General features: G+C 67.8%; 54 protein-coding genes (1 of these 54 running past the window's edge). 23 read left to right on the top strand and 31 right to left on the bottom strand.

Going from position 1 to position 57,671, the window contains the following annotated elements:
* Positions 1-95 carry the end of a hypothetical protein gene (locus tag K7711_RS19965; RefSeq protein ID WP_222970965.1) on the top strand. It extends 571 nt beyond the left edge of the window, so 95 of the gene's 666 nt are visible here — the last part of the coding sequence; its start codon lies off the left edge, out of view; the stop codon is at positions 93-95.
* Positions 96-104: 9 nt separating this feature from the next.
* Here K7711_RS19965 and K7711_RS19960 read toward each other — a convergent pair whose 3' ends face one another.
* Together K7711_RS19960 and lysX are read right to left on the bottom strand one after the other, a co-directional pair.
* Positions 105-764 carry a histidine phosphatase family protein gene (locus tag K7711_RS19960; protein ID WP_222970964.1) on the bottom strand — a complete coding sequence of 220 codons (660 nt, stop codon included), beginning with the start codon at positions 762-764 and terminating at the stop codon, positions 105-107.
* A gap of 66 nt (positions 765-830) precedes the next feature.
* Complete coding sequence (lysX, locus tag K7711_RS19955; RefSeq protein WP_235747501.1) at positions 831-4,349, bottom strand: bifunctional lysylphosphatidylglycerol synthetase/lysine--tRNA ligase LysX; 3,519 nt, start codon at positions 4,347-4,349, stop codon at positions 831-833.
* Between lysX and K7711_RS19950 the strand changes: the two genes are divergently transcribed.
* Positions 4,348-4,572, top strand: coding sequence for an RNA-binding S4 domain-containing protein (locus tag K7711_RS19950; protein ID WP_222970963.1), 225 nt, complete (start codon positions 4,348-4,350; stop codon positions 4,570-4,572). The two genes, lysX and K7711_RS19950, sit on opposite strands and share 2 nt — an antisense overlap.
* A 15-nt stretch (positions 4,573-4,587) precedes the next feature.
* On the opposite strand, the gene rraA is transcribed toward K7711_RS19950, so the two are convergent.
* The 6 genes from rraA to K7711_RS19920 form a co-directional block, all read right to left on the bottom strand.
* A complete protein-coding gene (gene rraA / locus K7711_RS19945; RefSeq protein WP_222970962.1) occupies positions 4,588-5,073 on the bottom strand; it encodes a ribonuclease E activity regulator RraA in 486 nt (161 codons plus the stop codon).
* A gap of 92 nt (positions 5,074-5,165) precedes the next feature.
* Positions 5,166-6,107, bottom strand: a complete 942-nt coding sequence (locus K7711_RS19940; protein ID WP_222970961.1) for a CopD family protein — start codon at positions 6,105-6,107, stop codon at positions 5,166-5,168.
* Positions 6,104-6,643 carry a copper resistance CopC family protein gene (locus K7711_RS19935; RefSeq protein ID WP_222970960.1) on the bottom strand — a complete coding sequence of 180 codons (540 nt, stop codon included), beginning with the start codon at positions 6,641-6,643 and terminating at the stop codon, positions 6,104-6,106. Before K7711_RS19935 ends, K7711_RS19940 begins: the two co-directional genes overlap by 4 nt.
* On the bottom strand, positions 6,640-7,293 hold the full coding sequence (locus K7711_RS19930) for a YcnI family copper-binding membrane protein (protein WP_222970959.1): 654 nt from the start codon (positions 7,291-7,293) through the stop codon (positions 6,640-6,642). Before K7711_RS19930 ends, K7711_RS19935 begins: the two co-directional genes overlap by 4 nt.
* Before the next feature lie 55 nt (positions 7,294-7,348).
* A complete protein-coding gene (locus K7711_RS19925) occupies positions 7,349-7,942 on the bottom strand; it encodes a hypothetical protein (RefSeq protein WP_222970958.1) in 594 nt (197 codons plus the stop codon).
* A 28-nt stretch (positions 7,943-7,970) separates the two neighbouring features.
* Positions 7,971-8,612: a DUF6474 family protein gene (locus K7711_RS19920; RefSeq protein WP_222970957.1), complete on the bottom strand. Its 642-nt coding sequence runs from the start codon at positions 8,610-8,612 to the stop codon at positions 7,971-7,973.
* A 973-nt stretch (positions 8,613-9,585) separates the two neighbouring features.
* On the opposite strand from K7711_RS19920, the gene K7711_RS19915 reads away from it, so the two are divergent.
* The 3 genes from K7711_RS19915 (at position 9,586) to K7711_RS19905 (ending at position 13,744) form a co-directional block, all read left to right on the top strand.
* Positions 9,586-11,262, top strand: coding sequence for a TM0106 family RecB-like putative nuclease (locus K7711_RS19915; RefSeq protein WP_308014871.1), 1,677 nt, complete (start codon positions 9,586-9,588; stop codon positions 11,260-11,262).
* Positions 11,259-13,268 (top strand): molecular chaperone HtpG, encoded by a 2,010-nt coding sequence (gene htpG, locus K7711_RS19910; protein WP_222970955.1) that lies wholly within the window; start codon positions 11,259-11,261, stop codon positions 13,266-13,268. Before K7711_RS19915 ends, htpG begins: the two co-directional genes overlap by 4 nt.
* 275 nt (positions 13,269-13,543) lie before the next feature.
* Positions 13,544-13,744 carry a cold-shock protein gene (locus tag K7711_RS19905; protein ID WP_222970954.1) on the top strand — a complete coding sequence of 67 codons (201 nt, stop codon included), beginning with the start codon at positions 13,544-13,546 and terminating at the stop codon, positions 13,742-13,744.
* 104 nt (positions 13,745-13,848) lie between these two features.
* On the opposite strand, the gene K7711_RS19900 is transcribed toward K7711_RS19905, so the two are convergent.
* On the bottom strand, positions 13,849-14,616 hold the full coding sequence (locus tag K7711_RS19900) for an SDR family NAD(P)-dependent oxidoreductase (RefSeq protein WP_040817069.1): 768 nt from the start codon (positions 14,614-14,616) through the stop codon (positions 13,849-13,851).
* 167 nt (positions 14,617-14,783) lie between these two features.
* Here K7711_RS19900 and K7711_RS19895 point away from each other — a divergent pair, with 167 nt between their 5' ends.
* Entirely contained in the window at positions 14,784-15,440 is a 657-nt protein-coding gene (locus tag K7711_RS19895; protein WP_222970953.1) for a TetR/AcrR family transcriptional regulator, read from the top strand.
* Positions 15,441-15,482: 42 nt separating this feature from the next.
* Here K7711_RS19895 and K7711_RS19890 read toward each other — a convergent pair whose 3' ends face one another.
* The 4 genes from K7711_RS19890 to K7711_RS19875 form a co-directional block, all read right to left on the bottom strand.
* Positions 15,483-16,253: a TMEM165/GDT1 family protein gene (locus K7711_RS19890; protein WP_222970952.1), complete on the bottom strand. Its 771-nt coding sequence runs from the start codon at positions 16,251-16,253 to the stop codon at positions 15,483-15,485.
* 316 nt (positions 16,254-16,569) lie between these two features.
* Positions 16,570-17,097: a hypothetical protein gene (locus K7711_RS19885; protein ID WP_040817107.1), complete on the bottom strand. Its 528-nt coding sequence runs from the start codon at positions 17,095-17,097 to the stop codon at positions 16,570-16,572.
* A gap of 213 nt (positions 17,098-17,310) precedes the next feature.
* Entirely contained in the window at positions 17,311-17,934 is a 624-nt protein-coding gene (locus tag K7711_RS19880) for a superoxide dismutase (protein ID WP_040817110.1), read from the bottom strand.
* Between the two features lie 153 nt (positions 17,935-18,087).
* Positions 18,088-18,699, bottom strand: a complete 612-nt coding sequence (locus K7711_RS19875; RefSeq protein WP_222970951.1) for a hypothetical protein — start codon at positions 18,697-18,699, stop codon at positions 18,088-18,090.
* 378 nt (positions 18,700-19,077) lie between these two features.
* Between K7711_RS19875 and K7711_RS19870 the strand changes: the two genes are divergently transcribed.
* The 4 genes from K7711_RS19870 to K7711_RS19855 all read left to right on the top strand — a co-directional run bounded on the left by K7711_RS19870 (position 19,078) and on the right by K7711_RS19855 (position 22,366).
* Positions 19,078-19,434 carry a rhodanese-like domain-containing protein gene (locus tag K7711_RS19870; RefSeq protein WP_085997610.1) on the top strand — a complete coding sequence of 119 codons (357 nt, stop codon included), beginning with the start codon at positions 19,078-19,080 and terminating at the stop codon, positions 19,432-19,434.
* Positions 19,435-19,450: 16 nt separating this feature from the next.
* The gene (locus K7711_RS19865; protein WP_222970950.1) at positions 19,451-20,569 is read left to right on the top strand and encodes a DUF4328 domain-containing protein; all 1,119 of its coding nucleotides are present in this window, start codon (positions 19,451-19,453) and stop codon (positions 20,567-20,569) included.
* The gene (locus K7711_RS19860) at positions 20,566-21,363 is read left to right on the top strand and encodes a glycerophosphodiester phosphodiesterase (RefSeq protein WP_222970949.1); all 798 of its coding nucleotides are present in this window, start codon (positions 20,566-20,568) and stop codon (positions 21,361-21,363) included. The genes K7711_RS19865 and K7711_RS19860 overlap by 4 nt, the downstream gene beginning before the upstream one ends.
* Positions 21,364-21,448: 85 nt before the next feature.
* Positions 21,449-22,366, top strand: a complete 918-nt coding sequence (locus tag K7711_RS19855; protein ID WP_222970948.1) for a DUF5926 family protein — start codon at positions 21,449-21,451, stop codon at positions 22,364-22,366.
* A gap of 71 nt (positions 22,367-22,437) precedes the next feature.
* Here the strand turns inward: K7711_RS19855 and K7711_RS19850 are convergent, their stop codons facing one another.
* From K7711_RS19850 to K7711_RS19840, 3 genes are all read right to left on the bottom strand, one after another.
* The gene (locus K7711_RS19850) at positions 22,438-23,607 is read right to left on the bottom strand and encodes an LCP family protein (RefSeq protein WP_372460172.1); all 1,170 of its coding nucleotides are present in this window, start codon (positions 23,605-23,607) and stop codon (positions 22,438-22,440) included.
* 164 nt (positions 23,608-23,771) lie between these two features.
* On the bottom strand, positions 23,772-24,566 hold the full coding sequence (locus K7711_RS19845; RefSeq protein ID WP_222970946.1) for a CPBP family intramembrane glutamic endopeptidase: 795 nt from the start codon (positions 24,564-24,566) through the stop codon (positions 23,772-23,774).
* Between the two features lie 64 nt (positions 24,567-24,630).
* On the bottom strand, positions 24,631-25,395 hold the full coding sequence (locus K7711_RS19840) for a DUF2470 domain-containing protein (protein ID WP_222970945.1): 765 nt from the start codon (positions 25,393-25,395) through the stop codon (positions 24,631-24,633).
* A 105-nt stretch (positions 25,396-25,500) separates the two neighbouring features.
* Here K7711_RS19840 and K7711_RS19835 point away from each other — a divergent pair, with 105 nt between their 5' ends.
* The 3 genes from K7711_RS19835 to K7711_RS19825 are packed head-to-tail and all read left to right on the top strand — an operon-like array spanning position 25,501 to position 27,543.
* Positions 25,501-25,941, top strand: coding sequence for a hypothetical protein (locus K7711_RS19835; protein ID WP_222970944.1), 441 nt, complete (start codon positions 25,501-25,503; stop codon positions 25,939-25,941).
* Between the two features lie 10 nt (positions 25,942-25,951).
* On the top strand, positions 25,952-26,872 hold the full coding sequence (gene pheA / locus K7711_RS19830) for a prephenate dehydratase (RefSeq protein WP_222970943.1): 921 nt from the start codon (positions 25,952-25,954) through the stop codon (positions 26,870-26,872).
* Entirely contained in the window at positions 26,869-27,543 is a 675-nt protein-coding gene (locus K7711_RS19825) for a histidine phosphatase family protein (RefSeq protein WP_222970942.1), read from the top strand. Before pheA ends, K7711_RS19825 begins: the two co-directional genes overlap by 4 nt.
* A gap of 6 nt (positions 27,544-27,549) precedes the next feature.
* On the opposite strand, the gene K7711_RS19820 is transcribed toward K7711_RS19825, so the two are convergent.
* The 5 genes from K7711_RS19820 to K7711_RS19800 all read right to left on the bottom strand — a co-directional run bounded on the left by K7711_RS19820 (position 27,550) and on the right by K7711_RS19800 (position 31,588).
* Positions 27,550-28,347 (bottom strand): ESX secretion-associated protein EspG, encoded by a 798-nt coding sequence (locus K7711_RS19820; RefSeq protein ID WP_235747499.1) that lies wholly within the window; start codon positions 28,345-28,347, stop codon positions 27,550-27,552.
* 32 nt (positions 28,348-28,379) lie between these two features.
* A complete protein-coding gene (locus tag K7711_RS19815; protein WP_222970940.1) occupies positions 28,380-29,552 on the bottom strand; it encodes a PPE domain-containing protein in 1,173 nt (390 codons plus the stop codon).
* A 43-nt stretch (positions 29,553-29,595) separates the two neighbouring features.
* Positions 29,596-29,919 carry a PE family protein gene (locus K7711_RS19810; RefSeq protein WP_222970939.1) on the bottom strand — a complete coding sequence of 108 codons (324 nt, stop codon included), beginning with the start codon at positions 29,917-29,919 and terminating at the stop codon, positions 29,596-29,598.
* A gap of 165 nt (positions 29,920-30,084) precedes the next feature.
* Positions 30,085-30,438, bottom strand: a complete 354-nt coding sequence (locus K7711_RS19805; RefSeq protein ID WP_222970938.1) for a metallopeptidase family protein — start codon at positions 30,436-30,438, stop codon at positions 30,085-30,087.
* Positions 30,439-30,457: 19 nt separating this feature from the next.
* The gene (locus K7711_RS19800) at positions 30,458-31,588 is read right to left on the bottom strand and encodes a septum formation family protein (protein ID WP_222970937.1); all 1,131 of its coding nucleotides are present in this window, start codon (positions 31,586-31,588) and stop codon (positions 30,458-30,460) included.
* 105 nt (positions 31,589-31,693) lie between these two features.
* Between K7711_RS19800 and serS the strand changes: the two genes are divergently transcribed.
* From serS to K7711_RS19785, 3 genes are all read left to right on the top strand, one after another.
* Positions 31,694-32,953, top strand: coding sequence for a serine--tRNA ligase (gene serS, locus K7711_RS19795; RefSeq protein WP_222970936.1), 1,260 nt, complete (start codon positions 31,694-31,696; stop codon positions 32,951-32,953).
* A gap of 183 nt (positions 32,954-33,136) precedes the next feature.
* Positions 33,137-35,005, top strand: a complete 1,869-nt coding sequence (locus K7711_RS19790; RefSeq protein WP_308014838.1) for a putative bifunctional diguanylate cyclase/phosphodiesterase — start codon at positions 33,137-33,139, stop codon at positions 35,003-35,005.
* 100 nt (positions 35,006-35,105) lie between these two features.
* Entirely contained in the window at positions 35,106-36,143 is a 1,038-nt protein-coding gene (locus tag K7711_RS19785) for a Gfo/Idh/MocA family protein (protein ID WP_222970934.1), read from the top strand.
* A 39-nt stretch (positions 36,144-36,182) separates the two neighbouring features.
* Here the strand turns inward: K7711_RS19785 and K7711_RS19780 are convergent, their stop codons facing one another.
* Together K7711_RS19780 and K7711_RS19775 are read right to left on the bottom strand one after the other, a co-directional pair.
* Positions 36,183-37,718 (bottom strand): Rieske 2Fe-2S domain-containing protein, encoded by a 1,536-nt coding sequence (locus tag K7711_RS19780; protein WP_222970933.1) that lies wholly within the window; start codon positions 37,716-37,718, stop codon positions 36,183-36,185.
* A gap of 43 nt (positions 37,719-37,761) precedes the next feature.
* Positions 37,762-38,658, bottom strand: coding sequence for a hypothetical protein (locus tag K7711_RS19775; protein ID WP_222970932.1), 897 nt, complete (start codon positions 38,656-38,658; stop codon positions 37,762-37,764).
* A gap of 112 nt (positions 38,659-38,770) precedes the next feature.
* On the opposite strand from K7711_RS19775, the gene K7711_RS19770 reads away from it, so the two are divergent.
* Positions 38,771-39,568 (top strand): lysophospholipid acyltransferase family protein, encoded by a 798-nt coding sequence (locus K7711_RS19770; protein ID WP_222970931.1) that lies wholly within the window; start codon positions 38,771-38,773, stop codon positions 39,566-39,568.
* Positions 39,569-39,604: 36 nt separating this feature from the next.
* Positions 39,605-40,378 carry a lysophospholipid acyltransferase family protein gene (locus K7711_RS19765; RefSeq protein WP_222970930.1) on the top strand — a complete coding sequence of 258 codons (774 nt, stop codon included), beginning with the start codon at positions 39,605-39,607 and terminating at the stop codon, positions 40,376-40,378.
* A 70-nt stretch (positions 40,379-40,448) separates the two neighbouring features.
* Here the strand turns inward: K7711_RS19765 and K7711_RS19760 are convergent, their stop codons facing one another.
* The gene (locus K7711_RS19760; protein ID WP_222970929.1) at positions 40,449-41,849 is read right to left on the bottom strand and encodes an MFS transporter; all 1,401 of its coding nucleotides are present in this window, start codon (positions 41,847-41,849) and stop codon (positions 40,449-40,451) included.
* A 187-nt stretch (positions 41,850-42,036) separates the two neighbouring features.
* On the opposite strand from K7711_RS19760, the gene K7711_RS19755 reads away from it, so the two are divergent.
* Together K7711_RS19755 and K7711_RS19750 are read left to right on the top strand one after the other, a co-directional pair.
* Entirely contained in the window at positions 42,037-42,627 is a 591-nt protein-coding gene (locus K7711_RS19755; RefSeq protein ID WP_222970928.1) for a TetR/AcrR family transcriptional regulator, read from the top strand.
* Positions 42,628-42,943: 316 nt separating this feature from the next.
* The gene (locus K7711_RS19750; RefSeq protein WP_222970927.1) at positions 42,944-43,954 is read left to right on the top strand and encodes an agmatine deiminase family protein; all 1,011 of its coding nucleotides are present in this window, start codon (positions 42,944-42,946) and stop codon (positions 43,952-43,954) included.
* 135 nt (positions 43,955-44,089) lie between these two features.
* Here the strand turns inward: K7711_RS19750 and K7711_RS19745 are convergent, their stop codons facing one another.
* From K7711_RS19745 to K7711_RS19720, 6 genes are read right to left on the bottom strand one after another with little or no spacing between them, the layout of a single operon-like run.
* Positions 44,090-44,812: a hypothetical protein gene (locus tag K7711_RS19745; RefSeq protein WP_308014837.1), complete on the bottom strand. Its 723-nt coding sequence runs from the start codon at positions 44,810-44,812 to the stop codon at positions 44,090-44,092.
* Positions 44,809-46,479, bottom strand: coding sequence for an ABC transporter family substrate-binding protein (locus K7711_RS19740; RefSeq protein WP_222970926.1), 1,671 nt, complete (start codon positions 46,477-46,479; stop codon positions 44,809-44,811). Before K7711_RS19740 ends, K7711_RS19745 begins: the two co-directional genes overlap by 4 nt.
* A 26-nt stretch (positions 46,480-46,505) precedes the next feature.
* Positions 46,506-48,176, bottom strand: coding sequence for an ABC transporter family substrate-binding protein (locus K7711_RS19735; RefSeq protein ID WP_222970925.1), 1,671 nt, complete (start codon positions 48,174-48,176; stop codon positions 46,506-46,508).
* A 10-nt stretch (positions 48,177-48,186) separates the two neighbouring features.
* Positions 48,187-50,073 carry a dipeptide ABC transporter ATP-binding protein gene (locus K7711_RS19730; RefSeq protein WP_222970924.1) on the bottom strand — a complete coding sequence of 629 codons (1,887 nt, stop codon included), beginning with the start codon at positions 50,071-50,073 and terminating at the stop codon, positions 48,187-48,189.
* Positions 50,070-51,032 (bottom strand): ABC transporter permease, encoded by a 963-nt coding sequence (locus tag K7711_RS19725; RefSeq protein ID WP_222970923.1) that lies wholly within the window; start codon positions 51,030-51,032, stop codon positions 50,070-50,072. Before K7711_RS19725 ends, K7711_RS19730 begins: the two co-directional genes overlap by 4 nt.
* Positions 51,029-52,009, bottom strand: a complete 981-nt coding sequence (locus K7711_RS19720; RefSeq protein WP_222970922.1) for an ABC transporter permease — start codon at positions 52,007-52,009, stop codon at positions 51,029-51,031. The genes K7711_RS19725 and K7711_RS19720 overlap by 4 nt, the downstream gene beginning before the upstream one ends.
* 211 nt (positions 52,010-52,220) lie before the next feature.
* Here K7711_RS19720 and K7711_RS19715 point away from each other — a divergent pair, with 211 nt between their 5' ends.
* Together K7711_RS19715 and K7711_RS19710 are read left to right on the top strand one after the other, a co-directional pair.
* Positions 52,221-52,898: a hypothetical protein gene (locus tag K7711_RS19715; protein ID WP_222970921.1), complete on the top strand. Its 678-nt coding sequence runs from the start codon at positions 52,221-52,223 to the stop codon at positions 52,896-52,898.
* 67 nt (positions 52,899-52,965) lie between these two features.
* Complete coding sequence (locus K7711_RS19710) at positions 52,966-53,769, top strand: HAD family hydrolase (RefSeq protein WP_222971280.1); 804 nt, start codon at positions 52,966-52,968, stop codon at positions 53,767-53,769.
* A 28-nt stretch (positions 53,770-53,797) separates the two neighbouring features.
* Here K7711_RS19710 and K7711_RS48960 read toward each other — a convergent pair whose 3' ends face one another.
* Positions 53,798-56,035, bottom strand: a complete 2,238-nt coding sequence (locus K7711_RS48960; protein ID WP_308014836.1) for a peptidoglycan recognition protein family protein — start codon at positions 56,033-56,035, stop codon at positions 53,798-53,800.
* Positions 56,036-56,299: 264 nt separating this feature from the next.
* Between K7711_RS48960 and K7711_RS19700 the strand changes: the two genes are divergently transcribed.
* Positions 56,300-57,671: SpoIID/LytB domain-containing protein (locus tag K7711_RS19700; protein ID WP_222970920.1), on the top strand; the 1,372-nt coding region annotated here is incomplete at its 3' end.

Raw genomic sequence — 57,671 nt, 5'->3', positions numbered from 1 at the left:
ACGAACCCGAGCGTCGGGTGCGGCTGTGGCTGGATCTGGGGGAGTCGCTGGAATGGGCGGTGGAACAATTCCCCACCCGCATGCACGAGGTGTAGCAGGCGAATTCAGCGGCCGGGCAGATTCCGGGGCAGCAGATCCCAGACGTGACCATTCTCGTTGATCGTGGCCACCGTGCGATTCCCGGTGCGTGAGTAGAGAATTCGAGTGATCGAACAATAGTCGATCGGAAAGGTCAGCGGGCGTTCCAGACCCAGGATCCGCTGCACCAGCACATTGACCACCCCGCCGTGCGCGAAGGCCACCACGGTATCGGAATGGTCGGCCGCCGCGACGATCTCCTCGATCGCCCCGGAAACCCGCGCGAAGAATGCGTCACCGTCGATCTGCTCGGGCAGATGTCCCGCCTTGATCCGGCGATACACCGCCGCGAATTCCGCCTGCGCGGAATCGGATCCCTCCGCGGCCTTGCGGGCGTCCTCGATCGGCACGTAGACCGGCAGCTCCCGGTCGTATTCGGCGAGCCCGTCGAAAACGTCCACCGGCAGGCCGAATTTCGCGGCACTGGGCCCGGCGGTCGCGAAGGCCCGGCGTTGCGGACTCGACACGATGCGGGCGATGCGATGACCGCCCCCCTCGAGCCGGGCCAGCGCGCCGGGGACGCGCGCGGCCTGTTCGAGGCCGATCTCGGTCAGATCCGGATCGGCCGGACCGTCGGCGGTGATCAGACGCTCGGGTTGGGCATGACGTACCAGTACCAGCTGCACGTCATTACTGTGCCGTATGGGTGCGCACCGCCGTCATCCCGGCATGCCCGGACGATGCGCAACCCCTCAGGTACGTGGTTTGACCAGCGGGAACGGCAACGTCTCGCGGATACTGCGGCCGGTGATCAACATGACCACCCGGTCCACGCCGACGCCAAGACCACCGGTCGGGGGCATGGCGTGTTCGAGGGCCTGCAGGAAATCCTCGTCCAGTTCCATCGCCTCCGGATCACCGCCGGCGGCCAGCAGGGACTGTTCGGTGAGCCGCTCGCGCTGTTCGATCGGATTGGTCAGCTCGCTGTACGCGGTGCCCAGCTCGACGCCCCAGGCCACCAGATCCCAGCGTTCGGCCACGCCCGCGATGCTGCGATGGGCGCGGGTCAGCGGGGAGACCGAGGTGGGGAAGTCGATGTAGAAGGTCGGCTCCTCGGTGCGGTCCTCGACCAGGTGCTCGTACATCTCCAGCACGATCTGGCCCTCGTCCCAGCCACACTGGTACGGCACCTCGGCCCGGTCGCACAGCGCACGCAGCCGCTCGATATCGGTCTCGGCGGAGATCGTCTCGCCCAGGGCCTGCGAGATCGCGTCGTGCACGGTCTTGACCGGCCAGTCTCCGGAGATGTCGACCTCGGCCACCGAACCGTCCGGCTGCGGGCGCATGGCGACCATCTTCCCGTTCGCGGCGACGGCGGCGTCCTGGATGAGCTGGCGGCAGGCGTGCATCATCCGCATGTAATCGCTGTGCGCCTCATAGGCTTCCAGAATCGTGAACTCCGGATTGTGGCTGTAGTCCACGCCCTCGTTGCGGAACACCCGACCCAGTTCGAACACCTTCTCCATGCCGCCCACGCACAGCCGCTTCAGGTACAGCTCGGGTGCGATGCGCAGATACAGGTCCAGGTCGTAGGCGTTGATGTGGGTCTGGAACGGGGTGGCGTTCGCGCCGCCGTGCACCTGTTGCAGCACCGGGGTCTCCACCTCGAGGAATCCCCAGCCGTTGAGCGTGTCCCGCAGCGAGCGGACCACAGCGCTGCGCTTGGCCAGGATCTCGCGGGTGTCGACGTTGATCGCCATGTCGACGTAGCGCTGCCGCACCCGGGCTTCGGGATCGGACAGACCGCGCCACTTGTCCGGCAGCGGGTGCAGGCATTTGCCGATCATCCGCCAGTCCTGCGCCAGCAGCGACAACTCGCCGCGACGGCTGGCGCCGATCTGTCCGCTGACCTCGATCAGATCGCCCAGATCGAAGAATTCGTCGAATTCGTGCGCCCGGTCCGAGCCGACTCGTCCGCGGTCGATGACCAGCTGGATATCGCCGGACCAGTCCCGCAGCACCGCGAAGATCACCCCGCCGTAATCGCGGATCCGCAGCAGTCGTCCGCACACGCGCACGGTCGTGCCCTTCGGGCAGCGGCGCGCGTCCAGGACCGAATGGGTGGGCGGATAGGCGACCGGATAGGAGTCGATCCCGGCGGCTTCGAGCCGGGAGACCTTGTCCATTCGCACCCGGACCTGCTCCGGGCGACGCGGACCGCGCTGCTCGAGTTCCTCCGCGGGCAACTCCGGCGGGCTGCCGTCCGCGTGCAGTCCGGTCATGGTCGACGGGACGGCCGAGCGAATTCCGGTGTGCAGCATGGGGTCCGGTTGTGTGCCGAAGCGCGGCAGAAAACCCTCGGCCAGGGCGCTGGCCACGGCCACCCGGACCAGTTGGCGACGTTCCTCGAACAGCGAGAACCGCGGCACCCACTGCGGCTGATACTTCACATTGGACCGGTACAGCGCCTCGAGCTGCCACCAGCGCGAGAAGAACATCAGCACGCCGCGCCACAGCCGCAGCACCGGACCCGCGCCGATCCGCCCGCCCTCCTCGAAGACCGCGCGGAACACCGCGAAGTTCAGCGAGACCCGGGTGATGCCGTACTGCTCCGAACTCAGCGCGAGCTGGGAGATCATCAGCTCCATGACGCCGTTGGGGCCCTTGGGGTCTCGCCGCATCAACTCCAGCGAGACGCCGGTGCGGCCCCACGGGACCAGCGAGAGCATGCCCAGGACGCGTTCGTCGGATTCGGACTCGCCGGCGGCGGAACTGCTGGAAGAGACGGCCTCGACCAGCAGGCAGTCGCCGTCCAGCGGATCGCCCAGCCGGCCCAGCGCCATGGAGAATCCGCGTTCGGTCTCGGTGTCGCGCCAGGCGTCGGCGTTGGCGATGACCCGGGTGAACTCCTCGGGGGTGAGTTCGTTGTGCCGCCGGATGCGTACGGTGATGCCCTGTTTGCGCAGGCGGTTCGCGGCCTGACGCACCTGTTTCATCTCCGGGCCCGCCAGGGAGAACGTGCGGGTCTCCAGAATCGCCTCGTCACCCAGGCGCAGCGCCGACAGCCCGGCTCGGCGATACGCGGTCGCGCCCAACTCGCTCGCGCCCATCACCGCCGGCGCCCAGCCGTACTGATCGGCCAGGCGCAACCACGCGTCGATGGCCTGCGGCCAGGCCTCCTTCGGACCGATCGGATCACCCGAGGCCAGGCAGACGCCCAGTTCCACGCGATAGGTGACCGCGGCCTTGCCGCTGGGCGCGAAGACGACGGCCTTGTCGCGCCGGGTGGCGAAGTACCCCAGCGAATCCTCGACGTCCGAACGTTCGAGCAGCCCGCGCAACGCCGATTCGTCCAGCCCGGTCAGCGCATTGGAGGCCCGCTGCGAGCTGAACAGCACCATCGCCGCCGCCATCACCGCGAGGAAACCGAAGAAGCCCAGCAGCAGATCCACGAAATGTCTGGGGTGGCCGTCGAAACTGTCGGTGCTGACCAGGATCGCCGCGGTCACCTTGGACACCGCCCAGGCCGGACGTTCCACACCGCGCGGCAACGTCCCGGGCAGCAGCTCCACCAGTCCCCAGCCGAGCAGGAAGCCGGTGGTCAGCCCGCCCGCCAGGACAGCGAGCGCCTTCCACACCGCCGCACGGCGGACCTGGGTGTAGAACTCGGGCCAGGCCGCGATCAGCAGACCGATCACCACGACGTGGACGATCAACGCGATCAGCGAACTGATATTGCGTTCGTCACCGAATTCGACGGCGTTGGCGGCCGCGAACGAGGCCATGTACGCCACCAGCAGCCACCACGCGATGCGTTTTCGGCTGGCCGTCGCACCCGCGAGCAGGCCGACGATCAACGCCCACACCAGCGAGGTCTCCGGGGCGTCGAAGTAGTAGTCGTCGATGTAGTGCCGCGGCACCTGCGTGATGAACCGCAGACCGGGCGAGATGCTCCACAGCGCGCACAGCACCGCGAAGGTGCCCAGGACGAGTCCCGCCAGATGCGGAACCTCGCTGAGTCGTCCGTGTGCGCGGTGCGGAACCTCCGGCGAGCGCGGGGGGCGCTCGCCGTTGTGCGGTCGGTCGGTCTTGGAGCGCCGGCGCTCGGAAGGCGCTACGCCGGATTTCGATGTCACCGAACCAGTGTGAATGTTGACCTCGCTCGAATGCGGAACGTCGGCGTGCATGTTCGCGCCACGCGCGGGCGCGTCGAGGTCGCCGCGGGGGGTGGATGCGCCGCCGCGGGCGCGAAAGGTGAAGATGTTACCCATGTCGGATCCAGTCGATGTGCCGATCGATGACGAGGTCATTCGACTCGGGCAATTCTTGAAGCTGGCCAACCTGATCGACAGCGGCTCGGAGGCCAAGACCGTGATCGCCGCCGGTCTGGTGCGCGTGAACGACGAGGTCGAACTGCGGCGTGGCCGTCAGCTGCAGGCCGGTGACGTGGTCACCATCGCCGGACACCGGGCCCGGGTCAGCAACGGGGCTTGACGCCGCGGCGCGGGCTCATTCGGCGCGGACGACGATTCCGTCGTGATCGCTGTACAGCATCTCGCCCGGGACGAAGGTGACGCCGCCGAATTCGACGGACACGTCACGTTCGCCGGAACCGGTCTGGGTGCTCTTGCGCGGGTTGGTGCCCAGAGCTTTCAGGCCGATGTCCAGGGTGCGCAGGATCGCCGAATCGCGGACCGCGCCGTTGACCACGACACCGGACCAGCCGTTGCTCACGCCGCGTCCGGCGATGATGTCCCCGACCAGTGCGGTGTGCACGCTCGCACCGCCGTCGACGACCAGCACCCGGCCCTCGCCCGGCTCGCCCAGGGTCTGTTTGACCAGGAGGTTGTCCTGGAAACAGCGGATCGTGACGATGCGGCCCGCGAATACCTCGCGCCCGCCGAACTGCGTGAATTGGGTGTCACAACTACGAATCTCGGGACCGATCTCATCGGCGAGGTCTGCGGTGGCGACGGTGTTGGCTGATTCGGTCACGGCTGCAAGCTTGCCATGGTGCCCGTCAGCATTCCCTGAGACCTTTCTGCGAGCTTCGTTCGGAGAACGGGAACACTGCCGGACCGAGGCGCTCAGGCCGTGACGGACAGGGTGGCGGCCAGGCCGAACACCACCGCGATCACGACGACTTCGGCGATCGCGCGACGCAGCGAGCTGTCCGCGGACAGGCGATGGTCCGCGGCCGCGGGCACCCAGCTGCGCCGCCACCACCAGCCCAGGACCAGCAGTCCGATCAGCAGGACCGCCTTGGCCAGCAGTATCCGGCCGTAGCCGGTGTCCACCAGGGGTGTCAGTCCGCCGAGTTTGACCAGTCCGTCGATGATGCCGCTGACCGTGACCGCGGCCACCGCGGGCAGCGCCCAGGCCGAATAGCGCGGCAGCACCCGGGCCCATTCGCCACGCGAACGCAGCACCAGGGTCAGGGCCAGCAGCAGTCCGAACCAGGCCGCCGCGGCCAGCACGTGCACCGCCGCGAAGACCGCCCCGAGGGGCTGCTGGGACATGTGTCCGGTGATCGGCCGCAGTTCCAGGGCCACGGCCGCGAACATCAGCACCAGATCGATCGCGGCCCGGTCCGGCTGCCGATGGGCCAGCGCGCAGTATCCGGTCACCACGGCGGTCCCGACCAGGATCGCGATGCCGACCTGTCCGCTGCTGACATGGGCCAGATACGTGCCGAACGCGTTCATCCCCAACCGGCTCACCGGCACCCCGACGACCTGGGCCGCGGCGCAGGCCAGCACCGCGAACTCCAGAACCGTCCAGATCCCGCCGACCACGGCCAGCTGCCGCCACGGCGGATCGATCCGGCGATGCAGCCGGGGCAGCGCGGCCAGGCCGACCACGGTGGCCCCGGCGCAGTCCGCGAGGGCGCGGACCGGCGCCTCGGACTGCAGCGGGTCCGTCGCGGCCAGCGCCCAGGCCAGGACCGTGCCCAGGACAGCGGCCGGGACGACCAGCAACAACGCCGACCGCAGGGCGGGGGAACCGCCGCCGGTCGTCTTCGAACTCACCGCTTACTCGTCTTCTTCCCGCCGAGCAGTGCGAAGGCCAGTCCGCCACCGAACAGCACGACGGCCCCGACGATGAACACCCAGACCGGAACCCCGCCGGACCCGCCACCGCCGCCGGAACTGCTCCCGGCGTCGGCCTTCGGCCCGGGTGTCCCGTGACCGGCCGTGGTGAGGGTGAAGCTGCGGGTTCCGCTGACCGGATGGCCGTCCGCGGAGGTCACCCGGTAGGCCATCGTGTACTTGCCCGCCGGACCGAGTTCGCGGACCGCGATGCTGACGCGCGGACCGTCCACGACGGGCTGTCCCTCGGACCACAGATTGCCGTCCGGACCGACCACGGTCACCGACGGGAAACTGGGCTGCAGATTCTCGTTGAACGTGAACGTCACCCGGGCCGGACCGGTGGACAGCTGCGCGCCGTCCGCCGGATCGACCGAGACGAGGATCGAATGTGCCGCGGCCGGACCGGCCCCCAGGACGGCCAGTCCGGCGGTCAGCAGCGCGATCGCGACCGCGCCGAGCGTCCGGCGAATCATGCGCGCCGACCCCGGATCAGCGCGCCCAGACCCAGGGCCGCACCGAGTGCGCCCAGGACCAGTCCGACACCGCCGAGCCAGCGGGCGGTGGAGTCGGATTCGGTCGGGGTCGCCGAGTCGGTCCCGGAGCTCATGGGGTGCTCGTGGTCGGATCCGGCCGCGGCCAGGGTCAGCGTCGGGACCGGGTTGTCCGGTTCCTTGCCGTCCGGGCCGGTCGGCTGATTCCAGCTGACGACCTTGCCGTCGCTGTAGGTCTGCACGGCCGGGAATTCGGCGTGGTCCTGCTTGGGCAGCGGGGCGACCAGCACCGTGAACTGCTGGAACTGATCGGGTGCGATACCCGGGGTGCCGGGATCGGCGGTCCAGGTGACGGTCGTGTACTGATTCTTGTCGTTCTTGTCCAGTTTCGCGGTCCAGCCCGGCAGCGGCTGGATGCGGGCCTCGTCCACCGCGGGCAGGGTGACCGCGAGGCTGGTCGTGGACGCGGTGTCCGATTCGTCGGGGACGCGGAAGGTCAGGACGGCGTCGCCGCCCTGGGTCGCGCCCGGTGAGGTGACGTGGACGTGGGCGGCGGCGGTGCCGGTGGCCAGCAGGGCCAGTGCGGCCGCGGCGCCCGTCGTGAGGAGGGCGCGCGAAATTCCGATGGGCATGAGTGTGCTTTCTGCGTGCAGCGATGAAGGTGCTGATCAGGGGAATGGGAGGTGATCAGACCGGCATCGGCGGCGCGCGCGATCCGAGGGATCCGGCGTGCGGCAAGCGGTGGATGTGCGCGGGCGCATCGAGCCAGCGGGTCGCGCGAGGCGCGGGCGGCAATGGCCGGGTCGGTCCGATGATGGTCCGGATCGCCCGGGAGACAACCGTGTACAGCCGTTCGGCGGCGATGATGAGTATCGCGCAGACCAGCGTCGCGAGCGCGTGCGCCGCGGCCATCGGACCGTTGTGCAGGCCGACGGCGGCCAGGAATGTGCCTGCCGCACCGCAGGATTCGCGGCCCGCGGCCATCGAGTCCGGTCCGGGGAGGGACAGCGCAAGATGCGCGGCCGACTGTCCGGCGGCCAGGGCGGCCAGAAGCGCTGTGCGGGAGGGGGTTCCGGCCGGGACCGGGAGCAGGGTCGCGATCGCGCCGATTCCGGCGGCGGTGCACAGCAGCAGGGTCAGCGACGCGGACCCCGGCCAGCCGCCGCCGGCCAGTCCGTGCGCGGCCACCGCGAGGGTGGCGACCGTCGCGCCGACCAGCACGCCCCGGAAGGGCCCGGCGGCCGTTCGGCCTCCGGACCCCGGTGCTGGCGTGCGGTACATCGCCGGTCGGAAAGGATCGGTGTGCGGGTCAGCGCACGCCCAGGCGTGCCAGGACGTCGGATTCGACGCCGGACAGCTCGTTGGAGATGGAGGTGTGCACCGCGCGACGACGCGGCGCGGGCATCTGCTCGGCGGTGCGGACCGCGGCGGTCAGGCTGTTCAGCCGGTCCCGCGAGGCGGTGATGAACTGCTGGGTCTCGGCGTCCTTGGCGGCGGCGTCGGCGATCTCGGACAGCGCCGATTCCGCGCCGCTGATCCGCGCCTGCAGCCGTGCGCCGTGTCCGGAGTAGTCGCCGAGCTGGTCCAGCCCGATGCCCAGCCGGTGTGCGCGGCGGGTGTCGATCTGCGCGCGAAGGAAGGTCGCGGCGCGGTAGGCCAGCGGTGCGAGCACCGGGATCAGGACCCGGGCCACGCCCAGATACTTTTTGATCTGCCCGGCGCTGAACAACTCTCGCTCGGCCTTCTCGGCCGACTTGACCGCGGCCTTCTCCTCGGCCTTGAGTGTCGTGATCTGCTGTTTGGCCACCGCGCGCTGGGTGCGCGCCTCGACCCGATTGCGTCTGCGCTCGTTGCGCGCGCCGAGCTTGGCCTCCAGCCCAGCCTTGTGCTTGAGGGCCTTCGCCTCGGCTTTGCGGTCGGCGCGCCGCTTGCGCTTGGTGAACAACCCCATTGCAGCCTCCGTATCTTTGGCCTTCGCTTCGCTCCGGCGGGGTTTGCGGCCCCTGAGGCTCGCCGTTCCGGGGCCGCCGCTTGCTCCTTCGTCGCGTGCGCGGCGACCCCGAAACGGCGAGCCGGCCGCAAACCCGTTGTGGTTGCGCTGTGCCCTGTCGCCGTTGGTTCGCGGTGGCCTACCGGCCAGTTTTGCGTGGTACGTACTCGGTGAAATGTATACCCGACTCGGGTTCTCCTAGCACCACAGCATGTGAGTTCGCGGGCACACCGCTGTGAGTTCGGGGCGGTCGGCTCCGGCGTGACTCCGAAGTGAGGAGTCCAAGATCAACCTGGGGCTCGTCAACCCCCGATAACGCAGGCTCCAAGCCTGCGGCCCGGGGCGATTCCGTGTGACGAAGCGGCGGAGCGCAGCGACCCAGCCAGAGAACGCAGGAGCCCAGGGACAACCCAGGCCCGTCCACTTCGGGTAACGCCAGCTCTCGAGGCCGCGTCCTGGGCCGATGTCAACCTGACGGAGCTGGGAGCGCAGCCGCCGTGCCGAAGAAGACGGAGTGCTGGGACAACCCAGGCCCGTCCACCCGAGGTAACGCCGGCTCCGAAGGTCGCGGCCCGGGGCGATTCCGGCCTGACCGAGCCGGGAGCGCAGCCACTGAACCAAGAAGGCAGGACCCAGAGACAACCCAGGCCCGTCCACCCCACGTAACGCCAACACCAAAGGCCGCGGCCCGGGTCGATTCTGGACTGAGTGGAGCGCCAGGAGCGAAGCGGGGGAGCGGAGGGAGGGAAGAATCGGCCCTCAGGGGGCCGCGGCCCGCCGGAGCGAAGCGGAGGCAGAAAATCCAGTGTCGGTGGTGGGGACCATACTGCTAGGTGTGGAATCGGGCAGTGGTGACCGAGAAGGTCTCGAGGACAACGGCAATCCGGCGCGCGGGCAGGGGGCTTCGGTGCGGGGTGGCGGGTCCGATTCCGGTGTGTCCGAACGGGAGCGGAGCGGGCGGGGGGCGTTTCTGGATGCGCGGTCGTTGATCGGTTGCCGGCATCGGTTGCATCTGACTGCCACGTATCCGCGGGTGCTGTCTGGAGTTGCCGAGGATGCGGGGGTGCAGCAGCGGCGGGATGCGGCCGTCGCGCACCGGGAGCATGTGCGCGACACGCTGGTCGCGGCTCAGCCCGAGCAGTGGGTGGTGATCGATCCGGCGCAGCCCGCCGCGGTGCGCGCGGAGGCGACCATGCGGGCGTGTTCGGAAGGGGCGCTGCATATCTGGGGTGCGGTGCTGCCGCAGGAGCCCGATACCGGGCGGCGCGGGGGTTCGGAGATCCTGCTGCGGGATCGGATGCGCGGCGGTTATATCCCGGTGATCGTGGTCAATCACAAGGTGACCGATGCCCGCCAGCCCGATCCGGCCGACCATCACCCGCTGACTTCCGATCTGTACCAATGGAATCCGCAGCCGGACCGGCATGTGCGCACTCGCACGCAGCCGCGCGACCAGCAGCGCCTGGCGCATCTGTATCGCATGTTGCAGCGGCACGGTCTGGCCAGTCCGGCCCTGGTCGGCGGCGCGATCGGCTTGGCGTTCGATCGCATTCTGATCCACGATCTGACCGGCCTGCTGGACGATTACGACCGCCGTTACGCCGATCGGATCGCGGTGATCCGCGGCGAGCTGCCGACGGTGCCGTCCAAGGTGCCCGAATGCCGGCAGTGCCCGTGGTGGTCCCGGTCGGGCACGACCGACGAGCCCAGCTGTGAGCGCTGGCTGACCGAACATCACGATGTCAGCCTGGTCGCGCCCGGCTCCCGCGCGGAGCTGCTGCGTCGTCACGACGTGGAGACGGTCGAGGATCTGGCCGGGTGGTCGGGGGAGGAGCCGGACGACTGGCAGTACGAGCCGTTCGCCGAGGCGGTGGTCACCGCCCGCGCCTGGATCTCCGGCGCGCCGCTGGTCCGGCGGGTCGAGCGGTTGCAGGTGCGCCGTGCGGACGTCGAGGTGGACGTGGACCTGGAGAGCTATCAGGAATATGGCGCATACCTGTGGGGCACGCTGCTGGACGGGGTGTACCGGCCGTTCGTGACCTGGGATCCGGTGCCCACACAGGACGAGGGGCGTTCGTTCGCCGAATTCTGGACCTGGCTGATGGCCCGGCGCACCGAGGCCGCCGCGACCGGGAAAACCTTTGCCGCCTACTGCTATTCGCGTAACGCCGAGGACAAGTGGATGTACGAGTCGGCGCGCCGGTTCGCGGGTATGCCGGGCGTGCCCACCGAACAGCAGGTGCGCGAATTCGTGGACGGCCCGGAATGGGTGGACATGTTCCAGGTGGTCTCCGAACAGTTCATCTGCCCGAACGGCAAGGGTCTGAAGAAGGTCGCGCCGGTCGCCGGTTTCGCTTGGCGCGATGCCGAGGCCGGCGGTGAGGCGTCGATGAGCTGGTATCGCCTGGCGGTCGGTTACGACGACGGCGAGATCGATCTCACCCAGCGCACCAGACTGCTGGAGTACAACGAGGACGACGTGCGCGCGACGCAAGCGTTGCGCGAATGGATGGTTCCTTCGGCGCCCGGCGGCCGCAGCGCCGAGGCCGAGGTGCCCAGCATGGCGGACTTTCGCGAGCCCGATCACCCCCGACGTACTATCGGCACGTGACTGAGCACGTCGAGAAACTCGAGTTTCAGGCCGAGACCCATCAGCTTCTGGAATTGATGATCCACTCGGTCTACTCGAACAAGGACACATTCCTGCGGGAACTGATCTCCAACGCCTCCGATGCCCTGGACAAGCTGCGTCTGCTGTCCTATCAGGACAAGGATCTCGAGGTCGACACCGCCGATCTGCACATCGAGCTGGAAGTCGACAAGGACAACCGGATCCTGACCGTCCGCGACAACGGTGTGGGCATGTCGCGCGCCGAGGTGGTGGATCTGATCGGCACGCTGGCCAAATCCGGCACCGCCCAGCTGCGCAAGCAGCTGCTCGAGGCGAAACCCGATCAGGCGGCCGAGGAGTTGATCGGCCAGTTCGGCATCGGTTTCTATTCGACGTTCATGGTGGCCGACAAGGTCACTCTGACCACCCGCAAGGCCGGTGAGTCGGAGGCGACCCGCTGGGAGTCGGCGGCCGGTTCGTCGAGCTACACCATCGAGACCCTGGATTCCGCGCCGCAGGGCACCGCGGTGTCGCTGCATCTGATGCCTGCCGACGAGGACGATCACCTCTTCGACTACACGCAGGAGTGGAAGCTCCGCGAGATCGTCAAGAAGTACTCCGATTTCATCGCCTGGCCGATCCGCATGCAGGTGGAGCGGACCGTCACTGTCGAGGACGAGGCGCCTGGAGCGGAGCCTGCGGAGCGACCGGAGGGTGCTGCGAAGGAAGAGAGGACGATCCTCGAGGATCAGACGCTCAATTCGCAGAAGGCCCTGTGGACGCGCCCGCGCAGCGAGGTCTCCGACGAGGAGTACAAGGAGTTCTACAAGCACGTCTCGCACGCCTGGGACGATCCGCTGGAGATCATCCCGTTCAAGGCCGAGGGCACGTTCGAATATCAAGCGCTGCTGTTCATTCCGTCGCAGGCGCCGTTCGATCTGTTCATGCGTGAGCATCAGCGCGGCGTGCAGCTGTACGTGCGCCGGGTGTTCATCATGGACAACTGCGAAGAGTTGATGCCGGAGTATCTGCGCTTCGTCAAGGGCGTGGTCGACGCACAGGACCTCTCGCTCAACGTCTCTCGCGAGATCCTGCAGCAGGACCGGCAGATCCAGGCGATCCGCAAACGTCTTGTGCGCAAGGTGCTCTCGACGATCAAGGACCTGCAGCAGGCCTCGGGGGAGGACACAGCCAAGGGTTCCGCTTATGACACGTTCTGGCGAGAGTTCGGGCGAGTTCTCAAGGAGGGCTTGCTGTCCGACTTTGACAACCGCGAAACCCTGTTGCAGGTTTCGTCTTTCGCGTCCACGCATTCGGACGAGAAGCCCACCTCGCTCGCGGACTATGTGGCGCGCATGGCCGAGGGGCAGGACAAGATCTTCTACATGACCGGCGAATCCCGTCGGCAGATCGAGGCATCCCCGCATATGGAGGCGTTCGAGGCCAAGGGCCTCGAGGTGCTGGTGCTCACCGATCCGGTCGACGAGATGTGGGTCGGTCAGGTCACCGAATTCGACGGCAAGGCGTTCCAGTCCATCGCCAAGGGTGAGGTGGATCTGGAGTCCGAGGAGGAGAAGAAGGCCTCCGAGCAGCTGCGTGAGCAGCAGGACAAGGATTTCGGCGAGGTGTGCACCTGGCTGCAGAAGGCCCTGGACGACAGCATCAAGCAGGTCCGGCTCAGCTCGCGTCTGACCACTTCGCCCGCCTGCCTGGTCGGGGACGTCTTCGACTTCACGCCGCAGCTGGAGCGGATGTACCGCGCGTCGGGGCAGGCGCTTCCGGAATCCAAGCGGATCCTGGAGCTGAACCCGACCCACCCGCTGGTGACGGGTCTGCGCGAGGCTTATCTGAAGGACAAGGAGTCCGCCGATGCCGGTGACTCCGTCGAGCTCGCCGAGACCGCCGAGTTGCTGTACGGCACAGCGGTTCTCGCCGAGGGCGGGGAGTTGAAGGATCCGGCGCACTTCGCCGGGGTGCTCACCGATCGACTGACCCGCACGCTGTAGCCCCACCGTGCGCACGGGCTCGCGCCTCGTCGGCAGGGCCCGTGCACACAAATTGTGATCCAGGTCACTGTATCGGTGATCTCGGAACTCGGTCCGCGATCACAGTGTTAGACATATTGGTCGCAGTTTTTGTGTGCTCGTGTTTCAACATGCTCGCGCGGAACATTGTGCGGGCGTCGCTTCTCCTTGCCGGGCAAGTAGTAGTCGCCGTCTCGATGCGACCACCCGGTCATCGCGGTCCGCGGCGATCGGACAACACCTCGTCAGGAGAAATAATGGTTCAGGGAACCGTGAAGTGGTTCAACGCGGAGAAGGGCTACGGCTTCATCTCCCACGACGGCGGCGCCGATGTGTTCGTGCACTACTCGGAGATCGAGGGTAACGGGTTCAAGGCCCTCGAGGAGGGGCAGAGCGTCACCTTCGAGATCACCCAGGGCAAGAAGGGCCCGCAGGCTTCCGGCGTTCGCGCCCAGTAGTCGTCGATCCCGGACGTCCGGTCCGGGGATCCGACTGCCTCACGCGGTCGAACGACATCAGGCCCGCACCGAGTTTCGGTGCGGGCCTGATCTTTTCGGCAGAATTACCGCGGCGCCATGCGCAGCGCGCCATCCATCCGGAAGGTCTCGCCGTTGAGGTAGTCGTGCTCGGTGATGTACTGCGCCAGCTGCGCGTACTCGTCCGGACGGCCGAGCCGCGAGGGGAACGGCACACCGGCCTCGAGGCCCTTGCGGTACTCCTCGGTGACACCGGCCAGCATCGGGGTGTCGATGATGCCGGGAGCGATGGTGTTCACCCGGATGCCGAACTGTGCCAGGTCACGCGCGGCCGGGACGGTCATTCCGGCGACGCCGCCCTTGGAGGCGGAGTAGGCGATCTGGCCGATCTGACCCTCGAATGCCGCCACCGACGCGGTGTTGATCACCACGCCACGCTGGCCGTACTCGTCGATGGCCTCGGTCTTGGAGATCGCGTCGGCGGCCACGCGCATCACGTTGAACGTGCCCAGCAGGTTGACCGTGATCACCGTGCGGAACAGCTCCAGATCGTGCGGGCCGTTCTTGGACAGGATCCGTCCCGCCCAGCCGACTCCGGCGCAGTTGACCACGATGCGCAGCGGGACGCCGGATTCCACGACCGTCGTGACCGAGGTGGTGACCTCATCGCCGCTGGTCACATCGGTGGGGAGCAGGATGACACCGGCGGGAACGCTATCGCCTGCCCGTTCGATCGACTGCTGCAGATCGAATCCGAATACGGTCGCGCCCTGGTCGGCGAACCGCTTGGCGGTCGCGGCACCCAGGCCGGACGCAGCGCCGGTGATGATTGCGGCAGAGCCCGAAATCTCCACGGTGTTTGGTCCTCTCGTTGGTGACGGCCCTTCGCTGGCCTTCCGTCAACTCCGAACAGTAACCGCCTTACCGATCGGTGGCGTCTCCGGCGTCGCGTCCGGCGTCGATCTCCGGTGGGCCAGAATGAAATGGAGAAAATCCGCACGCGAACAACGGAGTCGCATCGATGTCAGATCCGGCCGCAATCAGTCGGCAGTTGCCCCGGGGCCGTCACGGGCTGCCGCGGGAGACGGTGATCGCCTCCCAGCGCGACCGGATCCTGAGCGCGATGGCGCAGGCGATGACCGAAAACGGTTATATCGGAACGTCTGTCGCGGCGATCATCAAACGGGCCGGGGTGTCGCGGGAGACGTTCTACGAGCAGTTCCGCTCCAAGGAGGACTGTTTCGAGGCCGCCTACGAGCGCGCCGCCCATCTCTTGCAGGAACGGATCGTCGAGGCGACCGGAACGCTGCCGGATGCGGCCACCCGCGAGCAGCGGATCGAGGCGATGCTCGGCGCGTATCTGGGCGGCCTGGCCGCCGATCCGGCCGACGCCCGGCTGTTTCTCATCGAGGTCTACGCGGTCGGCCCGGAGGCCATCGCCCGCCGCGGCGAGTTGCAGGAATCATTCGCCGTGCTGGTCGCCCAGATCCTCGACGCCCACACCGCCGAACAACATTTCGCCTGCCAGACGCTGGTCGCCGCGGTCAGCGCGATGGTCACCGCCCGAGTTGCCGCCGACGATCCGGATGGTTTGCAGGCTTTGCGCGAGCCGCTGTTGCAACTACTGCGCCGCAGCGGAGATCTGTTCGGATCCCCGGAACAGATTCCTCCGCACTGAGGGACAAGTCCGGGCTACTGATTTCGTGAGTACACGGGTAACTCACCGGGCACGCCCAGAAGTCTCCTCCGCATCCGACTGTCGGTCCGAAGCGTCGGTCTCCGCGCGCTCGACGGCACGTCGAAGTCGCGGAGAGGCGGGGGAGCTGAGCACCAGTAGGACGCCGCCTGCCACTGCGGGCGCCAGCAGGGCGATCGCGTATTCGGTCACCCGACCCAGGTCCGGTGCGAAGGCCGAGAGCAGGGTGGCCGCGCCGATGTAGAGGAACAGCAGGCCCGAGCCGATGGCGATGGCGCGTTCGGGGACGTGCTTGCCGACCAGGATGCCCAGGGCGATGGCGCCACCGCCCGCGGCGACCATGCCCACGACCGAGCCGATCCACACCGCGACCCAGTTGTGGTTCGAGGCCAGGGCGATGATGGCGAACATGGTGCGGTCACCGAGTTCGGCCAGCAGGAATGCGGACAGCACCATGAAGAACACCCGCCACGGGGAACGTGCGCCGGAATCCTTTTCGGCGATCTCGGTGTCGTCGTCCGCGTCGGTGTGGAATGTCTCACGCAGTGTCCACAGGCCGACCGCGAGCAGTACGACCGCGGTGATCACGGCGATCACGTTGGTCGGCAGTGCCGCACCCAGGAAATGTCCGACCCCGACGGCGATCAGATTGACCGCGATGCTGGCGGCGGTGATCCCGGCGAGCACGACCCACCACCGATAGCGCAGCGCGAAGGTCAGGGCCATCAGCTGCGATTTGTCGCCGAGTTCGGCGAGGAACAGCACGCCGAAACTCAGCAATATCGTGGCGATCATCTTCTACGCTCCCAGGTCTCCGGCCTGCCGGCCGCAGACGGGACGTCTCCGGCCGACAACGCACCCGAAATTTCGGTTGGTTGGTTATCGGCCGAAGGTCTCGCCCACCGGGCGGGCGGATATCTGCTCAACCGCCGCGACGCCGGTTCGCGTGGCCGGACCCGGAAGGATCAGTATGTCGACCACGCGATTGGGGGCTACTCCCCTTCGCTGTGAGCAAGCCTATCCTAATCTGTCCCGGCTGCCAACCTCCTGTAATCGAAATCGCAATGCGCACAATAAGTTTGGCGGTCCTCCCAGAAGTTTTCGGCTACCCTCACGCAGCGATCAACATAGCCAGAACCGCGGTATCGGGATCGCTGATCGGATCCACGCCCACTCGGCTGACCATCGAGGTCACCGTGCCGTCGTACTCGGCCTCCACCCAGGCCGCGCGATGTTGCAGCCCCAGATGCGGCACACCCGGCAGCAGTACGCAGCCCGAGGCCGCACCACTGCATTCGGGCAGGGACGGGCGGGTCTCCGAGGGCGGATGCAGCATCATCAGCGCGGGCGGCACGTGCCGGGCGAATCGGCCGGGCTCGAGCGCCTGCTCGCCCAGCACCGGGCCCTCGGCCAGCACCAGGCCGACCGTGCCGGGTTCGGGATCGTCGGGCAGATCCTCGCGGGCGCCGAACACCGTGGTCGTGGTGAGAATGCCCGGCAGCGTCGCGACTCGAACGGCCAGGGCCAATAGTTGCGCCCACTCCTTCGTGGTGTCCGGCCAGCGGCCTCCGATGAGGAATCCTCGCAGTGATCCGTGCGCCTGGAATGGCGTGACTCGAACCGGATCGTTCGTGTGCATCGTGGCCTCCCGAGTCTGTCCGGGATGGCTGCCGGAATAGCGAGCCGTCCTGAAGTTGTGAGTACCCGAGAATGGACCGAACAATGTCTGGCACACAAGTACCAGAGAGTGCTAAAGCGCAGGTAACAGCGCTGAAACATGAAACGGGCCCGCGAACCGGATGGTTCGCGGGCCCGTTTGCGGAGTGTGTGCACCCCACGGCGACACCGGGTATCAGCCGAAGACGAGACCCTTGGCCTGAGCGGTCGCCCGAGCGAAACGCTCCTGCACGTCGGCCCAGTTGACGACGTTCCAGAACGCCTTCACGTAGTCGGCCTTGACGTTCTTGTACTGCAGGTAGAACGCGTGCTCCCACATGTCGACCTGCAGCAGCGGGATGACGCCCAGCGGCACGTTGGCCTGCTGGTCGTACAGCTGGAAGGTCAACAGCTTCTGGCCCAGCTGGTCGTAGCCCAGCACGGCCCAGCCCGAACCCTGCAGGCCGTTGGCCGCCGCGGTGAACTGCGCGCGGAACTTGTCGAACGAACCGAACTGGTCGTCGATGGCCGCGGCCAGGTCGCCGACCGGCTTGTCGCCGCCGTTCGGGGACAGGTTCTTCCACCAGATGGTGTGGTTGACGTGCCCACCCAGGTGGAAGGCCAGGTTCTTCTCGTTCAGGAAGATCGCGCCGTGGTCACCGGACTCACGGGCCGCTTCCAGCTTCTCGAGTGCGGCGTTGGCGCCGGCGACATAAGCGGCGTGGTGCTTGGAATGGTGGAGTTCGTTGATCTGCCCGGAGATGTGCGGCTCCAGAGCGCCGTAGTCGTAATCCAGATCTGGCAGCGTGTACTCAGCCACGATGTCCCTTCCGTCGTATGTCAGGCCGTCTGCACCCGGACTTGCCGAGCGCATCAACCATCATTCGTACACCCGCTCCTGTGCAACCGGCGGTCGTGCCCCCGGAATTCCTGATGAACGGAAGATTCCCGGTGATCGGAATCTTTTGCGGCCCTACATCGGCGGCGCGACGTCCGGCAGCATGGTGCGCGGATCGCACGCGTCGTGGGCCTTCCACCAGCGGGCGCCACCGGCGATGAACTCCGCGAGCGGGACCTCACCGCCCTCGGCGGTGGCGATGGAGACGCCTTCGAACCAGATCCGCACATCCAGCTCGCGCGGATCGATACCTTCCTGCTGGGAGAACTCCAGCAGATGGGTGCCCGGTTCGGCGGCGACCTTGGTGTCGAAGCTCAGCAGTTCGCGCCACAGCGCCCAGCCGCTGTCGTCGGCGTCGACGAAATCCCAGCCGTGCAGGGCGCCGCCGCCGAATCCGGCGATGGCCTCGCCGAGGGTGTCCAGAGTGAGCGGGAAGACCTGCGGTTCGGCATCGTCCCAGCGCTGCATGCGTAGTGACGCAGCGACTCGGCTGACGCCGGTGAGTGTCAGGTACACCCGGCGATCCGAGGGCGGTGGCCCATCGGTGGGGAGGGTCAGCACTTCGAGTTCGAGTCGAACCCGCGCGGCCGCGGCGTCGGGCACGAGGCCCAGACAGGTGCCTTCGGCGAGTGCTGTGTTGAGTCCGGCCGTATCCAATCCGTCGAGTAACCCGCGGGTCGCGTCCATGTGACCCAGGCTACCGATAGCCGCAGACATGTCGGGGATTTCGGTTTGCCCTAGGTGTTGCCGGGATTTTTCGAAACCGAGGGAACCGAATGCCCCTGCGCGCCGTCCAAGTAGTTGTCGGGATCCCCCGCCGCAGTTCCGCCAGCCGGATCTGCAGCCCGCGGCGGACCCCGCAGAAGGCGGTGGGCGACCGCTCCGGCATGAGGAGGGGAGTTTCGGATCGGTCGCCCACATGCGCTTCTCGCTGGTCAGGGGGTTCGGATCGGATCGATCGCCGCGACACTCTCGACCTGTGGATGAGGTTGTGGATATGTGGATAACTCGGCGCAAGTTATCCACACTCTCCACCGGTCCGGCCGCCGTGGCAGGATCGAAGACGTGACGAGCCCCGAAATTCCATCGGTGCCGGTGGATGCCGTACCTGCCGAATTCGATGATGCCGGGACCACACCGGCCACACTGCTCGACGTCCGGGAGGACGACGAGTGGCAGCTCGGGCACGCACCCGGCGCCGTACACATCCCGATGGCCGACATTCCCGCGCGCGCCGAGGAACTGGACTACGACCGCGAGATCTACGTCGTCTGCCGCCAGGGTGGGCGATCGCTGCAGGTCGTGCGCTATCTGACGCATATCGGCTTCGACGCGGTCAACATCTCCGGCGGCATGGTGGCCTGGCAGAAGGCCGGCCGGCCGCTCACCGCCGAGGGCGATCACGAGGCGAAGATCTATTGATGAGAGGGGGACCGGCATGGCGGTGAGTACCGTCGTACAGCCCTGTGCCCGCTGCGGTGCGCGATGGTCGGTGCAGGGCAGACCTATGCACTGGTGCCCGCGCTGCCGTGGTGTGCTGCTGTCCCCGGCTCCGGTCGACGCCCCGCCGCAACGCCGCAACTACCGCTGGGTCGCCCGGCCGCCGGGGCGCCCGCGGTCGCGTGAGATCCGCCCGTCGTCCACGACTTCCGCACCCGTCGCCACACCCCGCTACACCGAGATCCCGCGCTGGGGTCTGCGCGACCGGCCGCGGCAGCCGACCTCCGCACCCCGTTCCCGGTTGGACCGGTGGACCGATCGGCTCATCCGGCTGTTGACGACCACGGCGGTGCTGTTCGCGGTGTCCGCGGCCGCCGAATTCGGGCGATACCTGCTGCTGATGTGGAACCGGACGCGGTTGATCGAACCGATCGTGGTCTACCTGTCCGACTGGTCGGTGCGGGTCTTCGCCGCGCTGGCCCTGGTGTTCGCGCTGATGACCGCGGTCGCGCTGGTGGGCTGGCTGATCGAGGCCCGGCGTCGCGCCTACGCCGCCGACGGGCAGCGCGATCCGCGCGGCATGTGGGCGCTGCTGCTGGGTTGTGTGGTGCCCGTGGTGAATCTGCTGTGGCCCGGGGTGTTCCTGACCGAACTTGCCCGTCGGCATGATGATCCGCGCATGCTGCAGACGGTGCGGATCTGGTGGGCGGTCTGGGTGCTCAACGGTGTGATGGCCGTGGTCGCGCTGAGCTTTCGGACCACGTCGACGTTGCAGGCCCAGGCGAACGGCGTGATCTTCACCGTCTACACCGATCTGGTGGCGACGGCGGTCGTGGTGCTGTCGCTGTGGGTGGTGCGCTCCTGCGAGGGACTGGATCTGCGCGGTCGTCGCCGGTTGGCCAAGCGTTGGGTGCCCACCGGCGGTCCCGCCGTTCCGGTGATCGAACCCGTGCATCCGGTGGGCGCCGGATCCGACGACGCGGATTCCGCTGCGGCCGTGCCGGATCCGGCCGGTGCGCCGGCCCCGCTCGCAGCGGATGCCGAGGTCGTGCAGGATGTGCGTGCGGAGGCCGTGTCGGGTGCGGAATCCGAGCAGGAGGAGGTCATGGCGAAGTGAACCAGGACAGTCGTGCGCCGTTCGTCGTCGCGCATCGGGGCGCCTCGGCAGCCCGTCCGGAACACACTCTCGCCGCATACGAGCTGGCCCTGCAGGAGGGCGCCGACGGCGTCGAATGCGATGTGCGGCTGACTCGGGACGGCCACCTGGTCTGTGTGCACGACCGCACGGTGGATCGCACCTCGTCGGGGTCCGGTCTGGTCAGCGAGATGAGCCTGGAGGAGTTGCGGGAGCTCGACTTCGGCGCCGACGGCGAACCGTCGACGGTACTGACCCTGAGCGAGCTGATCTCCCTGGTGCTGGATTGGCGCAGTCGGCCGACCAAACTGTTCATCGAGACCAAACATCCGGTGCGGTACGGCGCGCTGGTGGAGAACAAGGTCCTGGCCGAACTGCAGCGGTTCGGCATCGCGACACCCGCCTCGGCGGCGCATTCGCGGGCGGTGGTGATGTCCTTCGCCGCGACGGCGGTCTGGCGGATCCGGCGCGCCGCGCCGCTGCTGCCCACGGTGCTGCTCGGCGAGTCCTCCCGCTATCTCGGCGGCAGTGCGGCGACCACGGTCGGCGCGACCGCGGTCGGCCCCTCGGTGAAAACCCTGCGCGAACATCCCGACCTGGTCGACAAGGCCGCCGTGGCCGGACGTTCGACGTACTGCTGGACGGTCGACGATCCGGATGATGTGAAGCTGTGCGCCGAGCTCGGCGTCAGCTGGGTCGCCACCAATCATCCCGGCCGCACGAAGGCGCTGTTGGACGGGCTTCCGCCGCTGCCCGATTCGCAGCCGAGTCAGTGACCGCCCGCCGCGCCGGACAACTTCCCGGTGTTCGACGGCACGGTGAATCGCGATCCGGCGGCCTCGCGCTGTAGGTTCTGCGTTCGTGGGTAAGAGCAAGCGCAACAGTCCCAAGCCCGACAGCAACCGGGCCCAGCGTCTCGCCGAGCGGCGAGCCGAGCAAGCCAGCCGCAGCGTGACGCGTCCGTTCGAGGGTCTGGCCGCCGAATGCGATCTGGTGGCGCTACGGGAGTTCGTGCCGTCGGCGACCGCGACGTTGCAGACCGCACCCGGGTTCGCCGCGAAACGTCCGGTGACCCTGGCCACGGTCCTGCCCGGCGCGGTGGCCGCACTGGTGCGCGCCGCCACCGAACCGATCGGATTCGTCGCTGCGCAGGTGCAGTTCCAGTCCGAGAATCCGGCCGCCGACCTGGCCGCCGCGATCGCCTGGACGCAGATCACCGAGCCCGGCGAATCGCTGAACAGCGCGGCCGACGCCGATGCGGTGGCCGAGGCGCTGACCGAGGTGATCGATCCGACCGCGGCTCTGGATCTGACCGTGCACCAGGACTTCAACTGGTGGGTGCCCGAGGGCGTGCAACCCGATCCGCAGGTGGCCGCCACCATCGAGCAGGCCAATCAGGCGATCATGCCGTCCGACCGGCTGCAGTTGGACGCCGACGCCATCGGTGCGGCCTGGTGGGTGGACGCGGGGGAGAAGGCGCACCTGCGCTGGGTCCGCCCGGAGGACGAGGACGCGCTGATGCTGGCACTGGCCCGCCTGCACGCCTCCGGCGGTCTGCACCTGGGCGAGGGTTCCCGCTTCGCCGGTTCGTTCCGCACCCACGGCCTGCTGGTCCCCGTCTTCGACCTGGACCGCGAACGGCACGCCACCGAATGGGTGAAGCCCGCAACGGAATTCGGCGCCCGCCTGAGCGAAGCCCTCGCCGTCGACGCCTCCCTGACCCCGGACGAGCGACGTTCGCGCGACGGATTGCGTTCGCGTCAGATCACTTTGCGCTGACCGAGGCCGAGCCGAGGACCCGCTCGCGAGGGACTCGGCTCGTCACCGGCCGGAATACGTACGCGGCGAACTCATTTGGTGAGCAGATTGTCCGGAATCGTCTTGTCGGCGGCGAGGTCGTCGAAGAACTGGCCGGCCTGGGTCTTGTCCCAGAGCAGGACGCTGCCACTGCCGTCGACGGTCTCGAAACCGCCGATGGGCACGGTGGTCGCGACGGTGTTCGCGTGCAGTGCCCAGGCCAGGCGGCCCAGGTCCCAGATGTGATCGCCGTTGTCCACCTGAATTGTGCCGGTGATGCCGGTGGCCAGCGGCCACAGTTTGAACGGGTTGGCCAGGGTGCTCGCGCTGGTCGCCTTCTTCAGCAGGGCCGCGAGGAACATGCGCTGATGGTTCATCCGGTCCAGGTCCGCACGCGGGGTGGCGCGGGTGCGCACGAATCCGAGCGCCTGCGGGCCGTTCAGGTGCTGGCAGCCCGCGGGGAGATTGAGACCTGCCTTCGGGTCGTCGATCGCATCCGGCAGACACATATCGATGCCGCCGACCGCGTCGACCATATTGGCGAAGCCGCCGAAGCCGATCTTCGCGAAATGGTCGATATGCAGACCGGTCGCGGTTTCCACGGTCTGTACCAGTAGTTTCGGGCCGCCCACTGCGAAGGCCGCATTCAGTTTGTCGCGGCCGTGACCCGGAATGGGCACGTAGGAATCGCGCGGGAGGCTGACGATGGTGGTCGGGCCCGACTGCGGAATGTGCACCAACATGATCGTGTCGCTGCGTTCACCGCCCGCATCGGCCTCGTCGCCGGTGGAGAGCTGCTGCTCCTGTGCCTGGGTCATCCCCTCGCGACTGTCCGAGCCGGTGAGCAGCCAGTTCGTCCCGGCGGTCTGCCCGACGCGTCCGGAGTAGGCGCCCAGCGCATCGATGCGGTGCAGCGAACTGTCCAGGTAGATCCCGGCGGCGATCGGTGTGATGATCAGCACGAGCAGCAGCGCCAGAAGCCAACGCCCCCAATGCCGTCGACGGCGCATCCGGGGTTGACGCGGCGGAGGTTCCCGGCGTCGCGTGGGTGCGACGGGCGGCGACGGCGGCGACCCCTCGCGATACGGCACGGGACGCTGTGTCGGCGCCCACCCCCGATCCGCCCCCTGTCGTGGACCGCGATCGCGGGGCGGGGGAGGCGGCGGGGATTGCGGACCGCCTCGAGACCAGGCCAGCGGCTGTTCTCGGCCGTCCCGGCGCATGACCTGGTTGGGTTCGATGCGCGGCGGTTCACCTCGACCACCCGGCATCGGCCGCCGCGCACCGGGGCCGTTCGGCGGCACCCGGCGCATCCGTGGATCCCGCGGATCGTACGGGGGTCGCTCGCCGTTCATCTCCGCGATAGTAACGGGAGAAGCTGAGCGTTTCAGGGGAGCCAGGAGACGTGGCCGTGCAGTGCGGTGTAACCGATGTACGCGACACAGTCGATTGTGGCGTGCGCCACTATCAATGGCCACAGGCGGTTGGTGCGTTGCCAGAACGCACCGAAGATCAAGCCCATCACGAGATTTCCCAGGCCGCCGCCCAGGCCCTGATAGAGGTGATAGCTGCCGCGCAGCAGAGCCGAGGCGAGCAGCGAGCGGTTCGGCGACCAATCCAGTTGCCGCAGTCGGGTGATCAGGTAGGCCACCACGATCACCTCCTCGGCCACGGCATTGGCCATCGCCGAGAGGATCAGCGCGGGCAGCCGCCACCAGTGATCGCCCAGCGAACTGGGCACGATGGTGACGCTCAACCCGAGTGCGTGCGCGATCAGATACAGCCCCAGACCCGGCAGTCCGATCAGGGTCGCCAGCGCGAGCGCGGGAACGACGTCGCGGCGCAATCGGATTCGCGCCAGGCCGACCAGGCGCGGGCCGAATCCGCTGCGCCACAACAGATACAGCCCGAGCGCGCCCCAGCCCAGCAATCGCAGCACACTCAACAGCTGGAACAGCAGATCGATGGTCGACCGCGTGGCTCGCGACGGATTCAGCGCCACCGACTGCCCGCCGATCCCACCCGGCGCCAGCGCGCTCTCCAGCAGCGACAGCGCCGCACTGGCCCCGCTCAGTCCGAAGGTGACGACCAGAACGATGAGAATTTCGATCCGGATCGCCCATCGCTCCCGATCGGAGGCGGGCGCAGGCCACACCGGAACAGCATCAGCAGCCGAATCCATCCCGCCAATCTAATCCGGGTGCGCCCACCCCGACCGTGCCGCCTGCCGCGGATCTCCGAGCGGACTACATCCGGCGCATGCCGTGCAGGAAGGGGCAGCCGACCAGGATTCGGACTGCGCAGCTGAGGGATTGGATGTCCTCGACCGGAGTCTCGAAGGACAGGCGCACGTCGTGATCCTCCTCGTCGGTCTCGACGCGCAGGCTGATGCCGTAACGGTCGATCGCGAGGGGGTGGATCGCGCCGCCACGCAGGCGGGTCGGCAGGTGGCGGGCGAGTTGGGCGACGACGTCGGCGTGGTCGGCATCCATGTGCTGCAGCCAGGCCGCCTCGAGTTCCCAGAACGGATCGGGCCGCGTCTCGCGCAGATCCGCGTGGCAGACCGATTCCGCACCCGTCGAATCCGCCAGCACCGCGGAATTGATCATCAGGCGCAGCAGGGTGGTGGTGTGCCCGACGTCCAGCAGGGCCGGATGCGGATGATCCTCGGCGACGGCCGAGGCGAGCAGGCGCTGTGTTCCGGCAGGGACGGCGCGCACGCGCCCGCGCAGCCAGACCAGTGCGCGCACTGGTTCCCGCAGTGCCAGCGGTGTGCGATCGGTGAGTTCGAGAACGGCCTGGACGCCACCCTCGCCACCACGCGCCGCGGCGGCGACCGCGGGTGAGTCCATCGGCACCGCGACCACGGCGTCGCCGCACTGGCGGAGGTGGTGGACCGTGATGGTCGCGGGATCGATTCCGGGCAGGGCCAGCATCGCGTGATCGGCATGCACGCAGGCGTTGCGGATCCGTTCGGCGGTGGTTGGCGCGAGGGTCGGATTCGGTCGCATGCATTACCTCCAGGGCTGGTCCCGGCCACGGTCTGTCAGTTAGGTAAACCTAAGCTAAGTGAATCTGCCCGGTTGCGCAAGCATTTCGATCGCTACGGTGGAAATGTGCCGCACGATTCCACCGCTCCCGAGCCGGTTCCGCTGACCCTGTCCATGCCCGCCGCGCCCCGGGCCGGACTGACGGACGGGCTGGTCCGGCCGCTGTCCGAGGCTCCCGCGGCGCCGGTGCTCGATGCCGGAGCGTCCGATGTGCAGGTGGCCGAATTCCTCGTCGTGGCCGCGCATTCCGTCGGCGGATTCATCGCCCGGACCGATTCGGGGGAGCGGGCCGTGGCCGTGGTCGCCGCGACCGTTGCGGCGCTGTGCGGTGAGGACATCCGCCGTGCGTTGACCCATCCGGACCTGGAATTCCTGCGCGGGCTGGCCCCCGGCGCGGTGGAGGCGCTGCGCGAGGTGCTGCTCGCGATCGAATCCGAAACGCCCGACGCCGTCGCGAAAGCCTTGGAAGTGCTGCAAACTCCGAGCCCACCGGCAACCGGTCGGTAATGTCGTATCCGTGCCGCGTATCGCCTATTTCGGACCATCCGGAACGTTCACCGAGATGGCCCTGGTCCAGCTCGAGTCCAGCGACGTCTTCGACGAGCCGGTCGAGCGGGTCGCCGCGCCCAGCCAGGGTGCGGCGCTGGAGTTGATCCGGGCCGGTGCGGTCGAGGGTGCGGTGGTGCCGATCGAGAGTTCGGTGGAGGGGTCGATCTCGCCGACGCTCGACGCGCTCGCCCTCGGGCCGCGGCTACAGATCGTCGCCGAAACCGAACTCGACGTCGCCTTCACGATCGTCGCCCGGCCGGGTATCGCCCTCGCCGACGTGCGCACCGTCGCCGCGTATCCGGTGGCCGCGGCTCAGGTCCGGGGCTGGCTGGACGAACATCTGCCCCAGGCCGCGATGTACACCTCGGCCTCCAATGCCGCGGCCGCCGAGGACGTCGTGGCCGGACATGCCGATGCGGCGGTGTCGACCACGCTGGCCGGGGAGCGTCTCGGTCTGGCGGCACTGGCCTCCGGGGTGGCCGATCACGATTCGGCGGTCACCCGATTCGTCCTGGTCACCCTGCCTCGGCAGGCCCCGCCGCGCACCGGTGCGGACCGGACCTCGCTGGTGGTGCTGGAACTGGCCAACGAACCGGGTTCGCTGATGCGGGTGTTCGCCGAATTCGCCACGCGCGGAGTCGATCTGACCCGCATCGAATCTCGGCCCACCCGCACCGGAATGGGCACTTACCGCTTCTACCTGGACTGTGTCGGTCATATCGACGACACCGCGGTCGCCGAGGCGCTCAAGGCATTGCATCGCACCGCGGGGCGGATCCGCTTCCTCGGTTCGTGGCCCGCGGGCTCGCCCACCGGGGCCCCGCCGCCGCCCGATGAACCCGCCGCGGCATGGCTGGCGGATCTGAAGAAGGGAACGGCCGATCTATGAGCGGCAGACTCGTCCTGGTGCGGCACGGTGAGACCGAGGGGAATGTCGCCAAGATTCTCGATACTCGGGTACCGGGCCGTCCGCTCACCGAACGTGGTGTGGCACAGGCGAAAGCGTTCGGCGCCGCATTGGCCGAACCGCCGCGCACACTGTTCAGCTCACAGGCGTTGCGGGCCCGGCAGACCGCACAGCACATCGAATCGGTGACCGGGGTGCCCGCACAGGCACTGGACGGCCTGTCCGAGGTGTTCGTCGGCGAGCTGGAAGGCAGCAATTCCGATGCGGCACACGAACTCTTCCAGACGATCTACAAATCCTGGCATCTGGGCGAACTGGACCGGCGGCTGCCCGGCGGCGAGACCGGCCGCGACGTGCTGGACCGGTATCTGCCCGTGCTGGAGGAGCTTCGGCGGACCCAGCTGTCCTCGGGCGAGAACGGTGACGTCCTGGTGGTCAGCCATGGCGCGGCCATGCGGCTGGTCGGTATGACCCTCGGCGGGGTCACCCCGCCGTTCACCACGAACAACCATCTCGACAACACCGAGACGATCGAACTGCTGCCGCGTTATGCCGGAACCGAATTCCTCGGCTGGGAATGCACGCGCTGGGGCCGGTTCACCCCGCCGTTCGGTGGGGACGCCGCGCCGGACGCCGACAATCCGATGGGCTGAACGCACTCAGATTCCGCCCGCGGGCGGATTGAATTCCTCCCGCAGCGGTAGCTTTTCGATGAGGTCCTTGATCGCCGTGCGCAGCCGCCCGGTGGTCCCCGAGGCCAGTGACGTCCACTGCACGTCGTCCTCGGAGCGGGTGGTGGTCGTGATGAACCGGCCGTTGCGGGTGTTGAACACCGCGACCGCACCGTCCGCGATATCGCGGCTGCCGTCTCCGTAGATCACGCCCACGATCGAGGCGTGCGAGGGTATCTCGACCAAGGCCGCGGCCAAGGTCTGTGCGTCCCTGGGCGGGTGGCCCACTCGGCTCAGGCGTTGCGCGGTGGCATTGCTGTCACCCGCGTCGTTGAGGATGGGCTCCAGGTCCTCGGTCAGCACGTTCATACCCTCGAGCTCCAGCGGATCGGCCGGACCCAGTGCGGCGACGATGGTGCCGGGCAGATCGTGCGACGCCTCGCTGATGACGTAGGAGTCGGGCCCGCGCAGGGCGACGACCTCCATCTCCGCACCCTTGGCGATGCACATCCGGTTCACCAGTCCGCCGACGTACCACCGTATCGCGATCGCCCAGTGCGGCCGGTCGAGTGCCCGCAGCCGATCCTCCAGATCCCGGTGAACGAATTCACCGTCCAGAAGGTCGCGCGCCGCGAGCGACTCGGCGGCCGCATCGAACGCCTCTTTACGGCTGACGTCCGTGTCGTACCGGGCGAATGTGTCCAGTACGACCGGAACCTGGCTGATCTGCAATTTGTCCAGCAGGAATTGCATCTCGTCCAGCGTCAGCACTACCGATTCGAGCATGGCCCCACCCCGTCCAGCGCCGCCGAGAACTGTCACCTAGCGGACTCCGCGTTCGGGTCGCCCCCGATGACGCCCGCCGCGATGATCCGTCCGTCGTTGAAGTATTCGCCGTGCACCAGCTCGTTCTTGTGCTCGAGATCCTCTTCCTCCTCGGCCTGGTTGCCCAGCAACGGATTTCCGTTGCTGACCGGCCGGGTTGAGGCGGGCTGGGTGCTGTTGGCGCTCGCCGGGGTGGTCGGTGCGATCTCGGGCGCCGTGGCGGTCGGGAAGTTGGTGCCCAGACCCGCGCCCCAGCCCTCGGGGATCTGCAGATTGCCCGCGCCGTTGCCGATGCCGATCGAGCCGCCGCCCGCGAAGGACACCGCCCGCGTGGCGATGGCGCCGCCGCCGAGTCCACCGAGTCCGCCCACCATGCTCGTGGACATGCCCGGCGCGGCGGTGGTGGTGTTGGTGGCCGCGGAGATCGCGCTGCCGGCGGCATCGCCGACCGTCGGGACGGCCGAGGTGGCCACGGATCCGGCGACGCCCGCGACCTGGGTCGCGGCATCGGAGGCACCCGGGCTGGACACCGCCGTCTGCGCGGCGGAGATCGCGTTGGCGACCGGGTTGACATCGGCCTGCGCGGCCTGCGCGACATCCAGTGCGCCACCGACGGCTCCGGCGCCGATCGCGATCGGCGGCGGCATCAGGAAGGCGGCGGGGGTGGCGACCATCAGCGAGGTGGCGGCCTCGTAGGTCTCCATCACCAGCGCGGCGCGGATCTGGATCTCCATGTACGCGGCCTCCGCGGCCTCGCCGGCGCCGCACACGTCACCGCCGGAGGCGTGCGCCGCGACGCGGGCCGCGTCGACGGCCGCGATCTCCGGCGGGCTCGGCATGACCAGGGAGGCAACGGTATAGGCGGTCGCGTTCGCGGTGGCCTTGGCAGCCATCGCGCCGGCCATCACGGTCTGCTCGCCGCACCAGCCGGTGAAGGCGGTGATCTGGGCCATCGCGGCGATGCCGTTGACGCCCAGCAGGCCGACGCCCAGTTCGGCCATCACGCGAGTGAGTGTCGCGGTGGCATCGGTCCATGCCGCGGTCAGACCCGCCCAGGCCGGAGCCGCGGCCGAGATCGGGATCGCGTGCGCACCGAGATGCAGTGTGGCCGAGTTGATTTCTGCCGGACGGGCTTCCCAGACCACGCCGGTAATTCCTGCAACCATTGTTCTTTTCCCCTGTGGTTGACGTTGAAGTGGAGGTCTCGGGTCAGAGCTCGAGCGCGGCCTGGACGGCGGTGATACCCGCGGCGCGGACGGCGTCCTGCGCGGCGTACTCCGCCACCTGGATCCGCAATGTGGTGGCGGCGTTGCGCAATTCGACGATGCCCTGGGCGATCGACGCGTCGTGCGTGGCGGCGCCCTCGTTGAAGTGGTTGGAGGCCAAGAGGGATACCTCTTCGGCGCCCGAAGGGATGACATGGGTGGCCGGACCGCTCAGCCCCTGGGCGGCGGCGAGGCGATCGGCGAGCAGGTCGAGCTCACCGGCGGCCGCGAGCACGATTTCGGCATCGACGTGAACGAGATCTACCATGACTCGAACTCCTTCTGGTGGCAGCTAGTCAACTGTAGGACCGACACAGGCCGACCCCTTGGTGGAACCACGAGAATTCCCCCTACGAGTTCTTGGACGCGGCAGCCCGCGATCCGGTTCCCTCGAGTCCGAAGTTTACGGGCTTGACGCACTCCGCAGACAAGACTATCCCCATCCCAACTCATGCAGCCGGGCTTCGTCAATGCCGAAATAGTGAGCTATCTCATGAATTACGGTGATGGCCACCTCGTTCACGACCTGCTCAGCGCTGCCGCACATCCCGAGAATGGGGTCGCGATAGATGGTGACGGTGTCCGGCAGCGCGCCCGCGTACTGACTGTCGACCCGATCGGTCAGGGCGATGCCCTGATACAGACCGAGCAGATGCGGATCCTCCGGATTGCGTGCCTCGATCAGCACCACCACGTTATCGATGGCCCGGGTGAGCTCGGGCGGGATCAGATCCAGTGCGTCGCCGACCAATTCCTCGAACCGCTCCGGTGACATCGACACGGTCATCGCGATCGGTCCCGCGTGGTCATCGCACCGGCGGGGCCGCACCGGGCAGCGGGGCCGGAGTGGAGCGGCCGGTACTCGGCGGCGGCACCGGGGCCTGGCCGTCGATCATGATATTGCCCTTGGCCGTTCCGGTGATCGAGGAGAACCCGTCCCGAGTGCCCTTGCCCACCAGGCAGTTCAGCTTGTGACTGCCCACCAGCCAGCTGCGGGCGTCGATGTTGTCCCAGAAGATGGTGAGCGTCTTGTTGATCAGCGCCTTCGGCCCGCCGAGATAGGAATCCGCGACGTGTGAACACTGATCCTGCATGTACTTGTCCTGATCGGCGTTCCCGGGCGTGCCGCTGCCGAACTGCTGCCCGAGGTCGACGGTCGACATCACCTCGTACGCATGGGGATCGGCGCAGTCGACCGGTTCGTTCGTCGGCAGGTTCTGGTTGATGCCGATGCAGGTGCCGGCATCGAAGATGCGCGACTGATCGCCCTCGCGCACGCGCCCGACGCTCTGCTGGGTGGCGTTGCCGGTGGCGCTGACCAGTTGCAGTCCGCAGCGCACCGTGCGATCACCCTTGTTCCACGCGGGCTCGCCGGGATTGATCATGCCGACCACGAAACGTCCGCGCGGGTCGAGGCGTCCGCCCAGGTATGCCTGCGCCGCGGTGACGCAGTGCTCGTCGCGCAGCTCGGCGAAACGCAGCGAATCCGGGAAGCGGGTGCCCGGACCGAATTCGCGGCCCGGATAGTCGCTCAGATCGACGTCGGCGGTGACCTCGAACAGATGTTTGTCCGCGCAGTTGACCTTCGCCAGATCCAGGGTCTTGGCGTTGGTCCAGGACAGGCAGTCGCCCGATTTCGCGGTGCCGAAGACCGAATTGTTCCGTCCGGCCGGACCCCCGCCGCCGGGGTCGCGCGCCTCGAGTCCGTGCGAGGAACGGAATCCGGAGATGGACAACGTCACGATCGCCGCGACCACCGCACCCACGGCCACCGCGAGCAGACCCCACCGCATCTTGTGCGCGGGCAGGTGTACGCGCCTGCCCCCACGTGCGGCCGGCTCCGGCTCGGCGGTGTCGTCCCACTCGGAAGCCGACTCGGCCCACTCGGGGTCGGGTCCGTTCTCGGGCTCGCGCGTAGGCGCATGTTCGAAGGACATCGGCGTCCATAATGGCAGCGCACGCGCACCCTCGCCACGATGGGCCGGATCTTGGGGTTGGACCTGCGGAATATCGGTGGACCGACCCCATTAGGCTTAGGGCCCATGATCGACCTCCGATTCCTGCGGGAGCAGCCCGATGTCGTCCGCGCGTCACAGCGGGCCCGGGGCGAGGACCCGGCGCTGGTGGACGCACTGCTCGAGGCCGATGCGGCGCGGCGCGCCGCGGTGGCGACGGCCGACTCCCTGCGTGCCGAGCAGAAGGCGCTGGGCAAGAAGGTCGGTAAGGCGTCTCCGGACGAGCGGGCGACTCTGCTCGCGCACGGGCAGGAGTTGTCCGCGAAGGTCAAGGAGGCCGAGGCCGCGGAGCACGCCGCGAACGCCGAACTGGACACCGCGCAGCGCGCGCTGTCCAACGTCGTGCAGGAGGGCGCGCCCGCGGGCGGCGAGGACGATTTCGTCCTGCTCGAAACCATCGGCAGCGCACCCGAATTCGACTTCACTCCGAAGGACCATCTGGAACTGGGCGAATCGCTCGGGCTGATCGATATGGAGCGCGGGGCCAAGGTGTCCGGCGCGCGGTTCTACTTCCTGACCGGATACGGTGCGCTGCTGCAGCTGGGCCTGCTGCAACTCGCCGCGCAGCGCGCCACCGCGAACGGGTTCAGCATGATGATCCCGCCGGTGCTGGTGCGTCCGGAGATCATGGCGGGTACCGGATTCCTGGGCCAGCACGCCGCGGAGATCTACCACCTCGAGGAGGACGACCTGTATCTGGTCGGCACCTCGGAGGTCCCGCTGGCGGGCTACCACTCGGGCGAGATCCTGGATCTGTCGGCGGGGCCCAAGCGCTACGCGGGCTGGTCGTCGTGTTTCCGCAGGGAGGCGGGCAGTTACGGCAAGGACACCCGCGGCATCATCCGGGTGCACCAGTTCGACAAGGTCGAGATGTTCGTCTACTGCAAGCCCGAGGACGCCGACGCCGAACATCAGCGTCTGCTCGGCTGGGAGAAGGAGATGCTGGCCGCGATCGAGGTGCCGTATCGGGTGATCGATGTGGCCGCCGGTGATCTGGGCAGCTCCGCGGCGCGCAAATTCGACTGCGAGGCCTGGGTGCCCACCCAGCAGACCTACCGCGAGCTCACCTCGACCTCGAATTGCACAACGTTCCAGGCACGTCGGCTGTCGGTGCGCTACCGCGACGAGAACAACAAGCCGCAGATCGCCGCGACCCTGAACGGCACGCTGGCCACCACGCGCTGGATCGTTGCCATCCTGGAGAACCATCAGCAGGCCGACGGATCGGTGCGGGTGCCCGAGGCGCTGGTGCCGTTCGTGGGCAAGGAGGTCCTGGAGGCGGTCTAGGGCACGACGTCACGGATCCTCCGGGAATGGGTAGCTAATGGTTTGCGATCGAATTCGAAAGAGCGCCCGCATTTCCCGACTCGCCGAGGGAAACCGGGGATGGCGGCCTCCGGATCCGACTTTGCCCGCCGATTCCTGCGGATGTGACTACTGCTCGGGTCAACTATGTCTAGGCTAGGGGCCGTGCGCGGAATCGGCTCGCGCGGCGATACCCGGACGCGGGTGCGGACGGTTTCGGCGCTGGCGACGGCAAGGGTCATGGCCCGGACCACCGGGGCGTTCTACGTCATGGGCGGGGCGCTCGGTCTGCTGCTGACCGCCATCGCACCCGGCTCGGAAGGTAACCGGCCGCTGGTGGGCGCGGCCGCGGCGGTGGCGCTGCTGCTGGGCGTGAGCCTGCTGATCTGGGGGCCGCGGCTGCCACATTCGATCCATCACGGCTACGTCGCCCTCGCGACCGTGCTGGTGACGGTCGCGGTGCACTGGTTCCCCAACACCGTCGGGGCGATCGGGCTGTCCGCGTTCTACGTCTTCATCGCCTGCGATGCCGCGATTTTCTTTGCCTGGCAATGGGTTGCGGCCCATGTGACGTTCGCGGTGCTGCTGTGCCTGTGGGTGGTTCCCTCGCGGGATCTGCCCTGGTGGGCAGGGGTGATCCCGGCCGGGGTGACGGTCGGGGCCGGCATCGTGGTGGGCATTCTGACCCGGATGGCCTCGGACGCCGACATCGATGTGCTGACCGGACTGCTCAATCGGCGCGGCTTCGATCGCACGCTCAGCAATGCGATCGCGCACGCCGCCCGCAGCGGCCAGGGACTCGCACTGGTTCTGGTGGATCTGGACCGCTTCCAGAAGATCAACGACCATCTCGGTCATCGCGCGGGTGACGCGGTCCTGCAGCGCGTGAGCGACACCTGGTCGAAACTGCTCGCCCCCGATCAGCAGCTGGCTCGCTACGGCGGCGACGCCTTCGCGCTGCTGCTGCCCAACACCACCGAGCAGGCCGCGATCCTGCTCACCGAACAGTTGCGGGCCGCGGTCACCACCGGCTGTTCCGCGGGCGTGACCTCCTGGCAGCCCGGCGAATCCGGATCACTGTTGGTCAGCCGCGCGGACGTCGGGCTCTACCGGGCCAAGCAGGCCGGTCGCAACCGGACGGTGCTGGAGTCCTCGCGGCAGCTGCCGCTGGCGGTGGAGCTGCGCGAGGCCATCGACAACGGGGCGCTGGATGTGCACTACCAGCCGATCGTCAGCCTGAGTGAGGGCGGCGCGGGCCGGGCGGTCGGGGTGGAGGCGCTGCTGCGCTGGTCCTCGAGCGCGCAGCCGGACGTCACCACCGAGGGCCTGATCCGCGCCGCCGAGGAATACGACCTCATCGCCGATCTGGACGAGCTGGTGCTGCGCCGGGCCTGCACGGACGCCGCGCGCCTGCAGGAGACCTTCGCCCAGCTCGATCTGACCCTGAACGTCAACGTGAGCGGTCTGGAACTGGCCGAATCCGATTATGCCGACCGGGTTTCGGGCATTCTGACCGATACCGGCTGGCCCGCCGACCAGCTCGTGCTGGAGGTCACCGAGAGCGAGCTGGCGGCCGAATCCCAGACGGCCATAGGCAATCTCAGCACGTTGCGCGAACGCGGTGTGCGGATCGCCATCGATGATTTCGGCACCGGGTACTCCTCGCTGAGCCGCCTGGCCACGATTCCCAGCGACATCCTGAAGGTCGATCAGTCCTTCGTGGCGGCCATCCGCGCCGATTCCCCGGCTCCGCCGCTGCTGGGAGTCATTGCGGCGCTGAGCCGATCGCTGGATCTGCAGGTCATCGCCGAGGGCGTGGAGACCGAATACCAGGCCGCGGTGCTCACCGAACTCGGTTTCGCCCTGGCTCAGGGCTACCACTACAGCGATTCGCATCCGGTGGCCGACCTCATCAACGATCTCAACGATCAGCACGGACTGGTCGGTGCGGGCGCGCCCGAACGGGAATTCTCCAGCAACGGCTGGATTCCGATGGACACCGGCCACGATTCGGGAGCTGTCGGCACCGAATAGCTGATCGGCGGGGTCGCCTCGCGAGAGACCGCATCGTGCCGGACAATCTCGGGTGAACCGATACCGCACGAGGAGACGGTCGAAGCGAAAGGGCAGCTGGATGGCGGAATTGGGTGTGGCCGTGGTCGGGTACGGGCTGGCCGGAGAGGTGTTCCACGCGCCGCTGATCGCCGCCGAGCCGCGCATGCGGGTGGCCGCGGTGGTCACCTCCGCCCCCGAGCGCGCCGAGCGGGCCCGCGCGGCGTATCCGGGTGTGCGGGTGGTGGATACGGCCGATGAGCTGTTCGCCGATCCGGACGGTATCGATCTGGTCGTGATCGCCACACCCAATCGGACGCACGCGAGGTTGGCGACCGAGGCGCTCAGCGCGGGACTTCCGGTGGTGGTGGACAAGCCGTTCGCACTCACCGCGGATGAGGCGCTGGAGGTGATCACGGTGGCCGAGCGGGCCGACCTGGCCCTGACGGTTTTCCAGAATCGCCGCTGGGACAGCGACTTTCTGACGTTGCGTCGCTTGATCGAGGCGGGCGAGCTCGGCGAGGTGCGCCGGTTCGAGTCCCGATTCGAGCGCTGGCGGCCGGTCTCCAAGGGGAGCTGGCGCGAGGTCGGCGAGGTCGCGGACGGGGCGGGCATCCTCTACGACCTGGGCAGTCACCTGGTCGATCAGGCGCTGACCCTGTTCGGCCCCGCGACGGAGGTCTACTGCGAATTGGATTCTCGCCGAGCCGATGTGCGGGCCGACGACGACGCGTTCATCGCGCTGACGCACGATTCCGGTGTCCGCTCCCATCTGTGGATGAGTGCGGTCGCACCCCGGCTGGGCCCGCGGATGCGCGTACTCGGTTCGGAGCGCGGCTATCTCACATTCGGCCTGGATCCGCAGGAGGACGCGCTGCGTGCGGGCCGCCGCCCCGGCGACGGAAAGCCGTGGGGCACAGTGGACCCCGAGCACTGGGGCACGGTCGGCACCCCGGACGACACCGAACCGGTCCCCAGCGAACCGGGCAACTATCCGGCCTTCTACGCGGACATGGCCGCCGCCCTGCTCGACGACGCTCCCGTCCCGGTCGACCCGAACGACGCGGTGGCCACGCTGCAGGTGCTGGAGGAGGCCCGCATGTCCGCCGCGGGCGAATAGCTCACTACCGGAACGTGTTCCGCGGCGGAGGTGCGGTCCTCAGAGCTTGCGCGAGCGCAGCTCGTGGCCCTTGGAGGTCTTGCACCGTCCCGACTCCAGATCCCACTGCCAGCCGTGCAGGTTGCAGGTGAGGGTATTGCCCTCCACCACACCGAATTTGGACAGGTCGGCCTTGAGGTGCGGGCAGCGGCGCTGCACCTCCCAGCCGGCCAGCTCGGTCGAGGCCGAATCGTCGTGCGCTTCGGAGAACCAGCCGTCCGCGTAGGCGATTCGCTCGTCGGTGAGGCATTTGAAGAAGGTGTAGAGGAATTCGTTGTAGCCGCCGATGCGCCACGCCTGGAATCGCGTGGACAGGAAGATCGTGTTCACCCAGTCGGGTTCGTGATCGCGCAGCACCGTGCGCACCAGCTGCGGATCGATCCGGAAACCGTAGCGGTAGCGGCCTTCACCCTCGATCGGCTCACGTACCGTCCGCTTCGGGAAGTCCAGGACGAAGGTCTGTTCGCCGAGCACCAGGCCGACCGGATAGCCGATGCCGTCGCAGATCAGATCGCTCTGCGCCATGATCGGCTCGAACAGATCCTTCAGTTGCGGCAGCAGCGGTTCCTCGCCGGTGGCCCAGCTCGCCTTCTCCGCGGCCAGCGCCGGCGCCATCCGCTCGGCCATCCGCTCGATGTATCCGGCCTTGTCGCCGTAGATCTCGTCCGGATCGACCGGATGGGTGAGCTCGAGCTCCTTGCCGCGCACATCGGCCACCGAACCCGGAATCATCAGCACGCCACCGGCATTGCCGTGGATCCGCATCTGCTCCAGGAAGACGATCTGATCCGGGAAGATGTTGCCCTCGTCGCCGCGATCGTCGTTCAGGTAGCGCAGTTGGTCGTCCAGGAACACCGGGGGACCGGCCGAGGGCACCACCCAGGTCGCCCCGACCTGCTCGATGTAGCTACGCGCCCGGTCCATCCCGCGCTGCCGCTTCTGCTTGCCGAAATTCGACTTGGTGCGGGCCGGGATGTCGTAGACCATCGGGTACCAGATCGCGCCCGAGTACTGCAGCAGATGGATGTCGATGTGGCCGAACGTCTCGTGCAGCACGTCCATGTCGACCGGGCGGGCATCGTTCATGTTGAAGCACACCGTCTCGCCGTCCGAGACGACCAGTCCGGAATCGCCGATCGGGCCGTCCGCGGGGGCGCGCAGCGCGATGATCATGATGTCCATCTCGCCGCCCGGCCCGGTGATGGTGCGCTTCACCGAGGTCTCGGTCTCGATGAACTTCGTGAAGCCGAGCTTCTCCAGTTCGCGGCGCAGATCCGGGACCGGGTAGTCCGGCAGCAGGACGGTCGCGTCCTTGCTGACGTGGTCGGTCAGATGTTTCGCGTCGAAATGGTCCCGGTGCAGGTGCGAGACGTACAGGAAGTCGCAGTTGCCCAGCTCGTCCCAGTCCAGTTCGGTGTTGTCCGGGAACGGGAACCAGGATCCGAAATACGCCGGGTTGACCCAGGGATCACACAGGATCGTCCCGGCCGCGGTGCGGATATGGAACCCGGCGTGCCCGACGCTGGTGATCTCCACGAACTTCCTTCCTCCAGGTGTTTCCGGTCAACCAGGGTACCGACTACGAGGAGACGTCGCCGATGCAGTAACCCTGCTTGCCGGACTTCAGCGTGAATGTCCGGGTCTGCTCGACTCCGCCGGTGGTCAGGACCGAGGCCGAGACGGTGACGTACGACCCCCGCAACGTCCCCGAGGTCAACGACTGGTCGACGAAGGACTGCACGTCGTCGAGCTTGCCCGGCTCGCTGGCCAGCGGCGCGGTGGTGGTCCGGCCGGCGCCGGTGGGATCCCAGGTTCCCGTGGCCGCGGTGCAGCGCAGCGGGTGGGTGGTCTCCTTGTCGGCCGGGTCGAGTGGCGTTCCGGTGACGCGGTCGAGGTAGCGGCGCACGGTGTGCCGGGCGTCGGCGTCGTTGAACGTCGGTGTCGTCCCGGCCTGGAAGACCCGCGGGCAGGCGTATCCGGTGGCGATATCGGTGTGCTGCGCCACGACGGTCACCGCCCCGCGCCCGGTGCCCTGCCAGGTGATCGCCGTGCCGTCGTCCATGCCGGGGCGGGCCAGTGCGCTGAGGATGGCCTTCTTGTCGGTGTACATGGATTGCACGTTCTGCGGGGCCAGGGTCCAGCATTTGGCCTGCAGCCGGGTGGGTGCGGCCGATTGCAGGTCCATGGCCCACCGGGTGAGCGCGTCGGCGGCGTCGGAATCGGGTTTGGTGAGCGAGACGGTCACCGCGAGTTCGCCCGGCTTCGGTTTCGGCAGGACCGGTGCGGCCGCCGCGGCGGCCGACGGGGTCGTGGGTGCTGTCGAGGCCGCGGCCGGCGGTTCGTCGGTGTTGTAGTCGGTGCCCTCGATCCCCACCCGCGAATCACAGCCCGCGACCAGTCCGGTCGCGATCAGTGTCAGGCCCCCGGCCAGTGCGTATCGGAGACGTCCACGCGAAGCCGGTCGGGGAAATTTCACTGCGGTGAACCTCTTTCCTGTACGCGTGTGCGGTTGTCTGGCAGGCGTATGTGTGGACTGCGACACACGCCTGGGTGTAGCCCGATGTGCCGGGGACTACGCTAGCGGAATTGTGGAACCCGTCTACCGGTCGATCATCGGCCTGGCCCGCACCGTCTTCTTCGCGCAGGGGCTGAAATTCGACGTCCGAGGGGCCGAGCGCATCCCCGCCGTCGGTGGCGCGGTCATCGCCATCAATCACACCGGCTACATGGACTTCACCTATGCCGGGCTGCCCGCGCGCACCCCGAAACGGTACATCCGGTTCATGGCCAAGAAGGAGGTGTTCGACAGCGGCGTCTCGGGTCCGATCATGCGCGCGCTGCGGCACATTCCGGTGGATCGCTCGGCCGGGGCCGACTCCTACGAGGCCGCGCTGGAATATCTGCGGCGCGGTGAGCTGGTCGGGGTGTACCCGGAGGCCACCATCAGCCGCAGTTTCGAGATCAAGGAATTCAAATCCGGTGCGGCGCGGATGTCGATCGAATCGAGCGTGCCGATCATCCCGATGGTGATCTGGGGCGCGCAGCGGGTGTGGACCAAGGGGCATCCCAAACGCCTGGGCCGCACCAACACTCCGATCCGGATCGCGGTGGGCGAGCCGATCGCGCCGCCCGTGGTGGGCGACGGGGATATCGCCGAGGTGGCCGCGGAACTGACCCTGCGCCTGCGCGCGACGATGCAGCGGATGCTCGAGCAGTTGCAGCAGGGCTACCAGCTCGAACCGGGCGCATACTGGGTTCCGGCTCGGCTGGGCGGCGGTGCGCCCACACTGGAGGAGGCGAACGCGATGGACGCCGCGGACGCGGCCGCCAAGGCCGAACGCGCCGCGGCGGACCGGAATTCGGCTACCGGTGAACCGGATCGGTAGTCCGGCACCGAGAGTGGATGCACAGGAGTTGTGAACATGGCGCGCGAACCCGTATTCGACGTTCTCACCGGATTGGTCCGCAGTATGTTCCGGGCGCAGGGCCTGCGGATGGACATCACCGGGCAGGAGAACATTCCGCGCTCCGGTGGTGCGGTACTGGCCGTGAACCACACCGCCTACCTGGATTTCATGGAGGTCGGCCTGGTGGGCCGACGCTCGGGCCGCAACGTCCGCTACATGATGAAGGCCGAACTCGAGCACGGCATCGTCGGCTGGCTGATGAAGCACTGCAAGGCGATCGGCGTCGATCGCAGCCACGGTGCGGAGTCCTACGGGCGTGCGGTGACGGCGTTGCGGGACGGTGAGATCGTGGTCGTCTATCCGGAGGCGACGATCAGCCGCAGTTTCGAATTGAAGGAATTCAAATCCGGCGCGGCGCGGATGGCGATCGAATCGGGTACGCCGATCGTGCCGATGACGATCTGGGGCGCGCAACGCATCTGGACCAAGGACATTCCGAAGGAACTGGGCCGCAACCATTTCCTGATCCACATTCGCATCGGCGAGCCCGTCCCGCCGCCGCCCGGCGAACTCACCGCCGCCGGAGTGGACGAGCTGACCGCCGAATTGCGTTCGCGCATGAGCGATCTGCTCGAGCAGGCGCAGGTGGGATACGAGATGCCCGCGGGCGCGCGCTGGGTGCCCGCCCGATTGGGCGGCGGCGCGCCCACTCCGGAGCGGGCGGCGGTGTTGGATCAGGAGGAACTCGCGCGTCGCCGAGCCGCGGCCCAGCGTAGAGCGCAGGGCTGAGCCGCGGATCGGCTCGTCCGGCGGCGACTGTCGCACCAGCCGGGTCCTTCCTCGCGGTTGTGCCCGGCTCCTACTGTGCGACGGCCCGATTCGCCGGAGTTGCATCGCCGCGCAGGGTGACCGCCGCGCCGATGACGCCGACGGCGGCGGCGATCCAGAAGGTGAGCGGGAATCCTGTGGTGACCGAGCCGACCATCAGGGCGGCGGCGAGCTGGCTGCCGAAGGCGCCGCCGATGGTGCGGGACACGGTGTTGATGCCGTTGGCCGTGGCGGATCTGGCCGGGTCGACGACGCGGTGCAGGTGGGCGGGCAGGGCGGCCATGACCAGGCCGGTGCCGATGCCGATCGGGATCGCGCCGATCGCGAGTTCCCACGTGGCGGCGTGGGCCAGAGCGAGGATCGCCGCACCGGCCGCGGTGAGGAGCAGGCCGAGGGACAGTGGCAGGCGTGGGCCGCGCCGGGCGATGAGGCGTCCGGCGACGCTCCCGGCGGGCAGGATGACCAGGGTCGAGGGCAGCATGATCAGTCCGGCCAGTGTCACCGAGGCACCGAAACCACCTGCTGTGCTGGGCATTTCGGATAGTTTGGGAATCAGCACGTAGTAGCTGAACTGCACGACCCCCAGCGCGAACGCGGCCAGGTGCACGATGCCGGTGGAGCGGTGCAGCACCAGATCCATCTGGATGAGCGGGAAGCGCAGACGCTGTTCCAGGCGGACGAAGCCGATCAGCAGCACGATGCCCGCCGCGGCGCAGGCCAGCACCGGAACGCTGGTCCAGCCGCTGCCCGGGGCGAGGGTGAGCGCGACCAGAATGCCGGACAGGCCGCCCGCGAGTAGGACCACACCGGCCGGATCGAGCCGTCCGCCGGATTCGACCGGACCTTCGGGCACGGCGATGTACGTGAGAGTCAGTGCCGCCGTTGCCAATATCGCGCCGATGGCGAAAAGCCAACGCCACGAGGCGTGGTCGACGACCAGTCCGCCGATCACCAGTGCGATACCCGCGGCCCCGCCGACCAGTGCGGACAGGAATCCCAGTCCGCCGTGTACCTTCTCGGGCGGCAGCACCGCCGGGACCGAACCGAAGGCCAGCGGCAGGATTGCCATGCTGACCCCCTGTGCCGTGCGGGCCGCGATGAGCACGCCGATCTGCGGGGCGGCCATGGCGACGAGCGTCGCGATCAGATAGATCCCCAGAACCGTGAGCAGGGTGCGGCGGCGGCCGAAGCGGTCGCCGATCCGGCCGAACAGCGGGGTGAGGATCGCGCTGGCCAGCAGCGGTGCGCTGAGCACGGCCCAGGTCGCGGCGGTAGCGCTGGTGTGCAGCGCGTGCTGCAGGACGCCGATGGTCGGCACCAGCATGGTCTGCATCAGCGCGTAGGACAGCACGCCGAGGGCCAGGGCGGGCATGGCCAGGCGGCGGGTCGTCGGCGGCGGGCGGTGGATGGTGGGTGACGTCCGGGTGGTCACGGCGGCGGGCTCCTTTCGTGCGAACATCGTTCGCATAAGGCAACCCTAACTCGTTGCGAACATCGTTCGCAAGAGGTTCGTGCGAGCCGTGTGATGCGCGTGACGAGGAAACCGGGCGCGCGAGCCCGGTCGTTCACGACCGAACGGATGCCAATACCCTCGGATCCGGCAGAGGGAAGGGAGCCGGGTGCGCGCACAACCGCTCAGCAGGGCCGCCATCGTCGCGGCCGCTCGCCGTATCGCCGATACCGAAGGTCTCGCGGCGCTGACCCTGCGCCGGGTGGCCGCCGAACTCGACACCGGGCAGGCCTCGCTCTACCGGCACATCGCCGACCGCCGCGAACTGCTGGCCCTGCTGAACGAGGACCTCGCCCGCGCATTCCCGGTACCCGGGCCCGGCCCGGCCCGCGAACGCCTGATCGCCCAGTGGCTCGGCGCGCACCGGGTGATGCTCGACCATCCGTGGGCCGCCCAGGTCATCAACGAACCCACCTCGGTCACCGCGACCTCCCTCCCGTTCGCCGAGGCCGCGATCGCCGCCTTCCTCGAGGCCGGTCTCGACGAGGCCGCCGCCGCCCACGCCTATCGCGCCACCTGGCACCTGCTCATCGGCCAGATCGTCAACGACCACCCGCTCGGCCACCCCGGCTTCACCGTCGACCCAGCCATCTACCCGGCCCTCACCGCCACCCGCCCGCACCTGTCCCACCTCGACTTCGTCGCCGAATTCGAGTGGTCCCTGAACCAACTCCTGAACGGCATCCTCGGCCCGGAGTGAAGCGTCGGGGCTGCAGCGGCGTCACGGGTTCGATTGCGCTGCAATGCTTGTGATCCGAACCGGGTCAGGCCGGTGTGCCGGCCACCGAACCGGGCCGCCCGGTGCCGCTCGCGCTGCCATCGCGGGCCGCGGCACCGGCGCACCTGCGGGCGCGCATCCCGCGGCGTTCGCGGACGAGAGCGGCGGCGCACTCGAGACATAGCGGACTGGACGGGTGATCCGACACGCGGCGCGGCGCGCCGTATCCGCCCGATGACAGGGCGGCAACCTGCCAATTCATGGCGCATGTCGGACCGAGTGGATACGGTCGGAGATCATGACGCAGTATGTGATGCCGGCCGAGTCCGCAGCGCATGCCCGGACGTGGTTGGCATGGCCCGCCAAGGAGTCCGTCTGGGAGGAACTACTGCCCGCGGCGCGCGCGGATGTGGCACGACTGGCTCATGCCATCGCCGAGCACGAACCGGTCGCGCTACTGGCGCGGCGCGAACATGTCGACGACGCGCGCCAGGTCGTCGGTGACGGGGTCAAGGTCGTCTCGGCCCCGCTGGACGACTTATGGGTGCGCGATACCGGTGCGACGTTCGTGAAGGCGCCCGACGGCGACGTGGTGGGTATCGACTTCAACTTCAACGGCTGGGGACAGAAGGCCGAATACCACCTCGACGCACGGGTGGCGCGAAAGATGCTGGAGTACGAGGGAATCGAGCGGGTGGTCGCGCCGATCGTCGCCGAGGGCGGATCGCTCGAGGTCGACGGCGAGGGCACGCTGCTGGCGACCGAGAGTTCTCTGGTCAATCCGACGCGCAATCCGGACAGCGACCACGACGCGATCGAACGTGCCCTGCGCGATCTGCTGGGCGTGCGGAAAGTGGTGTGGCTGCAGGGCGTCGCGGGGCGGGAGGTGACGGACTGCCACGTCGACGCGGTGGCGCGTTTCGTCCGGCCCGGAATGGTGGTGGTGGATCTGCCGGTGGATCCGGATCGCGACGACGTCTTCGCCCGCGCCGCCGCCCGCGCCCGCGAGATCCTGCGCGAGGCCACCGATGCCGCGGGCCGCAGTTTCGAGGTCATCGAACTGCCGCAACCGAATCGGGCCGATATGCCCGGCACGCGCGGCGCCGAGTTCCTGTACACCTACGTGCACTTCTACGTCGGCAACGACGCGGTCTACATGCCCGCCTACGGCGACCGTCTCGGTGACGATCGCGCCGCGGGCATCCTCGCCGATGCCTTCCCGGGCCGGGAGATCGTCCCGGTGGAGTTCAACGCCGTCGCCGAGGGCGGCGGCGGGATCCACGCGGCCACCCAGCAGCAACCAGGCTGAGCGGCAGGGGGATTCGGCCCGACCGCTGGTTCCGGGGCGATGGACGCTGCGCCGCAACGCATGAGAGCGCTCCAGCGGCAGCCGATCTGGGCCGTGTGGGAGTGCTTGTGCCGCACGGCTTTTCAAGACATCGGATCAGCTGGGATCGGAGCCGCGGATGGCGGAGAACCACACGGCGACACCCGCGGCGACCGTGGCGGCACCGGCGAAGGCTGGGAATCCGCCGCCTGCGATGTAGACCCACAACAGGGCGGCGAACGGTGCGGCTACGACGAATTGGCCGTCCAGCAGCAGGCGACGGGTGAAACGGGACGCGTCGGCGGCATGGGCCGGGCCGTCGGGATCGGGACGGGTCGGGTTGTCGTGCAGGCGGCCGACGGGTTCGCGATCACGTGCCGGGCCCGAGGGGTACAGCCGAACGTTATCGAAATACACTGTGCCATCACGAAATTCGGCCGTCGAGTCGGTCGCGGTGACCAGCATGGGATCGAAATAGACCGGCAGCCAGCGGGTTCGATCACCGGCACCGAGTTCGAGCCACGAGCGGCTGAGCAGCCGGTGCTGCTGACGTATCCGGCGGCAGCGCAGCATGTTTCCACTCGAGTCGGTGGATGGAACGGAATCGACCGGCTCGGCATCGGCGGGTGCGGGGTGTATTCCCGGATCGGTGTGCCACGGAAACACCCCGGACGCGACCATCAGCCGAAATGCGCTGTACACCAACACGACCAGTGCGACAGCGCCCAACATGGCCAACTGCTCCGCATCGGCGAACGGCGCCCAGGCGAGGCAGATCACCAGGGCTCCGAACGTCGTCAGAACCGGATAGGCCAGCGGATGGCCCGAGCCGGAAATCACTTCAGGAAGCCGACTTTCGTCCAATCGGGGTTGGACAGGCCGAACGCGCCGATATTGGCGAGGTTGGAGCGGGTGGCGTAGGTGCCCGAGGCCTGGTTGAGGGTCAGCGAGAAGCCCTCCTTCCAGACCTGCTCATCGGCCTGGTTGGCCAACTGGATCGCTTTCGCCGGGTCGAGTTCCGACATCGCCTTGTTGATCAGATCGTTGAGTTCGGGCGTGCCGATTCGGCCGAAGTTGCCCTGCACGTTGCCGGGAAAATAGCTGTAGATCTGGTCGATGGCGGCCAGCGGGAACGGGTTGCCGACCCAGGCCGTCATCAGAAGGTCGAAATTCCCCGGCACTTCCACTTCGCTGACCATGTTCTTTCCGGGCACCGTCTGGATGTCCATCTTCACGCCGACCTTGGCCAGATCCTGCTGGATGATCTTCGCGGTGTCGATCCATCCCTGATCGTTGTACATGACATCGCGCAATTCCAGTGTGCGACCGTCCTTCTCACGCACATCGCCGTTGAGCTTCCAGCCGAGGGCGTCGAGTTCCTTGGCCGCTTCCTGCGGATCGAAGGCCACGGGCGCGGAGTTGTCCTGGTAACCCTTCTGACCCGCCATGAAGATGTGGTTGTTCAGTGGCTTGGGATTGTCGACGATGCCGTGCTGACTCTCGGTGACGATCGCCTGCCGATCGATCGCCTTCGAAATCGCCACGCGCAGTGCGGGATCCTCGAGTATCGAGCCCTTCGCGCCGTTGAACGTGATCGTGTTGTACGTGGGTTCGGCGGTTCGCCGGACGACGACGCCGGGAGTATTCTTGGCCGCCACGACCTTGGCCAGACCCGAGGCGTAGGTCCAGTCGATCTCATTGTTCTGGACCGCGCCGAGCACGGCGCTGGAGTCCAGCACGGACAGCGTGATCGTATCCAGCTTCGGTACCGGGCCCCACCATTTCGGATTGCGGGACAGCGTGATCCGGTTCTGGGTCCGGTCGATATTGCTGATGATGAACGGGCCGCCGCTGATCGGAAGTCCGTTCAGGGCCAGGGTATTGAACGCTTGCGGCGTCGCGGTGTATGCCTTGGGGTAGAGCGGGCTGAACAGTGCCTGCCACGACGCATACGGTTTGGCCATGGTGACCACGGCCTGGCGATCATCCACACCGCGTTCCACCGAGGCGATCCGGTCGTAACCGCTCGTGGCGGAGACCTGGAAATCCGGGTTCTTCCCGTTCATGGCCTCGGCCTCGGAACGCATATCTTCCCAGGTGATCGGCGTACCGTCGGACCACACCGCTTTGGGATTGATCGTGTAGACGATCTTCTGCGGATTGGTGTCGGTCAGCTTGATATCGGTGAAATAGTTGTGGTCGACCGAAATATTGCCCGCGGCATCGCTGGTGACGGTTTCGGGCAATACCGGGCCGAGGACGTAGTTCACCGTCTCCTGCGTGTTGCCGTTGACCTGCAGGGCATTGTAATTCTCCGGCATCGCGCTGATCGCCTCGCGCAGATTCCCCCCATCGCGCAACTTGTCCACCGGCTGCGGATTGATATCCGCCGCCGCCCCGACGGAGTTGACCCCCCCGACCGACCCCCCGGAACTACATCCCGACACCACCAGCCCGACGGCCAGGGCCGGGATCGCGAGTGGGAGCAGGGTCGAACGAATCCGCATGGATCGATCCTTCCGTCGAGACGGCCTCACTTGGCGAAGCCGATTGCGGTGTAGTCGTAGCTGCCCAGGCCGGGTGCGCCGATATTGGCGAGGGTGGCCCGGGTGGCCCAGTTGCCCGGATCCTGGGTCAGCGGCAGGGAGTGGCCTTCGGCGAAGATCTGGGTGTCGACCTGATTCGCCAGTGCGATGGCCTTGTCCGGATCGAGTTCGGACAGTGCCTTGTCGATCAGATCATTCAGGGCGGGTGAGCCGATCCGGCCGTAATTGCCCTGCACGTTGTTCGGGTACAGGCCGAATTCCTGCGGAATGCTGTTGAACACGAACACATCACCCATCAAGACGTACTGTGCGGTGTCGAAGTCGCCCGGAATGATCACATTGGTGAAGTAGTCCTGCCCGGGGCGGGTGTCGATGGACATCTTCACCCCGATCTTCGCCAGATCCGACTGGATCATCTTGGCGATGGCGACCCAGCCCGGATCGTTGTACATCACATCGCGGAACGCGAGCTGACGGCCGTCCTTCACCCGGACGTCGCCCTGCAGCTTCCAGCCCAGGTCGTCCAGCTGTCGCGCCGCCGCGGCCGGGTCGTAGGCGACCGGGGCCGAATTGTCCTGGTAGCCCTTCTGTCCCATGACGAAGACGTGGTTGTTGAGCACCTTCGGGTGATCGGTCAGACCGGCCAGACTCGTATCGGCGATGGCCTGCCGGTTGATCGCCTTCGCGATCGCCACGCGCAGTGCGGGATCGGACAGGATCGAACCGGGCGCGCCGTTGAAGGTCAGCCAGCGCCACATGTTCATCGGCGCGTGCCGCAGTTGCAGTCCCGCGGTGCGCCGGATCAGCAGCACGTCGTTCAGATTCGCCATGCGCGCGAGGTCGAGTTCGTTGTTCTGCAGGGCCGCGGCCCAGGTCGACTGGTCCAGCACGCTGTAGGTGACGGTATCCAGCTTCGGCGGCGCACCCCACCATTTCGGGTTGCGCGCCAACACGATTCGGCGCTGCGTGCGGTCGATCGACTGCACGACGAACGGTCCCGCGGACGGTCCCATGTGGTCGACCAGACTGTGATTGAACGAATCCGGGGTGCCGCTCACCGATTTCGGATACAGGATCGAGTTGCCCGAGTACTGACCGCGCCAGTCGGCGTAGGGCGTGCTGAAGGTCAGCACTGCCTGCCGGTCGTCGACGCCCCGCTCGACCTTCTCGACCCGGTCGAAACCGTTGCTGATGGCGTACAGGTAGTCCTTGTCCCGGCCGTTCAGCGCCTGCCAGGTCGCGGCAAGATCCTCCCAGGTGATCGGGGTGCCGTCGGACCACACCGCCTTGGGATTGATGGTGTAGACGACCTGTTGCGGATTGGTGCTGGTCAGTTTGATGTCGGTGAAGTAGTCGGTATCGATGGTGAGCTGTCCGGCGGGGTCGGCCTTGAATGCTCGCGGCATCGTCCACCGGATGAGATCGGCTGTCTCGCCCTCGTTTCCGTCGACGCACTGCACATTCCAGTTCGACGGGATGGCGGTGATCGCCAAGCGCAGATTGCCGCCCTCGCGGACGTTCCCGCGGGGCTGCGGATTGATGTCGTTGGTGGTGCCCAACGTCGCCGAGCCGGTCGAGCCCGTCCCGGACGAACACGCCGCCGCGAGTGCCGATACCGATGCCGCCGCAACGACTTTGCCGAATGTGCGCCTCTTCACGAATCTGCTCCTAGCGGGCGACGACGGGAATGGGAACCGCGTCGATGAGTGCGCGGGTGTACTCGTGCTGCGGATCTTCGAGAATCTGTTCCGCCGGGCCGATCTCGACGATCTTGCCGCGATACATGACCGCGATGTCGTGCGCCAGATTGCGCACCACCGAAAGATCGTGGGAGACGAACAGATACGACAGTCCGCGCTCGATCTGCAAATCGCGCAACAGGTTCAGCACGCCGGCCTGAATGGACACGTCCAGCGAGGACACCGGTTCGTCCAGCACCAGGATCTCCGGATCCAGCGCCAGTGCCCGCGCGATGTTGATGCGCTGCTTCTGTCCGCCGGAGAAGTCCGCCGGATACCGGTCGACGTGTTCGGACCGCAGGCCGACCTGTTTCAGCAGTTCCGGTACCCGCGAACGGATCTCCTCGCGCCCACGTCCGGCGATGCGCAGCGGTTCGGCCAGGGCGTCGAAGATCGGCATGCGCGGATCGAGCGAGGCGGACGGATCCTGGAAGACGATCTGCATCTTCGCCCGGATCTCCCGGCGGCGCGCCTTGGTGAGCGTGGCGACGTCGCTGCCGAGCACCTCGATCGTGCCGCTCTGCGGCTTGGCCAGTTCCATGATCTCGGTCAGCGTGGTGGATTTGCCGGAGCCGGATTCGCCGACCAGCGCCAGTGTGCGGCCCGCGCGCAGTTCGAAATCGATTCCGTCCACCGCGCGCACCTCGCCGGTGCGACGGCGCAGGATCACTCCCGAAGTGATCGGGAAGACCTTCGTCAGCTCCGAAACCCGCAGTACCACATGCGAATCCGTCACTGCTTCGTGATCGGGTTCGGCGATCTCCCGCCGGTAGGCCGAGAACAGTTCCGCCGAACCGATTTCCGCGGTGCGGATACAGGCCGCGCGATGTCCGGGTGTGATGTCCTGCAGCGGCGGCTCTGCCACGCGGCATTCGTCGATGACGATAGGGCAGCGCGGTGCGAACGGGCAGCCGGGCGGCAGCGCGTGCATCGCGGGCGGGGAGCCCTCGATGGGGATCAGCGGGGTGCGCGCCGGACCGTCCATCCGCGGGATCGAGCCCAGCAGCCCGACCGTGTACGGCATCCGCGGGGAGCGGAAAAGATCCGTGGCGCCGGCGGTTTCGACGATCTTCCCGGCGTACATCACCGCGACCCGATCCGCGATGGTGGCGGCGATGCCCATGTCGTGGGTGATCATGATGACCCCGGCGCCGGTGATGTCGCGCGCGGTGCGCAGCAGTCCGAGGATCTGCTTCTGCACCGTGACGTCCAGCGCCGTGGTGGGCTCGTCGCAGATGATCAGTTCCGGATCGTTGGCGATGGCCATCGCGATCACCACGCGCTGACGCATACCGCCGGAGAATTCGTGCGGGAAGGCCCGCGCCCGCGCCTTCGGTTCGGGAATGCCCACCAGATCCAGCAGTTCCACCGCGCGGGTCGCGGCCTGCTGCTTGGACATCGAACCGTGTGCGAGCAGCGCCTCGGCGATCTGATCGCCGATCCGGTACACCGGGGTCAGCGCCGAGAGCGGATCCTGGAACACCATCGAGATCCGGCTGCCGCGATAGGTCGACAGGGTCTTGTCGTCCATGCCCAGCAATTCCTTGCCGCGCAACCGAATCGAACCGCGCACCCGCGCCTGGTCGGGCAGCAGCCCGATCACCGCCAGCGAGGACACCGATTTGCCCGACCCCGATTCGCCCACGATGGCCAGGACCTCACCGTCGGCGACGGCGTAGTTCACTCCGCGCACCGCGTCGATGCGGCCCTCCTCACCCGGGAAGGACACGTGCAGATCCGAAACCTCCAGCAGCGGAGCGGTCGTGGTCTGCTTCGGAGCTTCGGGCGCGGTGGCGGTGGCTGATGTGTCGGTCATGACGGAGTCTTCCGCTCGGTCTGCTTCGGGGCCTCGGCGGTCTTCGGCGCCTTGCGCCGGGCTCGCGCACGGGAGGAACTGGGGTCGAAGGCGTCGCGCAGACCGTCGCCGACCAGGTTGGCGCACAGCACGATCGCGATCAGGAAACCGCCCGGGAACAGGAACAACCACGGAAAGGTCAGCGCCGATTGGGAATTCGACGCGATCAGCGTGCCCAGCGAGACATCCGGCGGCTGCACGCCGAATCCCAGATAACTCAGGCCGGTTTCGGACAGCACCGCCGCGCCGAGCGCGAGGGTGGTGTCGATGATCAGGAACGAGGCCACGTTCGGCACGATGTGCGTGAGGATCAGCGATCGCGTCGACGCGCCCATGTACTTCGCGGCCCGGACGAATTCGCGATCGCGCAGACTCAGCGTCAGCCCGCGCACGATGCGCGCGCTGATCATCCAGCCGAATGCGACCAGCAGCAGGATCAGCAGCGGAATCGACCCGGTGCCCTTGGTGCGCGGGGAGAAGATCGCGATGATGATGAAGCTGGGCACCACCAGCAGCAGATCCACCAGCCACATGATCGCCCGGTCGGTCCAGCCGCCGATCAGTCCGGCCACCGCACCCGCGGCCACCGCGACGATCGAGCCCAGAATCGCCACGCAGAAACCGATGATCAGCGATTTCTGCAGGCCGTGCAGGGTCTGCGCGAGCAGATCCTCACCGCTGCCGTCGGTGCCGAACGGATGGTCCGGGCTCGGCGCCTGATACAGCGCCGCGTAGTCCATGTGCCGGTAGTCGTAGGGCAGGATCGGCGGCAGCGCGAACGCGGCGATCACGATGAGCAGCAGCACGATCGCGCCCGCGATGGCGGCCTTGTTGCGCAGGAACCTGCGCCACACGAGTTTCCGGCGTCCGGCCGCGGCGGGCTCGGGCGCACCTTGGCTGATGAGTTCGACTTCTGTCACGAGATGCGCACCCTTGGATCGAGCATGGCGTAGACGATGTCCGAGAGCAGACCGGATACCAGGATCACCAGTCCGGCGAAGCTCGTCACGGTGACGACGATGTACAGGTCCTGGCCGTTGATCGCGTCCACCAGCCATTCGCCGACGCCGTGCCAGCCGAAGATCTTCTCGGTGAACACCGCGCCGGTGATCAGACCGCCCAGACCGTAGGCGAACAGCGTCGCCATCGGGATCAGGGCCGTGCGCAGGCCGTGTTTGTACAGTGCGCGCTTGCGGGTCAGGCCCTTGGCGCGAGCGGTCCGGATGAAATCGCTCTGCAGGACGTCGAGCATGGCGTTGCGCTGATAGCGGCTGTAGGCGGCCATCGAACCCAGGGCCAGGCCGAGCGTCGGCACCACCATATGTTGCAGCCGGTCGACGATCTGGTTCCACAGCCCGTCCACCGCACTGGCCGAGGTCTCGCCGGTATAGAGGAAGATCTGCTGGCCGGTCGCGGTATTGAGTTCCAGCGCACCGTATTTCAACAATGTCGCCAGCAGGAAGATCGGTGTGCTCAACACCAGTAGCGAAATGATCGTGGTGAAGTAATCACTGAATCTGTACTGCCGGATCGCTCCTGCCGCGCCGATCAGCACACCGAGCGCGGTGCCGATCACCGAGCCGATCACCAGCAGCCGCAGACTCACTCCGATCCGGCGGCCCAGTTCCTGGCTCACCGGTTGACCCGCGAGGGTCTGGCCGAAGTCGCCGTGCACGACCACGTTTTTCACCCAGGTGCCGTAGCGCGGCAGGATCGGCTCGTTGAGATGAAGTTCGGCCGCCTTGGCATCGATCACCGACTGCGGCGGGCGGGGGTTGCGCTGCTCGAGACTGTCCAGCGGATGGAACGTCAGCGAGGCCAGCGTGAAGGTCAGGAACGAAGCGAGCACCAACAGCACGACATAGTTCAGCGCACGTCGTAGCAGAAAGCCGGTCATCGGTCCCCTCGGGTCGGGTTACTAGCCCCTGATCATAGGGATAGTTATTCCGGCGAGCGCGTTACGCACGACCACCTCACGCCCGCTCGCGCGATATCGTGCATGGAAGGTTCATCGCCGTCGGGTGGTCCGGCGACACAGACAGGGGGGCCGGTCGGTGAGTTATCCGCAGTATCCGGGTGGTTATCAACCGTATCCGCAGGGTCAGGGCATGGAACCGAGCAGTGGGACGGCGACGGGCGCGGGTGTGCTCGCCTCGCTCGGTGCGGTCGGGCAAATTCTCGGCGGGGTGCTGGACATCGTGCTGGGTATCGCACTGCCCGACTTCGACGACTCCACCCTGCGGTTCACCACGTGGTTCACCGGATATCTGATCGTCATCGGGGCGGTCGGCCTGGTCACCGGAGCTCTGCTCGGCACGGGTGCGGTGCTGATGTTCCGGCGCAAACCGCTCGGGCGGATCCTGATCGTCGCCGGGTGTGTTGCCACGATCGTCGCCGGGGTGGCCTCGTACGTCGTGCTGTATGCCGGAGATGTGGGCGGGCAGCGCGGCTCGTTCGGGCTGATGGGCGGCTTCGGGGGACTGGCCGGGCAGGTGTTTCCCGTCGTCACCGCCATTCTGGCGCTGGTGCCGCCGACCGCGCGCTGGCTAGCGCACGTTCCCGGACAACCGGTGGGATATCCCACTCCGTATCCGAGGCAGGGCATGCCTGCCGGGTATCCGGCGCCGGGCACGCCGTACGTGGATCCGTTCCGGCCCAACCCCGCGCCCTACGCCGGACAGCCCGGTCCGGGTGCTCCGGCGTCGTACTCGAACGAGCCGACCCCTTTTCCGGAGGTGCCGCCGCTGGGCTCGGCCGAGGATCAGTGGCGACGTCCGGGAAACTGATTACTTCCACACACGCATGTCGGGCAGGATGGAATAGGTGACTCGCCGGAACTCGCCCAAGCCCAAGATGGTGGCAACCGATGTCGACGGCACGTTGATCGATCGAGCCGAGCAGGTGAGTCCGAGAACTCGGGCCGTGGTCAAGGCACTGATCGACGACGGCGTCCATTTCGTCCTCGCCACCGGGCGGCCGCCGCGCTGGATCGATCCGGTCGTGGCCGGGCTCGGGTACCCGCCGCTGTGCGTCTGCGGTAACGGCGCGGTCGTCTACGACAGTGCCGCCGACCGTATCCTGCACAGCAATTCGCTCGATGTGGACGATCTGGCCTGGCTCGCCGAACTCGCCGAACGCGTCCTGCCGGGCTGCGGTCTGGCGGCCGAGCGCGTCGGCGAGACCGCACACGATGCGGCCACCCCGCAGTTCGTGAGTTCGCCCGAATATCAGCACGCCTGGCTCAATCCGGACGATACGCAGGTCGCCCGCCGGGAGGTGATCGCCACCCCCGCGATCAAGATGCTGATCCGGTTGCCCGGTGTGGCCAGCGCCGATATGCGCGCCGCACTCGATCCGCACCTCGACGGTCGCGCCGACCTCACCTACTCCACCGACAACGGGCTGATCGAACTGTCCGCGCCGGGCGTCACCAAGGCGTCGGGGCTGGCCATGGTCGCCGAGCGCCTGGGCGTCGAGCACCGCGACATCATCGCCTTCGGCGATATGCCCAACGACGTCCCGATGCTCCGGCTCGCCGGTCACGGTGTGGCCATGGGCAACGCCCACCCCGAAGCCGTCGCCGCGGCCGACGAGATCACCGGCACCAATGCCGAGGACGGCGTCGCGCAGGTTCTGGAACGCTGGTGGGCCAGCTGAATTCGCCGAATGTCCTGTGGGACAGGGGTTACCGTCGTGCAGCGGGCGGTAGTGCGGGGTTGAGGGTTTCCATGGGAGGCGTCTTCGTGCCGGGGGCGGGTTTCGGACTCGTCGATGTCTCGGAATTGTTCTGGGACACCGCATTATTCGACGTCGTAGTTGATCGGCCGGCCGAGGACGCGGTGTCGGCGGCTATTTTCCGGATGCGGTCCATCTGCGCGTAGGCGGCATTGCCGGGGCAGGTGGTCTTGCCGACGTCGCGGTGCGCGAAGATGGTCGGCAGTTTCACCGCTGCTCCCTTCTTGTACTTGGTGTAGCTGGTGCCCTGCGAGTACAGGGTGGTGTTGCTCAGCGGGTTCAATCCGGCGAGCGCGGCGCGCCAGCCGATGAAGCGCCCGGCGGCCTGGATCGCGGCATCGGTCGGTGGCTGGGATTGGAAATCGCCCATCAGGGCGACCCCTGCGGTGTGCTCGTTGAAACCGCCCGCGTGTGCGCCCTGCACGGGCCGGTCCAGGCCGCCGGCGCGGCCCTCGAAGATCTGGCCGTACTTGTCGACCAGGGCGTTGTAGCCGATATCGCACCAGCCCAGCGTTTTTGCGTGATAGGCGTAGATCGCGCGCACGATGCCCGGCGATTCGGCCGCGGTGTAGTCGTTGCGACCTGCCGTGTGGTGCACGGCGATTCCGTTCAGGCCGTCGTCGTAGGTCGGTTTGTCGCACAGCAGCGACGGGTCCGCGCCCCACTGCGCGCGGGTGATCACCTTGGGGCCGCCGTCGTGCAGCGGAGCCGCGATCGAGGACAGCGCCGCATCGGACGGGCCCTGCCCCGGATCGATCAGCACGGCGGATATATCGGTCGTGATCGCGTTCTCGGCGTGGCTCGACGCATCGGCCTTGTGGGTGAGCAGGACCTGCACATCCTTGGTTCGGCCGACATAGATCGGCTCGGTACCGGCGCGATCGGCGGCGGCCGCATCGGTCGGTCCGGTCTCGATCGGATCCGCGGGATACCAAGCGCCCCAAGCGCCGTCGTCATTGCGCGCCCGGATCATCGCCGTCGTCCCGTCGAGATCCTTCGCGGTCAGCGCGACCATGCTGAACGGCGTCTCCCGCGTGACCTCCTTGACCTGCGCCCCCACCTGGGCCGCCACATCCGGCGAGACGGCGCCGGGGGCCAGCGCGGGTGCGGCCGGGTCGGCGCCCGGCACCAACGCCGGATCGGCCGAGTCCGGGCTCGCCGAGGCGTTCGGGCCAGCGGATGGTGCGGGCGTCGAGTTCGCCGGTGCGTTCGGGGCGGCCGAAGTCGCAGGTCCCGAGTTCGCTGACGTCGGCGTGGGTTCCGGTGCGGCGGGCGCCACCGGGTAGTCGACCGGTACGACCCTTGCGGGACGGGCATGCGCTGCGGTCGGGGTCCGGAAGGCCGCCGGAACTGCACGGGACGCGGAGGCTCGGGGTGCGGGTGCCGAGTTCGCTGACGTTGGTGTGGGTTCCGGTGCGGCGGGCGCCACCGGGTAGTCGACCGGTGCGAGTCGGGAATGCGTTGCGGTCGGGGTTCCGAATGCTGCTGCGACCGCACTGGAGGCTGAGGGGCGGGGTGCGGATGCCGTGGCGGGCGATGCTGTCGTGGTGTGGGCGATGATCTGCCCGGTTGTGGCGGGTTCGACGCTCGCGGACGCCGGTCCGGCCGGTGCCGACACCGGGAGCCGGAAAGCGGCTGGGGCCTGCGGTGTCGCGGGAGACTGCACGCCGGGTTGCGGCCCGTTCGGGGACTGCCCTCCGGGTGCGTAGGGGGCTTGCGGCTCGGGTGTACCGGGGACCTGCGGGGTGTAGGGGAGTGGGGCCGTGGTCGGGGTGGGCTGGGTGTCGGGGACTTGCGGGGACAGGGGCGCCTGGACGCCGGGCTGTGGTGTCGACGGCACCGATTGTGCCTGTGGCACCGCGGGATTCGGCGTCGACGTGGCTTGCGGGTTGTCGAATTGGGGGAGCGGGATCTGGGTGGGAAGTTGGATTCCCGGCGGTAGGAGACCCGGGGGGATCTGGATCGAGCTGGGGAGCGGGAGGCGGCGCAGATCGGACAGGTGCAGGTCCGGGAGGCTCAGACCGGTGAGTTCGTGTAGCGGCAGGATTGCGTCGGGGGCCGAGGACAGTACGACTTCGGCGAAATGCGCTGGGATAGCAGAGAAATCGCTGTTATCCGTGTTTCGGTAATCCGGCGATTTCTGCATCACGGTCGTGGACAGCGGTGCGATGACCGCGAGTGTGGCCACGACGGGGAGAACGTACGACCTTTTCGGCCTGCGGTACGGCACGAGCTGCTCCATTCAGGTAGAACCGGGCGACCGTCAGTCGGGAGGTCATGGTTGATTCCTGACGGATCAAGCGTCACACTGGTCCCAACTGTTACAAATCTAAACCTTTGGTAGAGGATTAGATGGCAATAACTCGAATGTAGCTTTCCGATCGACATCCAGCGGGTAGGCAGGCGGAGAACATCCCGGCGGCCCTGTTCGCGGAATCCGTGGGAGTGCGTGATGACTAGCTCGAAACGTCCGAGGATCGTCTCGATGCGCCACGGCGGGCTGTGGCGAAAACGCCGTCACCGGCGTGTCGCGATGGCGGGCGGGATGGTCGTCGCGCTGACCGCGGGAACCGGCGTGCTCTATTGGGCGTGGCCCGATGCGGTCCCGTACCGTCCGACCTCGGGGGCGGACGAGGGACATGGCCGCGGAATGAGTCAGTTCGGCGCGTTGGACCAGGCCAAAGCCGGGAAGAACGCGGTCGGCATTCTGCAGGGCTACTATCCGGGCGCTCAGCTGGCCACCATCGCGCCGACCATGGTTCGGGTGCGGTTGATGGGGCAGGACAACAAGCCGCTGGACGTCTACTCCGATTCCGGGCTGAACGTCGCGGGCCGGCACGTACTGCCGGGGCAGGTCGCCCATCTGACGCCCACGTCCGGCAGCGCCGAGGTCACCATCCTGTCCGGTTGCGGCGGGGATGTGCTGTGGCAGGGGTCCACCGCCGATCCCTGGGTTCATCCGATCGCGTCCGGCCTCAACCGTCCGGCGGCCGAACAGCTGAAGATCTGTGGTGCGGGCGGATATCGGGGGGAACTCGGTGTCGCGCTGGAGGGCCAGGACATCCGCACCGTCGATCGCGTCGACACCGAGGACTACCTGCGCGGCGTCGTACCCACCGAGATGTCCGCGGACTGGGCAGATCAGGGTGGCGGCCAGGCATTGCGCGCGCAGGCGATCGCCGCCCGCTCCTACGCCCTCGCCGAGACCCGCTACCCGTACGCGCAGACCTGCGACACCCAGGACTGCCAGGCGTATTCGGGCACCAGCCGGGAGGATCCGCGCACGGATGCGGCCGTCCACGAAACCGCGGGCCAGGTGCTGCTGCGCGACGGCCACCTGCTGCGCAGCGAATACTCCTCGGCCCCCAACGGCGTGCACCCCATGGACGCCGGCATGTTCGAAATTGGCCCGACCCCAGCCGAATTGACCCCCGCCCCCGCCGCGCCGATGGCCCCCGCCGAGCCGCCCGCCGAACCTCAGCCCGCGCCCGGCCCCAGTGTCATCGACACCAAGTACGCCCAAACCGGCGGCCCCACAGGATCTTTGGGCGCACCACTGGGTCCGGAGTCGCTACTCCCCGGCCACGGCGGAACATTCCGCTTGTTCCGCAACGGTGTCATCATCGCCACCAAGGCCCTCGGCGCCCAGGTCATCGACTTCACCACCCTCCTGCAACTGGCCCCCGGCGCCGCAACCACTCCCGGCGCCCCCACCCCGAACAGCACAGCGGACCAGTCCGCCCAGCCTCCCCAGGCAGCACAGACCCCCCAAACCCCCCCCCCCCCCCACCCACCCCCCCCCCGCCCCCCCCCCCCCCCCCCCC

It is taken from the genome of Nocardia coffeae (genome assembly GCF_019890715.1).
GTDB classification, from domain to species: domain Bacteria; phylum Actinomycetota; class Actinomycetes; order Mycobacteriales; family Mycobacteriaceae; genus Nocardia; species Nocardia jiangxiensis.
The sequence above is the reverse complement of the archived record's forward strand: the minus strand, read 5'-3'. Positions and strand labels throughout refer to the sequence as shown.

Coding starts and splice junctions, on each gene's coding strand:
- serS (WP_222970936.1), top strand. CDS start 31,694: ATGATCGACCTCCGATTCCTGCGGGAGCAGCCCGATGTCGTCCGCGCG.
- K7711_RS19935 (WP_222970960.1), bottom strand. CDS start 6,643: ATGATTCGCCGGACGCTCGGCGCGGTCGCGATCGCGCTGCTGACCGCC.
- K7711_RS19850 (WP_372460172.1), bottom strand. CDS start 23,607: ATGCGCCGGGACGGCCGAGAACAGCCGCTGGCCTGGTCTCGAGGCGGT.
- K7711_RS19925 (WP_222970958.1), bottom strand. CDS start 7,942: ATGTACCGCACGCCAGCACCGGGGTCCGGAGGCCGAACGGCCGCCGGG.
- K7711_RS19720 (WP_222970922.1), bottom strand. CDS start 52,009: ATGACCGGCTTTCTGCTACGACGTGCGCTGAACTATGTCGTGCTGTTG.
- K7711_RS19875 (WP_222970951.1), bottom strand. CDS start 18,699: ATGGACGCGACCCGCGGGTTACTCGACGGATTGGATACGGCCGGACTC.
- K7711_RS19825 (WP_222970942.1), top strand. CDS start 26,869: ATGAGCGGCAGACTCGTCCTGGTGCGGCACGGTGAGACCGAGGGGAAT.
- K7711_RS19950 (WP_222970963.1), top strand. CDS start 4,348: ATGTCGGATCCAGTCGATGTGCCGATCGATGACGAGGTCATTCGACTC.
- K7711_RS19765 (WP_222970930.1), top strand. CDS start 39,605: ATGGCGCGCGAACCCGTATTCGACGTTCTCACCGGATTGGTCCGCAGT.
- K7711_RS19810 (WP_222970939.1), bottom strand. CDS start 29,919: ATGGTAGATCTCGTTCACGTCGATGCCGAAATCGTGCTCGCGGCCGCC.
- K7711_RS19820 (WP_235747499.1), bottom strand. CDS start 28,347: ATGCTCGAATCGGTAGTGCTGACGCTGGACGAGATGCAATTCCTGCTG.
- K7711_RS19865 (WP_222970950.1), top strand. CDS start 19,451: ATGGCGGTGAGTACCGTCGTACAGCCCTGTGCCCGCTGCGGTGCGCGA.
- K7711_RS19885 (WP_040817107.1), bottom strand. CDS start 17,097: ATGCACACGAACGATCCGGTTCGAGTCACGCCATTCCAGGCGCACGGA.
- K7711_RS19800 (WP_222970937.1), bottom strand. CDS start 31,588: ATGTCCTTCGAACATGCGCCTACGCGCGAGCCCGAGAACGGACCCGAC.
- K7711_RS19930 (WP_222970959.1), bottom strand. CDS start 7,293: ATGCCCATCGGAATTTCGCGCGCCCTCCTCACGACGGGCGCCGCGGCC.
- K7711_RS19845 (WP_222970946.1), bottom strand. CDS start 24,566: ATGGATTCGGCTGCTGATGCTGTTCCGGTGTGGCCTGCGCCCGCCTCC.
- lysX (WP_235747501.1), bottom strand. CDS start 4,349: ATGGGTAACATCTTCACCTTTCGCGCCCGCGGCGGCGCATCCACCCCC.
- K7711_RS19805 (WP_222970938.1), bottom strand. CDS start 30,438: ATGACCGTGTCGATGTCACCGGAGCGGTTCGAGGAATTGGTCGGCGAC.
- K7711_RS19785 (WP_222970934.1), top strand. CDS start 35,106: ATGGCGGAATTGGGTGTGGCCGTGGTCGGGTACGGGCTGGCCGGAGAG.
- K7711_RS19730 (WP_222970924.1), bottom strand. CDS start 50,073: ATGACCGACACATCAGCCACCGCCACCGCGCCCGAAGCTCCGAAGCAG.
- K7711_RS19740 (WP_222970926.1), bottom strand. CDS start 46,479: ATGCGGATTCGTTCGACCCTGCTCCCACTCGCGATCCCGGCCCTGGCC.
- K7711_RS19895 (WP_222970953.1), top strand. CDS start 14,784: ATGTCAGATCCGGCCGCAATCAGTCGGCAGTTGCCCCGGGGCCGTCAC.
- K7711_RS19890 (WP_222970952.1), bottom strand. CDS start 16,253: ATGATCGCCACGATATTGCTGAGTTTCGGCGTGCTGTTCCTCGCCGAA.
- K7711_RS19750 (WP_222970927.1), top strand. CDS start 42,944: ATGACGCAGTATGTGATGCCGGCCGAGTCCGCAGCGCATGCCCGGACG.
- K7711_RS19815 (WP_222970940.1), bottom strand. CDS start 29,552: ATGGTTGCAGGAATTACCGGCGTGGTCTGGGAAGCCCGTCCGGCAGAA.
- K7711_RS19710 (WP_222971280.1), top strand. CDS start 52,966: ATGGTGGCAACCGATGTCGACGGCACGTTGATCGATCGAGCCGAGCAG.
- K7711_RS19905 (WP_222970954.1), top strand. CDS start 13,544: ATGGTTCAGGGAACCGTGAAGTGGTTCAACGCGGAGAAGGGCTACGGC.
- K7711_RS19840 (WP_222970945.1), bottom strand. CDS start 25,395: ATGCGACCGAATCCGACCCTCGCGCCAACCACCGCCGAACGGATCCGC.
- K7711_RS19715 (WP_222970921.1), top strand. CDS start 52,221: ATGGAACCGAGCAGTGGGACGGCGACGGGCGCGGGTGTGCTCGCCTCG.
- K7711_RS19920 (WP_222970957.1), bottom strand. CDS start 8,612: ATGGGGTTGTTCACCAAGCGCAAGCGGCGCGCCGACCGCAAAGCCGAG.